This is a genomic window from Aporhodopirellula aestuarii, from assembly GCF_023701485.1.
Lineage (GTDB): Bacteria > Planctomycetota > Planctomycetia > Pirellulales > Pirellulaceae > Rhodopirellula > Rhodopirellula aestuarii.
The window spans coordinates 1-57,207 of the sequence record NZ_JAMQBK010000096.1; the positions used below are offsets into that span (position 1 = coordinate 1).

A 57,207-nucleotide genomic window follows, 5' to 3' on the forward strand; every position below is an offset into this window, starting at 1 on the left:
GTTCTGGTGAACGGTTACGTAGAACGGGGAAGGATCACCAGCGTGCCGACTTTGGCAGCAATTCCATGGCCGCTTGTAGTTCCTCGCAAGCGGTCGCAAACTCCTTGGCCACCGGCAAGCACTCACGAGCCGAACCGGGAGTCGACGGCACGGGGCAGCCAGCCAAGCATTCGCAGAGTTCCTTGTAAGCGGCATCCACCGCATCAATCGCGGCGGTGGCCCGATCACGAACATGCTGGGTCCGTCCCAGCCACAACTGATGCCACACCGGTGCCCAAAAATGACGCTGTTCATCAGGCATCCGCTTGAGCGGAATCTGATCACACAACCGCCGAGGCGAAAGCACATCCACCGCCTCGTCAATCAACGCACGAGCTTCCACCGACCGCCGATCCCACTGGGGCAGCGTGTCATGAACAAACGACTCTTCAAAATCCGGATCAGCCTCAGCGTCTCCCGATTCCAAATCCGCCACCCAGCATCGCAGCCGCAGCAAGTAATTATTGGACAACCACTGGTGATTGAAATCCCCCCGCCGCCCAAACCAAGTTTGAGAACTCATGATGACTTTAGCTCCGCTTGCAGCTGCTCAAAAACTTTGCTCACTTCGTCACAACCAATCGACATCTCGTCACGTCCGTTCCAATCGTCCAGCTTAGAAACGAACTTGCAAACATCGCCCATTCGCTCGAACGAATCTTTCTTCATTTCTCCCTCCAGCTTCGCCAGAAGTCCAGTTCCGAACAGATTCCGCCATTCGCTCGGCTGCTCGAACCACTCACTTTTCTCCTGGGTCTGAAACGTATCCAACGCTAATCCCTTGGCATCTTCGCCAAGTGCTAAACCCACTCCCGCAGCATCGAAAGGAGGATAAGCGTGAGACAGCAGAAAAGCCTCACAAAACAGCGACACTGCAAGAACGTGCTCACGCTGTGTCCTCTCTGGAGGATCTAAAAGCCTGGGAAGTTTCTCGGTTGAACGATCGGGATCGCCTGCCCATTTGAATACTTCAAGCCAACCCTCGTCATCTGGAACGTTGGGTTTGCCGAAACCGACATTTGCAGCGTACCAGCGATCAGAGTTAGCGTACTTTTGATCTTCGGCAAACTCTCGCAATTCGGCAGTTTGCAGCCCCGCTTGCCCACCTGTGTAGGCAACGACAACGGATGCACCATTCAAAGTTGACCGAACAGATTCGTTAGACGATATCCACTCTTCACCTAAATCTGTTCGATGAACAACTGCAACTTCCGTCGCGCTAGAAACACCAAATCCTTCAACTAGGGACTTGTCTCCGTGGTGGGGCACGACCTTCGATTCATCGAAGACCGAAGCAATCAATTTGATTGCTTCGGTCTTACGACTCTTTGAATCCAAAACCAAGAATTTTATTTCAGACACGCTTCACGACTCCAATTTTGAATTCGGTTGCGCCAGCGGACTTCCCCGGCAGCACCCAGTTAAACACCGAACGATCTTGGTCAAGTCCGAGAAAACAATCGTTTTGAAATGCGTTCAACGCATCCAATGTCTCTCCTTTGCGAGCGTTATGGAACTTGGTTGGAAGTTGTGTCATGCTCAGTAGCGGCTGCTTGTCATCATTGTCGGCAACTCCTCTCACGCACGATAAACCGACTTCAACCGAGAAATAGCCAAAGTCACCAACAGCATCTAGAGAAGCTGTCACGGAATTTTCCGCTCCGCCCTCGTCACGGACGACACTCTTGAACAAGAAGAAGCTCTTTTTTATTACTCGCTGATATGATTCTTTGTCAGCAAGTATCATCTCAGGGCACATATTGTCAGGCTTCATTCTCGCGATCTCTCGCGCAAACGCCACCGGACCCGTTGAGGCCAAGAGCGGAAAAATAAATGTTGCCGTGGTAGGAAGGTTTTCACCCGTTCCCAACAACGCACGTCCTCCGACGAACGCCTTCAAAGCTTCATAAACCCACTTTTCTTCCAACCATCGTAGAACGATTTGATCAATAGAATTCCGTACGTCAGCATCCAAGGATTCATAAAGTTGGGTAATCGCAACACTAGGTTCTTCTGGATGACCCAATCGGTATCCATACGCAGCGAGCCTCCGAAGATAGGTTGCGAGCTCGCTATCTAGCTTCAGATCGCCCTTGTACCATTCCGCAAATACCGGAAAGTCGTGCGGAATTGGAAATTTCTCGCGATCCTCACTACTCTTGGAAGTAAACCAGTTTTTCGAGTATTCCGGCCAGAACAGGTTCTTTAAAGTGATGGTCCTTTTTTTGCAAAACTCATCCAATGCATTATGAACCTCTTCGGCCGGTGTTTCACCATGATCATTCTTCGACAGCGTATGGCATATCGCTACATCCCTACCAACATTGCGCAGTCGGCCTACTTCATGCTTTGGGGTTTTTTGCGTTGCAAGGATGAAATCCGCGTCCACGTACTCATTGGCTAATGCGTGCACCACCAAGAGCATTCCGTGCAGAATGTTTTCATTTAGATATTTTAGTTGATCAGATAATTTTGATTTTCCCGTCGCTGCAGCAAGACATGAATCCACTCGTTGTCGAAACATAGTCTGTCGCAGAGCAAAACTGCCTTCATCTTCCCCGTCCATTCTTTTCAGCTGTACATCAAGATGCCGCGTTTCAAGCTCGATAAGCTTGAACTCCATGTCAAAAAAGAACAGGCAAAGCCCAGAAGCATTGCAGCAGGAATCAAGTGCTTCAACAAATATCTGATCAGCAGACTTTTTGACATCTGCGTTGTCTCTAATCCGCAAAGCAGTGGGAATACAGATCTGGCTTGAGGCGAGGGGAGCGGAAGGAAAGTTGTTCCACACGGGATGCCATGCGACAGGAGTGTCTACTCCGTACACTTCACGGGTGAGACTTCCGTCAACAGGGATTACCTCATCCATCCAATGTGCGGCGTAATCCATATCGTTGTCTTCAAACAAATAGACTTTTAGCATCGCTAGTTTTCAATCCAGGAAATGTTGCGGATATTCATAATGGACTTGAACTCTCTGCACTCTGAGTCTGACTCATTGTCTTTGATTTGCACTTCGCACCCGTTCAAAAATTTTTCTGCAATAAATCGAATGACGGATCGACTCCTTGCACCAACGTGGCTTGCTTTGGATATTCTCTCAAATACTCGGCCACGCGGGTTTGCAAATGAGAGTGTCAGGGTGATGCCACCAAGCTCTGTATCGGCGATTGCGTGAATTTTGATTTTGTCTTCTTGATTGGTGGACTGAAGGAAATTCTCAAAAAGAACTGTCATCAGTCTCATCACGCCAGATAGCTCTGAGAATCGCGCAATGCTTACGGGGTCGTCTTTGTCGAGGCGAAATTTGTCGTCGAAGTGGTCCTTGTCAATCAAACAACTGCGTTCGTCGCTGAGAAATTCAATCGCGATATTAGTCCCTCGATTCACCTGTCTCCAGGCCGCCCGAAGGCTCTCTGGGTTCGACAGTTTCAGGTTTTCGCATCGACCTACTAGTACTGATTGTCGTGCGTGAAACATCGCGTACCTCGCGATATCATGTACGTTTTCTGGTGGAAATCGAATCAACCGTTCATTGCAGACGCTTTCATTACTGGCCGACTGTTCGCGTACCTGCCGGGGAAAGAGGTGATCTGGTTCGATGCTCATTGACCAAAGCGTCAATACTGAACTTACAGCTTCGTACAATTGCGGCAGTGGGATGACTTTATCGCCACGAAAACCATCTGGTTTTTCTAACGCATTCCAATCTTCTGAGTTGACCAGCCAACCATTCGACACCTTGCCCGCTAACGTTCGGACTTGGTGCGCAAAAACGTCAACAGCCGCTTCGGCTCCAGTGCGTTCACCTTGTTCTAACGCCTGTACATGCCGGTATCCGGCTCCCACCGAGTCTGCGCAGTAGCTCGCAAGAAACCGAGCTTCTTCTGATGTCAGCTCTCTTGAAGAACCGAAAAACAGGCCTCCTCCGGGGGAAGCTTCCCAAGCCGATGTAGACGCTTGCCACTTCGGTTTTTCTTCAAGCGAGAGACTCCACCAAGCAATCGGGATAGCATAGAAAAACTTTACAGGCTCGCCTCTCATTGAGGTTAGGCTGCTCGCCTTCGAGCCCAGCTTGTCAACGAGGGTTGCGAATGAGTTTTCTATTCGTTTACCGCGACCACCATATTGATTCTGTGCGTTTGAACGTGGGACTTCCCATGTACGAGTACACCACTCACTGCGGGGCTCTTGATATGCTGCGCCGCTCGCATGCAATCGGTTCTCTTCTCCTACTGTGCCCGCTAAATACCGCTGTGAAATTTCAGCCGTTGTTTTCAGAGATTCCTGAAACTGCTCCAGCTCATCCTCCGTAGATGGGGCGTTGGAGTTGTCATGTGGGAGACCAACCTGAAATACTGGGTGACCTGCGATGTCGCTACCACTTTCGACGAGATCCAAAATGATTTTATTGTATGTGTTCGTCCCGACCGATGTCGGTGACGAAACGTACCCACGTGAGAAAAGCACACCCTCTCTCGGAAGTAAAAACACCAAATCTAGAACACATGTGTGTGAGCTTAGACCCGGGCAGTGCTCTTCGATTTCTCGCCGCAGTACTTTTGCGTGACTGCATGCTGCAGCCATTCGGGACTCTGCTGAACTGTTTGTCGCGTACAAGTCTGAGTACACAGCGAGATCGCGATTGGAATGCCGAAACTCGATTGACATTTAACCAGCCTTTCTGAGTACCTTGTCACCGTCGTTGGTCACGTCAATTATGTCGACACTACCTTCTGCATTCACTTTTAGCACTCCTAAAGGGGTACTGAGATCGCCATACTCATCAAGCGTTATTTCGCCAGCCACTCCATCAAATGGCGTTACGCTCTCGAGCGAGGCTGGAGTGACAGTATTGGAATCGGCATAAGCTTGCACGATCATTCGCCCAGTGTCGTATGCAAAAGCCGGAATGAAATTCGGTGTAACGCCAAAGCGATTTTTGAATTTGTCCGACCATTCACTTCGTTTGTCCACGTGTTGCGGGAAGCCGAACGGAGGAGCGATGTACGCGATTCCCTCGTATCTTTCAAAAGACTCTTTGGTTGTTAGTAGTTCGTTGAAGTCCATGATGCACAGCACATTACCGTCTTCAAGCATGGACTCGCTTCGCAGTGCGTCCAAAATTGGAGCAACGTGCAATGAAAAACCGGCGACCAAGATGACATCCGGCTTTGCGAACTTTGCTTTGAGTGCAAGCGTGCGGTAGTCGTCGTGCCCAAATTCGTATACTTCCCTCGTGAACTCGATACCGTTTTTCTCAAGCTCCGGTTGTACATATTCTGAAAACTCAGCCTGGATTTCAGGATTGTTTAGTGTGAATGCGAACACGCGTTTAGCGTCTCTGCTTATGGCGTAGTTTGCATAGACCGGACCTTCCGCCTTGAAGTGAGGCAGGATTCGCATTCGATTCTTGGGGGTTTCAGCGAGGTGTGCATCGTAGCTGACCGTAAGGTGTACGTCACACACATCATCAACAATGGGTGCAACCGCTTTTGTCATTTGCGAAACGCCTGAGATGTAGACATCAAATCCATTCGCCGCCTGCTTTTGAGCAATCGTTGCGGCGGTCTGCGGCTCGCCCCGGTTGTCCTGGATATCGAAGATGATCTGATCTCGATCAACGCCGAGTTCATCGCAAGCATCATCCACTCCCATTTGAAGACCATTTGCGTACTGCCCGCTAAAGCCTGCTACTGGGCCAGTCAGCGGAATGTTCACCGCTACATGAACACCTTCGGAGTTCGTCGTGTTGCCAGGCTGACGAGATGCGAAGAAGCCAATAGCGGCGATCGCTGCGACTAAGAGCAAGCCGCCGATTACTTTGTTATTCATGAGACTTTACTTTCTATATTGGTTTTTGAGGTACAAGGATCAAAACCGCATTGCCTTGGGATGTCATTTGTTTGCACGTTTCGATGAAGGACTTTCCGTCATCGAGTCCGTTGAGGGGTTCGTCGTAGATGTTGAGTGAGTTCGACTTTGATAAGGCGAGCGCCAATCGCTGGCGTTCACCGCCGCTGAGTGTTGAACATTTACGTTTCTCGCGGCCTCGAAACATCTCAGGTAGCGCCACGCCAGCGAGCGATGCTGTCTCTTTCAAGGTTAGGTCGGGAAATAACGCACTGCTTGCGGTGATACAGGAGACGCTGCTTGCGCGAGCGTCTTCGCTTTCGGTCGCGATCGTTTGCTGTCCGTCAATCGTGATTGAGCCTTGCTCGATGGGGATCGCACCGATGATTGCGTTGAGCAGAGTTGTCTTGCCCCAACCGTTGGGAGCTTGCAAGATGCCGATCTCTCCTGGCATGAGCGTGAGAGACAGCGGCGACGTGCTGCCGTCTTCGCCGACACCGATCACTTGTCTCGCACCGACGTTGACCACAAGGTCGGTGATTTGCAACGCGGGCCTGGGGGCATCGAAGGTGCTATCTGCCGTGCGGATGCGGGTTAGCGTGGCGGAGCGAACAAGCGTCTCTTCGACAACTTCATCGCCCTCACCGATCAACGCTTCGATCCAGGCTTCACGGGTCGATGAGATTGGCTGAGATGATCGCCGTGTTTGCTCGTCGCACTCGGCGATGTCACAAATACCATCGGCCAACGACCATCGGTGGGTGACGATGGGTAACAGGTGATGCTGGTTGAAGAGATGCTCGACGATGACCAACGTGACACGATGCTGCTGGATCAAACGTCGCAGATAAACCAGAACATCTTGGATACCTTGCTGATCCAGTCCAGCGAGTGGTTCGTCAAGGAACAGCACTTTCGCACCGGCCTGAATCGCTCGCGCGATGGCAACACGCTTAGACTGGCCAAGCGAAATTTTGTCGGCGGACGAGTCGTCGCGATCGACCAATCCAAGTTCGTCCAGGACGGTAGAAGTATGCTCGGACTTCGCGTGCGACCCGAACAGTGATCGCAGCGGGCTTTCGCTTCGTTGGTCTGGGGTGGCGATCGCGAGGTTGTCGCGCAACGATAGGCTTCCAAACAGACGCACGTCTTGCCAGCTCCGACCAACACCGGCTCGGGCGACGAACTCGGGACGGAAGTGATTCCAAGGATTGAGTTCTTGCCACCAACCCCGTGGGAATGTGAAGGTTGTTGGCTCATCACCGATCGAATAGGTGATTTCGCCTTGGTCAGGCTGTAGGTTGCCGGTGAGGATATTGATGAGGCTTGTTTTGCCCGAACCGTTTTCACCCGTCAACAACACGCATTGACCTCGACCAAGCGTGATATCAACGCCTCGCAGTACGGCGTTGCCATCGAAGGATTTAGTGATCCCGCAAGCCGACAACACCACGTCAACATCGCTACCGCGATGTGGCGTTTTCGTGGGTGCGGTGGTTGTTGCGGTGACCATGTGATGCTTGTTTTGTGTTTGCGTACCGGTAGCGAACGTGGCTAACGCACTCGCCGTGCCGTTGCCTATTAGTTTTCCAAAAACAGCGTTTTCAGGACCAAAACAAGGTCATGGTCAATTTCTGTCAGTTGCTCGGCAACCCAGGGTAGCAAAAACGCTACCTCGGGCGATAGTTCGGCTACTCAACCCGGTATTCACCTGCGACCCCTTGGGGTCGAAAGTGCATCATCAGGATCAGCATCAGGCCGTAAATCAACATTCTTAGATTCGCAGCCTGGGCGTCGGGCAGCGACAAAAATCGCAGGAGTTCGGGTAATCCCACCAGGATTGCGGCTCCCACGAAGGGGCCGCGAAAGTTACCGACGCCGCCAACGACGACCATGCTGAGCATCAAGATGGATTCGTCGAGTGTGGCTGAAGTTGGATCGAGGTATCGGACATGGCTGGCATAAAGTGCCCCGGCGATCGCGACCAAGCCTGATGAAATCGCGAAGACTTGGACTTTTAGTAGACGTGTGTTCTTGCCCAACCCTCGTGCAGCGAGCTCGTCTTCTCGCATCGCGACGAGCACCCGCCCCCAGGAGGAATCGGATAGCCTCCAAACAACGAGGGCGCACAAAGCCGCGACGACACTTGCAAAAGCGGCCATCGCAATCGGTGACACAATGCTGTACCCGAACAAGCTGGGTCGGTGGATGCCGACGATGCCAAACGGTCCATTGGTCAAATTACGCAGCGAGCCAAGCGGTGCATCGACGCTGTGCCAGTTGTACAGGGCGCTGAAGATCAAGGCTTGCACGGCCAGACTCGCCAAGACAAAGAAGTCGCCCTTGAGTCGCCAGGAGCAAAGCGAAACCGCCAAACTCAACGCAGCGGAAACCAAGATGCCGACCGCGACGGCTGGCACGAAACCCCAGTCCAAATTGACAGACAAAAGCGCGTATGCGTAAGCGCCCACGGCGTAGTAGCCTGCGTGAGCAAGCGTCAGCAATCCTGCGTAACCGACGACCAAATTGAGACTAAGGGCGACGATCAAGTAGATGTCGAAGTAGACGATCAGGTGCAGTAAGTAGTTCATTCGGCCTCCAGGCGTTGTCGACGGCCAAGCAGTCCATGTGGGAACAGAATCAACACGACCGCAAGCAGGCCGAACGAGACCGCTTCCTGCCAGCGGGCGGACATGTGCCAGACAACTTGCGAACGCAATAGGCCCAGGATCAAACCACCGACGACTGGACCAATGAAAGTGCTGCGTCCGCCGATGATGACGGCCACCACGGCGAGCAGGATCGCATGCAGCCCGGTGTGAGCATCGAATCCCAAATCATAGGCAGACACCAACGCGGCGATGGACGCAAGCGCACCGGCAACCGCAAAGGACAGCAAGCGATAGCGATGAACGTTGTGACCGTACAAAGCAAATTGCAATGGGTTGTCGGCCAACGCACGGAGGCGAAGACCAAGATCGGATCGACGCAGAAAGATCAGGAACGCGCCGATCGCAGCGGTCGCCCCGATCAACGACACCCACTGAGCACCAGTGACGATGACGCTGCCAAGATGAGACACCGAGTCCAGTCCGCGCCTGAGGCTTTTCGGATCGTTGCCCCAAATCATCGCGACCGCCTGGACAATGACGATGTAAGCGCCCAAGGAAGCGATGAGCTGGGCACCGCTGGCGGCACCTTTCTTTTCCAGCGGCAGGTGGATCGCTCGTTCGGCGACAAGGCTTAGGGACAGCCCGGCCATCACCGCGACGGGTGCCGTAAGCCACCAAGTCCCCGTTGCGTCTAACAGGCTTAAAGCGACAAAAGGGACGGCGGCATAGATTCCTGCGAGGGCGATAAAGAAGACGCGAGTCGGCAGATAGACAGCCTGAAACGCGAGCGCAAGCAGAGCGATGCTCGCACCGGAAATCAGGCCGTTTACCCAAATCTGCATTTGTTTCCTTTGTTTCGCTGTGTCGATCCCTGAGTCGGACGACGCGATGTTGTTTGCTAGTTGGTGTTGCTCTTTTGCTACTCGCGGTCGCGTGGGTCGCTGAGCAAGCTGGGCTAGAGACTGACACAGTCGCTGTAAATGAACACATAAAATACCTGCGCCCGCTCGGTTACGCTGCGCCACACGCCGATTGCCATACGGTTTCAGGCATGACAATGCACTTGCGATGCCATCGGGGGCGTTGATAGGGAGCGTGGCGAGGTTCACGGAGTACTCTCAGGTTTCGGTGTGGGCGGAAACAACCTTTCCATGTTTGCATCCAGCAGCAAGGAGCCGAGATCGTCGTCCATATCAGCGAGGCTAGGGTCAATAGACCCAGCTCCTGTAATGTGGAACTTGAAGTAATCTGTCGGTTCGTCGCCGTCATCGGAGTCGTGCTGATCCCGGGATTTGTTCATCTGGGCTGCTTTGGATTGGAATTTGGCTACGGTTGTTGGATGCTTGTCTGTATCTACTTGGTTGTTACGCGGACGCTTGTTACAGGATTTGGATGGTGGACTTTCCCGAAACAGCAGGAAAACCGCCTTTTCATCCGCCGACAATTCCATGCTGGCTGTAACAACCTGCCGTCCGTCGATCAGGTTCTCGTAACAGCAGTGTCCCTGGAAGTCGTCCGCGAGCAGCCGTGCTGTTCGCTTGCTCCTCAACCGAGGTCAAAAAGATTGGTGTGCATTTAGCGAAGATGAGTGTTCCAAAAGATTGAACTGAAACGTAACGAGGAGATTGGGAACACTCATCCGCGCTGATCGCACACTAATGAAGAAAAGAGATTGAAACGCTTGGGAAGGAGGAAAACGAATTAGGACCGTTTGACGGACGTCCGAGTCCGTCGAAAGTTGCGTCAGTCTGATGTGCGTGCTCTACGCTCGAACGACCAGGAAGCGGGTGGGCCAGGCGGCGAAGACGCCGCCGGTGGCTCCTGGACGAATCGTGCGGGTGCGATACTCGAAGTTGGCGCCGGGGTTACTTTGTGGGTTGGGCACGTAGGACGATTCGGAGATCTCGATCGAGCCATTGGCGTTGACGCGCTCGACGAAAGCAACGTGGCCGTACCCGCCGACATCCCACTGGGCAACCGCACCGACTTGCGGCGTGGAGGTCGCTTGGAAGATTGACGTTCTGGCTTCCCAGACGTTTGCGTTGCCGGTCAACCCGTTGAGGCGGCTGGCGTTGATGCCGGTGACGTTAGCGGTTTGGCGAATGCGGCCTTCGACGTACCAAGTGCAGTTGCCTGCGGAAGTTCCCAAGTAGGTTGCACCGAAACGAGCGGGGGCGTAGCCACGATTTCGGAAACCATTGTCCGTAGTGTAAGCACCACCCCACCAGTTCACTGGGATTGCCAGCGTGGATTGTGCGACGGCGGCTGGCGTGACGGTCGACGTCAATTCGGAGTTGGTGATCCCGGCGGCGTTGACGCTCTGGATGACGAAGTGGTGGCGGGCGTTGGCCGCGAGTCCGGTTGCGGTGTAGCTTGTTGTGTTCGCGCCGAGTGTGTCGAGTTTCTGCCAGCCATTGTTCCAGTACCAAACGCGGTATTCGGTCTCATTGGCTGCATCGTTCCAGTTCAGGCGGACTGCATTGCTGGCGGTTGCCGTTGCTTGGACAGCGACCTTCGATGGTGGCGTCGAGACGACGGCGTCAGCTTGCAGCCGCAGCGAGTAGTTCGTCGAGCCTTGGTAGGCGGTGACACGTACGAAGTAGGTACCCGCAGCAAGTTGACGACTCATCGACTCGTTGTTCGATCCCCAATTTCCGCTGCTGGCGATTGTGGTGCCAGAGCCGTTGAGTAATTGCATGTCCGCGTCATTCGTCATGCCGGTCATCGTGATCGCGACGTCACTGGTTTGGGCAAGCGTGAAGCGAACGTAATCGTCCCTGTCGCCACTGGTGCTGACAAAGTCGTTCAAAGTCACGGCACCGCGAAGTGTGCCGATGTTTCGGGCGGCGGCCAGCGAATTACCAGCGTGATCGGGGGCGACAGCAGCGATTGCTTCGATGGCGAGGTCGAGCGTGTAGTTGCTGCTGGCAGCGCCGTAGGGGTAGGCTCGCACGAAGTAGGTGCCAGCATCCAACGTGCGGCTGATTGATTCGTTCCTTGCGCCACCGTTGGTGGACCATGCCAGTCGGGAACGGTTGGCGTTGTAGAGTTCCAGGTCAATGTCAGCGCCGAGGCCGGACATGGCGGCATCAACCGTCGATCGCCGGGTGAGCGTGAACTTGTAGAAGTCGTTGGTATCCCGAGGTCCAACGTATTCCTGGATCGTCCGATCACGGTCGGTGCCGATATCGTTGGCTTGGTTGAAGGTGTTGCCGCCCAAGTCGCCAGCCATGAGTTGGCGTCGTTCGAGGGTCTCCAAGCTCAAGCTCGCTCGATTGTCCTCGCGTTGTTGCGATCGAGGCGATTCGTTTTGAAATAGCAAGCGATAAATCAAGGCGAAGATGGTTTGGAAGAATGGTACTACGTGTGAGAACATGGGCGTCAGCTCCGAAAAGGTGGTTTCGATGCCACGGCGAACATCACCGCAGCTAGTAGCACACCTGTTCCAAAGACCCCTGTTACAGCTTTTTCGCGTCGAACATCGGTGAAAATGCAGGTTTTCGACGTCGCATTTTTGATTGAAACGGTAACAAGTCTCCAATTCCCCGCTGGTTTTGCGACACAACACATTGCGAGCCGTTCGACTATCAACCATTCCAGTGCTCTGACCTTCATCACCTGCTCCTGAATCGAGTTCGATAAAATCAGTGTTCGATTAGCGACGATGAGTGTTCCAAAGTTTTCAGTTGAGAGGACTACGTGCGAGGTGAAGGAAATGGGGAACACTGATCTTCACTAATCGAACTCTAATAAAGACGATCGTCTGAAAAGCTTTGCGGGTCGCTTGCTGGCAGTGGGCGAGCGAGCGACAGCAGGGGCTGGTAAACTGAGGCTTCTACTTTGAGAGCAGCTTCACTTGGCCCGAAAGATGCAGTGCGTTCTCGGCGGGGTTCTCTTTGGGGATCACCCCGTTTTTTCCAGATATCACCGAAAGGTCTTGCCTGTGCAGGCGAATCAGAACATTGTCGCCTACCTTGGTCCAGCAGGAACGCACACGCATGTCGCGGCGATGGATATCTTTGGTCCGGTCGACTTTGGTGGGTTTCAGTATCGGAACGTGACGACTTTGAGCGATATTCTTGAGGCTGTCGCCAGCGGCGAAGCAGGTTGGGGCGTCGCGCCCTACTTCAATACGACCAGCGGTACTGTCGAGGCGACGTTCCCGGCGGTCGTCGATGATGTGGCACGCTCTCATTTCGCTGAGCTGGAGGTTTGTTTGAGCGTGCCGGTGCGCATCGCTCACGATCTGCTGGGGAACTGCGCTGGGGCACCCGAGCTGATCCTGTCAAAACCGGAAGCGTACGCGCAGTGCAAGAAGACGTTGCTCCGTGAATTCCCAAATCACCGGTTTGAAAAGGCTGACAGTACGGCTCAAGCGGCGGCGCGTGCTGAAAAGGAACGAGGCCCGACGGCAGCCTTGGCGTCGAAGCAACTGCTCCCGTTTCATCGTAAGCTGCAACTGACTCAAGAAGCTTGCCAGGATGTGAAGGTCAACGTCACTCGATTCATGGTCGTGCGTCGCAAGGACTCAGCCCAAACTCTTGTCGACGAAGCATCAGGTGGTCTGAAGCGGCGAACTTGGATTTTGATCAACAACAGTGACACGCGATCCAACCTTGCCAAGTTGCTTGCCGCTGCGGAACGTTGGGGACTGGGCACTTCGGCGATCAGTGGCAAAGTCACCGATCCCGAATCGGGTGAGATGCGTTTGTTGGTGGAACTGGACAGTGGGATCAACACATGGAAGACCAAACACTTTCTTTCGGAGGTTGCCTACCTCGGCCCGATCGTGATCGGATCGCCACACGTCTTGGAACGCCCTTGCCCGATGGGCGCTCGCAAGTGGGCGGAAGCTCATGCCATCGAACATGATTCGACGGGGCGATTGGATCTTTTCAATCGACTCGACCCAATCGTTCGACAGGGGCTAGTTGGGGTGCAGCGGCAGCGACTCTTCGAGCATCCTGAAGTGAAGACGATGGAAAGCGTTTGGCAATACCTGGGGGTCGAGCCTGATCGGATGCTGAATACACAGTGCTATGTCGACCGAGAGGGTGGTCAATTCTTGTTCTGTGTGGTCCGTGGGGATCAGCGAGTTGGTTTTGGAAAGGTTAAGGCATTGTTTGGAAAGCAATGGCAACGCGCGGAAGAGTTGGATCTACAGAACGCGGGTCAGCGGGTCGGTGCGATCTCGCCGCTGACGGTGCCAGCGGGTGCAAAGGTGGTGTTCGATCAACTCGTTCCGAAGGGCTGCTATTTGTTCCTGGGCAGTGGCGACGAAACGATCAGTGTGTCCATCCATGCGGACGAGCCAATCTTTGCAAACGCAGATCGCTGTGACATCCATGCCCAGTAGCAACCTTGAGGGATCAACGAGAACCGAATGCGAGTGTTGACGAGCCAAAGCGAAGTGATCCTGCGAGTCTTGCAGAGCTGCACGAGTACACTGCCTGATGTGAAGACTCGTCCGTGGGGTTCCACTGCACTGGTCGACGAGGTCGAGACGTTGATTGTGGTCGGCTACGGTGCCGATATGATTGCATCGCAGATGCTGGCCAGGCGAAAGCGAGCCTATCATGCCGCAATGAACTGTGGATTGCTCGATTTGTTGTTTGCTGACGTGACCAAGTCGCCAGTATTTAAGGATGCTTCGTTTCACGCGGCCTGCGGCTTATTGCATGATTTGAAGAATGGTTGTGACGTGACGAAGGAAAGTGTCAAGCAGGTATTGCGTGATGTTATCGAGCCTTCGATCACGCTAGGATTCTTGAAATCGGATAATTCAGATGTTATCGCGATTCGTCCGTACACCCGTCGGCCCGTGATGGATCAGCAGAGCACACAAAAGGTAATTGGTTTGTACGGAGCAATTTGGGGAGCGATGGCCTTCGGGAAATCAGAGGTGGGCGACCATGAATAAAAAAATTCGCATTGCATTCGTTGACGACAATGCCGAGCAACAACTTCGCCTGATTCTTGGGGAACGAGGGTATCCGAATCGGACCTTTCGAGATGAAAGCGGTCGCGAATTTGAGCTGGTTGCCTATTCTCATCCAGATGTTTTTCTTGAGGCGATGACGCTTGGAGAACTGAATTGCAAGGCGGCACTGTTGGATATCGACTTTTCGGCAGTCGTCGACAAACAGCTTCGCATGGTCGACGGTGGAACTCTCCGTAAAGAGAAGTGGGGAATCGAAGTTTTACACACGGTCAAGCGGATCGACCCTGATTTCCCAGTCGTGATGTTGACGTCGCTGGATGGTTTGGGGCTTGCCTTTGACTCCGGAAAACTTGGTGCCGACGGTTACATTAACAAGTCGGAGGTGACGTACGATTCTGAGCGATTCTTCAGAGAGCTTGCCGACGAGACAAAAGCGGTAAAATCAAGTTGGAAGGATCTCGACGAGTCCGAGACTGCTGAGCTTGAGGCATCGTATCGTTCCGAATGTTCAAAGCTCGCCAGGATCGTCATGCACGCGATTGGGGCGTGCAACTTGCGAAGTATCTACAGCCACGAGCATCTTGCAACGGCTGATGAGTTTGCCAGCGAATACGACGAAGCGGAAAGGAAGAAGGTCGCTACGGTTGCGTACTACCAATACGAGACCGATCGGATCGCCGAGCTGATCCAACGGATGCTCGATGGCGTGTCTTCGGATCAACGACTGCGCATCCTTGATGTTGGATGTGGCACCGGACGGATCGAGGAGGCTCTTTGTGAATCCGATCTTAGTGAACGGATCGACTTGGTTGCGGTCGACTTTTCGGGGGCGATGATTCGCTCTGCCCATGCCAAGCTGAAGCAGCGATCGCAGACTTGCGACGTGCATTTGGGGATGCTCGGGGCTTCCACAACCGGAAAGCTCAACGTCAGCCTGTTTCGTGCGACGGCGGAACGACTGGGGTTTCTCGGGGAAGGCGATGCAATGTCGTTCGACTTGGTTGTCTTGGGTTTTGGTTTCCTGAGTTACGTCAACTATCGCGAGGTGTTGAAATCCAACACGGGCGATGAAGGTCCGGGTGGTGTCTTCGATCTACTTCGTCCCGGTGGCAAACTTGTTTTCTCGGTCTACAACGAAGCCTCGGCAGTTTACGATCGAATCGCACGAACCCATACGGCTAATGACGAGATGCCGGTGGCTGCGGTGATGGACCCCGCGACGGGGTTCCTGCAAGTGGATTTGACTCGAAACTTTGCTTGTGATCCGTTCACGGTCGATCGAATCACACGATTTGTTCGACAAGGTGGACTAACGATCGACCCCGAAGATGTGGAGACGTTCCCCACGCTGCATCTGATGGTCAATCAATCTGAGTGTGCTGACCTGCCAACGCACCCAATTTTCGCTCCTGGTCGCTGGGACCAGTCGCTGTACGAATTGGATCGCCGGTTGTCCAAGGTGATGCCGAATCGAGGGCACTACATCGTGGGCGTTGCGAGCCGACCGAAAGGAGAGTCGAAGTGACGATTACCGGAAAGCATGTGTTGATCACGGGTGGCAGTAGCGGGATTGGGCTGGAACTAGCAGAACAATTACTAGTCTTGGAAAACAGTGTCGAGATTCTCGATATCCAAGCTCCAATGGAGAGTCTACCACAAGCAATTTTTCATCAAGCAGATTTGTCGTGCGGTGAGAGTATTGCTCAAGCGATCGGCGCAATCAGCGAACCACTGGATATCATCATCAACAACGCGGGCGTGCTGGTGCGGGGCGGCATTTTGGACAACTCGGAGGATGAGTTTGATCGCTCGTTCAATGTCAATTTGAAAGGAGCGTGGCTCATACTGAAACATGTGGTCGAAATGAAGAAACTTGTTTCAAACCCGACCATTTTGCAAATGTGTTCCACCGTCGGTCTTGAACCGGCACCGCACCTTCGGGTCTACAGCCTGACGAAACAGACGATCCACCGTTTCGTTCAAGCATTGCGAGCTGACTTCCCAGAGTGGACGGTGAAAGCGGCGTATCCAGGTGCCGTGAAGACGCCTATGACCACGGTGGGAATGTCTGACGAAGAATACGACAAGTTGATTCTGGAGCGTTGGGGCGTGAATTTCACGGCGGCTGAAACGGCCACTGCCATCCTTTCGCTGCTCGCCGCACCTGAAAACGACTTGGTTTACGATCCGCGAGCAAGAGGATACTCGCTAACAAATCTTGGATGAATCGATGTTGCAAAATTTAGATCGAGAGTCCGAGTCGTTTGGCAATCACCAGGTAGCGTTTCCGGGCCAGTGGGTTGTGTTCCACAAGCCAGTTGAGTGTTTCCTGGTCTTGCTTGGTGGTGGTTGCCCCCAGTTCAATAAGTAGTTCAAGGGCCTGTTGAGATACTTCGGCTGTTACGGCGGCAAATAGCAATAGCGAGCAATCTCCAACTCGCAGATTCGGGTCTGCGCCTAGAGTTAGCAAGGTCTCGCTGACACGCCTGTAATCGTCACCGAAAAGGATCAGTTCAGCGGCGATGGAGAGTGGTGGATCACGCCGGGACTGTGGTTCTGGGTTCGGCGATACTCCGAGTTGAACGAGTTCAGTGCATTCATCGCAAAGTTGCGTCAAAGGCACCTGATCTCCACACGCGCCTTCCAAAAGGTCGCTGAGAAGGTCCGTACCGTACGACAAAATCAGTTGGGGATGTTGACGAACCGCTTTTGTGGCCGACTCGAATTCGACTATGTATTGTGATGGCTGCATCTTCGTTTTGTCCTGAAGGCGGCGGTGAAATGGTGCACGGTGGTAGATGCCGGTGTCTACCTATTTGCCTATTTCACGGACGCTTGTTACAGGAGATTGGATCGTGGATTTGTGCAAGACAGCAGAAAAACCGCCCCTGCATCCACCGACTATTTCTCTCGGTCTGTAACAACTTGCCGCCCGTCGAATTAATCGGCGTAACAGCACTGCCACAGGAAGATTCGCGTGAGCATGCGTCTTGATCGCGGGTAGTTTCCGGGCAGCTCCCTTAGTTGCTACGACAACGGAGCCATGAATTAGGCGGTTGTTACAGGCTCTCCGCGAAACCCCGTTTTTCGCGAGCGGTTCTCAGCCATTCTTTTTCAGTGTTTCAATGCCCCAAAGCCTTCTCCAGTCTTGAAGTTCCTGTAACAGGCGGTTTTGTAGTGCCAGGGTGGGTAGTCGTCCACGTCGGGCGGCACTAACCAACCCTGGAGACTTCCATGACTACTTCCGCGAAACGCCGCCGTCTTTCAAACCACATCACTCGCAAGCCTCAAGCTCAGAACCTGGAGGATCGCCGATTGATGGACGCGGACGACTCCTTCGGCGGTGCCGTTTTCCTGGGCACGGATCGTGATATCGAGACGAGTGGCTGGGTTCGCCGCTGGTCCGATCCTCACGATTTTCGATCGTTCCGTATCACGGAACGCTCAAAGGTGATCATCGAGGCGAACAACTTAACCAACGACGTTGATATTCATTTGCTCGCCCAAGACCAGTCGCGATTGGATAGCTCGACCCGCAGTGGGACGCGAAACGAGCGAATCGATGCTGTGCTCAACGCTGGGACTTACGTGGTTGATGTTGATGCTGAAAGCTGGTCGTGGGCGAGATACGGGCTTTCGATCAACATTGACCCGGTTGCATCAAAACCCGACGCGACCGTGGTGCGTGCGACCCGAGTCTCCACTGACTGGGCTCGGCTGACGTGGAACAATGTGGCGGGTGAGGATTCTTACTCGGTTTGGCAGTACCACAACGGTCGTGAGACGCGACTCGGGACGTTAAACGCGAATCAAACCACGTTTACCGCTCGCAACCTCTCGCCTGGCAGCAGCTATTACTTCCGTGTGGATGCGACGAACGAGGCGGGCACCTCACGTTCTCGTTGGCAATACGTCCGCACGCAAAGGGAACGGGTTGACATCTCGCCCGGAATCTCATTGGAGAAGATTTCAGAAGGTTCGGTTCGAGTTGGCTGGAGCAATGCGTCTTTTGAGGATGGCTACCGCGTCCAGCGCTGGGGCACTCGTGGGTGGGAAAACGTCAAGTCGGTTGGTCGTGACCAAACCTCGACGATCGTGTCAGGGTTGCAGTCAGGTCAGACTCACTACTTCCGCGTTGAAGCATTTAACGGTCAAGGGACGGATCACACTTCATGGAAGTCGATCTCGCTCGTCACCGATTGGTCTCAGGATTCATCGGTCGTGAACGCTCGAAACCAGCTCAGCAGCTTCAGTTCGTGGGACGCGAATGTCTACCGTCAATTGCGTTACATTCCATTGAACAATAGCCAGGGAAGTCGCTCAGCGGACGCCTACGCCCGTGTGATCGAACAATTCAAGGTGGAAGACAGGTCTCATCGAACCAACATCAGCAATCGTTACACTAAAGGCGGGTACGACAACCTGGATACTCGCTGTAACATCTTCGCGGGCGACGTGATGCGAGGCATGGGAGCCAACCTTCCGCAGAAGCCCAACGGCGACCAGATGTTCCAGAACGCGAACTCGATGAACTTGTGGCTCAACAGCCAGTCCGGACGCAACGCTGGTTGGCGAGCGGTCGACGTCACCACGCAAGCTGGACTCGCCCAAGTCCTTGCCCATGTTCGAGCCGGTCGACCAGCGTTGGCATCGCTCGAAGCGTCACGGCCCACCGCTGGCGGCCACATCGCCGTCATCCGTCCTGATCAGCCATCGACTGTTCGTAGCGTTGGTGATTTGCGCGTGGCTCAAGCGGGAGACGATAATTTTGCCAATGGCACTCTGACACGTGGTTTCGGTGGCACTCGTGGTGTCCAGGTTTTCATCCACGACTGATGACGGAGGCTCCGGAAATCAACAAGCCGTCGCCGACCGATTGGTGGGCGGCGGCTTGTGTAATCGTGCAACCCGGAGGTGTGCTTGAACCCGGACAGCGCGTCATTCAACCACCAAACCGGCTTTAAGCCATCGCCATTCCAATTGACTGAGCATGGCATGTTTCGGGAGTCGGCAAGTGGACTAAGCGGTTGTTACAGGAAGATCGCATTTTAAAAAGCGATTCAACGAAGAAAATCGACGGGCGTAACTGAAAGTAACGGACCTAGTAGTTCTCGCATCCGAAACGGCCTTCGTAACAAACCACTGGGAAACAAGCCGTTTGGTAACTGACCGTGTGGTCGGGATCAACAAACTCGGAGTACAAGAATGAGCGTGCTTAATAGCTGCAGTGTCTGTCCAGGCCAATTGAATGCGACGCCGACCTTCAACGACTTCGACACTGATCGTCTGAATTTCGTCGATGCGTTTGACGCGTTACAGTCAATGGGCTGTCTGTTCCCCCTTGAAGGTCACACCGAGTTCGATTCTGACAAGTACTCAACCAGTCGATCGAGGGTGGCGTGCTTCGCTTTTTCCAGTGGTCACGTGAATCGCTGAAACTGCGAGTTGATTTGAGCAAGTTGTTGTCAAAACCGAATGCTGGTGACGATGATTTTTGGAAAGCATACGAAATCCTTACTGAGCTCTTTCATCGCATCGCGGTTGCGACCGAAATAGTGGCGGCTGACTTCGCGGACGAAGATATGGGTGATTTCTTTCATGCGTACCATCGCCGTATCGCAGACTTCCTTTGTTGGCTTGCCGAATGCGACGATGACCCGTTGCCGTCGTCCTCACCGAACTACCCCTGGGTTTTTCGGCGGGAAGTGTTGACCGCAAATTTTCTGGTTCATTGCTTGATGGGGCAAGATTCAGGAGCAGATTTCCTTGACACCTCTGACAGGATGCAAGATGCGATGCTTCGGTTGGCGATGGGCAACGCGGTCATCGCCCGTCGGCAGGTGATCGCCGACGTGGATCGGGAGCTAGCGATCGTTTGGGAAGTGCGGTTTCTTGACGAACGCGATTTTGGGGCACTCGCACAATTGCGAGAAGCGGCCCATCAGTGGGACGGCGATCAAATCAATGGTGGTGATTTGTGTATCGCTATAAAACGAGGTCTATCGGGCTTAAGCTTGCTTTCGTGTGAACGCTGGGACAATGCCTATCAGGCATGCACCGACCTTTGGACCATAGTCCATGGCAATCGCTGCAGTGAGAAGCGATCGAGCGGCACAAGTTCCGATGTTGGGCAGGCCGTTAGTCAACAGATCACGCACATCTTCAAGATCATCGCTTGAGCCAAGTGTTACTCGAACAAGGCGTCGATCTCGCAGCCTGTTACAGCCATCAACGAAAAATGAACCCTCGTGCGACGGTGAGAGGACCAAGGACAGGGGTGAACCACACGCCTCATCAAGTCTCAAACGGACAGAAGGCGATTGAACTCCTGTAACAGCCCAGCGGGTAACACGCATGGTGATAGATGATCCCTTTCCGTTTGACCTCAACCGAGCTGACCACATGAACGAGAACCCCAAGTACAAACCTGAACCCGTTCAAACTGAGCCCTTGCATTCCTTCCTGGAGCGGATCAAAGCGAACGGGAAAGGGATGCCGCAACACATGGTCGTCAACCACGACGGTATGCCGCTGTATGCACAGTCCATCCCCTTCATGCTGATCACTGGCGGGACAATTTTAAGCGACCCCTACCACGACCGCGAATTGCGAGTCGTTGCTTTTGAGGACGTTGCGATGGCGACGCATCCCGCCAAGGAAGCGGACCGTGAAGACCAAACGGGAAACCAAGCCAGCGACGGTGATTCAGACCAGGCAGCAATGCCCAGGCTTCCAACCATTGTCCGGGTTGTTGTCCAAGGATCTGACGAAGAGAAGCTGTTCCTCAGCGACTTCAATTGATCAAGAGATGTCCTTATCGAACCTATCCGAAGAAACTCTACAAAAAGGTGAAAGCTGGGGGATGCGTGCCACTGAACCAGATATCGACGCTGAGTGCTTGGAGTTGACTGATGCTCTGCTGAAGTTGCACGAGTGCGAGTGCTTGTTCCCACTTGATGGTTCTGAAAGCTATGACGAAGACGCCTTCTTGGATCTGATGATCGGTGGGGGTGTGCTCCATTTTTCGATGTGGTCAGACGTGGTGCTAGAAGCAGCTGAACGGGCTGGTCGCACGGCTAAGAACATCAATCGAGGAATACTGTCCTACTCCGATGCGAAAGCAATTCACGCCGAAGCATTGGGTCGCCTAGCCAAGGCTGCTGGGATGGTCTCACAAAGTCATGCCGATGGCCCCATCGCCGAGTACTTTTCCCAACTTGCGTCACGTGTCACTGATTACTTGTGTTGGTTTACCGGTGGGTGCTCGACAAGAAGCTACTCTGCCTCCCCCTATCTTGAGTCTCAGGAGATCTTAAACGCCCGACAATGGCTTGGTTCGTTCATGCAACTCGATTCGTGTGACAGTTCCCGCCGCGCGATCACAGTTATCCATGAATCCGTTGAGACATTGCGACTTGCTGGGGCAATCGTTGTCGATCGTGACGATGTGGTCGACGATGCTATGGGAACGCTCGCACATGTACTTAAAGTGCGGATCGTCGGACGACTCGACCGCGTTTGGAATCAGCGACTCGTTGAATCGGTCGCACGATGGGTCGCCAATGAAATCACCACGGGTGATCTATGTATTCAAGCGAAAATATCCCTGTCTTCATGCACTTATATTTCACCAGGACAATGGGAGAAGGCTTTCGCTGCGTTGTCAGACGCCTGGGTCGTTACCCAAGGGAGAGGTCTCGGTGATGCGTATTGCAGTGAGCTCGCCAACGACTTTCAACGCGACATTCAACAACAACTTACTCGGATTGCCATCACGTGCTTTAGCCAAGTTCAATGAAAGCTCGATCCCGTGCGACGGCAGGGAAACCAGCGGCGTGGAAGTTGGCGTTTTCGACGCTCGCTTTCGTTGCCGGAGTTACGACTTGCTGCAATTGCTTGCCAGACGCCGGCCGGAAACAGCCAACTCGCTTGATCATCCTTGTTCCCGGAACATTTTCAAAGAATTCTGAGTGGTCGCGAGTTGATGTACCAGTACCAACACTGGCGAAATCGCTCAGGCAACAGCTTCGTACCACTGATTCGCTGGTGGCGTTTCAGTGGTCGGGTCAATTGAGCCATCAGGCTCGATTGGACGCCGCGATCCAATTAGCCGATTACGTCGCGAATCAACGGCCACAGTTCGATGAAATCCATTTAGTGGGGCATTCCTATGGTGGCAGCGTCGCCCTAGCTGCCAGCGGACAACTCAATGAAAGGGTCGAGTCCGTTATCTGCCTTGGAACCCCGCACGTCTATGTCAAATGCTGTGCGTCGTCTGAACCCATGAACCTCCCAGTGTATTGCCCGCCGTCGACACTCGAAAACGTTTACCGAATCATCACTATTGATGATGTCGATGATCGAGTGGTTGACGAAATCTCCAATGCACTATTGTGCGGCGTCACGGAACGTCAAGCCCTTGATGCCACCAAGCCCTGGGAGCTGCCCTTCGGCGAGATTACACCAGCGGAAGCCAAGCCAACGTCGACTCAACGGCTATTTGAGTCGTCCAACGTGTTCGCCTCACGCGATTTCAAGTTTGCAGATGTACAGATCGTGATTGACCATAACCAAGCTCATTTGCTTGGGATCACGCCCCACACACGACTACATGACCCAGCGATCTCGCAGTTGCTCTTACGCGTCATCAGCCTTGGAGGCGAGTAAAACTCTGATCAACACGCCCCGCTCCATCGTTTGTTTACATCACGCAAAGGAAATGGCATTTGGCGACAACCTGCATAGTTGGGAATGAAACGTCTCCACAGCGAATTTGGAGCAGTAATTCAATGATGCTACATAACACTAACCCGCAGCATCAATGCAAAGTAAAACACTGCATTGTCCTCACGATCCGCAATCCCGTGCGACATAGCCCAGATTATTGGATGCTGAACGCTTGCGCGATCGTTACGAACGGAATCGTGACTGCGGAGGAGACGCACTGCTGCCGTATTAGAAGTTCCGGTTCGGCTGCGCAAACGGTGTATTACCTTCTCGCAAATGCTTGGCTCGCAGCGAGGCAAGACTTCAACCACTGTGCTTCGCTTGGGTTGAGCGTCAACATCCCAGTGATGCCATCGGTCACATCGACGGGCGTGTTCCAGCCGATGTCGCCGCCACGCAGAATCGCAACGCCCGTTGCCCGATCTCGTGTGAACACCCATTGCTCGCCGAAAAGATTTTCAAAGTAGCCGATGTACTGATCGGCCTGGGAGTCATCAACAATTGGTGGATCGCCTGATCCAGGAACGTGATGATTACTGATTTTCAACAGTGGTTCGGACATCGAAAAGTGTTCTCTCAGTTCACCTAGAATGCATGGGTCGTTCATTCATCGCAAGAACTAATCGCGTTGTCGTCACGATTGCCTCTCGCTGCTATCGAACGTAGCGATGCATTCGATGGCAAGCAAGCTGATCGAACTGGATGCGTTCCACTTTTTAGAAAGTCGTTCGCCTCAACTTCGTCCATCAAAACAAGCGGCACACAAAGCGAAGCAAACCGCATTCAAAGACACACTGAAAAGGTTAACGCCGGCGCGTGCCAGCACGCTTCAATCCTTTGGCGACAAAGTCGAACGCGTCGGCCGGCTTGTAGTCTTCGAGCACGTCGAAGAAGCACGCCAGCACTCGCTTGGTCTCGGCGACGTTGATCTTCACACCTTGGGTGTCGGCGCGGGCGGCGACTTGGTTGTAGATGTCACCGAGTGTGGATGAGTGCTGAGTAGCGGTCGACTTCTTAGTCGCTGACTTCTTTTTGGCCATGACGAATTATTCCTTGCCGGAGTTGAAGACTGTAAATTCCTAGCAAGAGTTTTAGCTGTTTGGAGGCGTGATGAGAACACTACTGCATCTCACTTGCCCCTGAGTCCTTCAAACCAATTGTCGATAGGTTCGTGAAACGATTGGTGGTGAACGATTCGGATTGCTTGCCAATGATTCAGTCCGAAGCCGCGATAGTTCCACTCACACGGCAGGCAGTAAGTTGGCGCTCTCGTTTCGAGCAGGGCCTTGGTGAGAGCGACTTCGTCTTCACCGCCTCTGTAGAGTTTTCGCCATCGACTCATCGCTCGTCGGATGATTGGCGAGCGACGTAGGAACAGAACTCCAGAGTTGAATGATGGCACGCACATCAAATCGGGAGCGACTTTGTGGATTCGTCGCGATAACCCGTGAATGGCAGCGGCATGGTAACCGTAGCGATCTGTGAGCAGATCAAGCGGTTTCGCGGCGTCGCTGTGCAGGATTACCGTGTCAGTGTCGAGGTAGAGCGTTCGTGCATACGGCAGTCGAGGGATGAAAGCCGGTTTGACCGCGTAACCTGGCTGACCGGGCCACTCAACAACAACGACTTGATCGACATCAGGTACGTCGGCCAAGTCGGTCACCAACGTGATTGGCAAGTCGAGGTGTTTACGAACCGATTCAATGGATCGGACGAGGGGTTGTCGCATCCGCTCGCCGATCGCAACGTAAAGGATTCCCTTGTTGCCTTCGCTCATCTCAAATCCAGATGTCACCCGAGGATTTTTCTGATCCGTTCGGTTCGATGTCTGCGGGATCGGGAGTACCGGGGTGACCGGGCGGCATGTTGTCGGGCCACCAGAAACCGGGCGGCAAGTGGTAGGGGTGATCGGGCGGAAGCCGCGGCCAGACGTGCCGCGGCGGCGGGACGAGTACTTCGGTCGAGCCTTCGGGTTCAGGCGGCCAGGGCCAATCCTCGGGCCACCAGTCGGGACGCTCATCGTTCTCTGAGGCGGAGGTATCGTCATCAGTGCTTGAGCCTTCAGGCGGATCGGTGGGTGGCGGCATTGGTGGTGATGGACTGCCAGGCGGATCGAATGGCGGAACGAATGGGTGCCATGGCGGCGGATCGTCGCCACTGAATGAACCAGGTGGATGTCTCATTGAATCTCACTCCTTTGAGTCGGGTCGGGATGTTTGAACGGCACACGCTTGCTGGGACAGAGTCCGCATTGAGGAATCGCTTTGGTTTGAACGAACGATCGCAAGTCTTCGTCGCTGGCGCTCGGTGGGCATGCCTTGTAGTCACGAAACAGTTGCCATGCAGGCTCAGTCTCGATCCGCAGACGTTGCTCCATCAATGCGTGGTAGGCAAGTGCGGGGCACTTGAATAGGAAAGTGCGAAATAGTTGAGTGCACGTTTTCTGCATACAGATCTTGAACGCTGCAGCGGGATTGGAATCGAATGGCATTGGTTTGCCGTCTTCGAGTCGGTACTGTCGCATCCAGCCGCGATGCGATTGTCGGATCTTGATTTGGATGCCGGGATAGCCGGCCCGCCATTGCCACACCGTCTTCCTCACTTCGTTGAATCGAGCCAGATAGGGTTCGTGCGTTCCATGCTGGCTGACTTCGAGTCGGCAGTCGGTTTCGTCGAGCGTTGCCGGCAGATCGAGATGGCGATTGAAGAAAAATCCGTTAGTGACGAGCATCAAGTCGGAGTCGGGCCACGATTCGCGGGCCAATCGCAGGTGCTCGATCAGGTGAGGATTCAACAGCGGTTCACCCCCGAGCAACGCAAAACGCTTCGGTCGAATTCGATGCAACCAGTGCGAGTACTCACGTCGCGCGTCATCCGGCGTCGGCATTTGCCCTGCCAGATGAAAGTTGCTGTAGTGGCTGCACTGTTGACACGAAAGGTTGCAACCGTGAGCAAGGTGGAACTCAAGAGCCGGGATTTCGATCATCGCCACATCACCTTTCGCAATCCGTGCTTCTTGAGACCGGCGTCGAGGAACTCAGGACGGCGGCGAACGTAGCCTGGCGGATCAACATGTTCATGTTTGAACGAATGATTCACATCGACGGCGACGTTCATGCCGGCGATCTTTGCTCGCCAGAAGAAATCCCAGTGCTCTTCGACCTTCAGCGTTTCGTCCCAGCGGATCGCTTGGAGAATGTCACGATAAGCAACAAAACAATTGCCGACGTAGTGACACCAGCGAATCGAACGATGTTGCTTGTAGTTGCCATGAGCGATCCGCAGCACACGGTCCTCGACACGGAGCATTTTCGGACGCTCTTCGTCGTTGCTCAGGGCGGCCAATAAATCGAGATCGTGATGCTTATTCAGCGTCCCGATCAACTCAGGCAATCGCGTTTGGTTCGTGACAAGATGGTCGTCGTCCGTGAAGATGACTACCGGCGTGTCGCCGGCGTCGAGCAACCGATTGCGACCGGCGGACAATCCGATGTCGTAGGGAGTGATGATGACCTTATCGACCATTGCCCTCCCCGTACAGGACGCTCTCGGCAAGTCGTCTCTGCTTGCGCATTGATTTGACCTGCTTTTCTGCATGACTTCGTGGTTTCGTATCCCGTCAGGTTGCCACTTCGGGCATCGGGACAATCAGGCATGATTTGCGAAAGGGGTTAACAGCAACCTGTTAACCAGCGGTCTGTTACTGCTACCGCAAAATTTATCGGCGTGTGCGGTTAACAGACACGCGAGTTTGAAGAGGCCGATACCGAGTCTCCTAGTCGCTGGCTTTGCCGGTTGAATCAATCGATCGGCGGCGAGAGATTCGATATCGCCGCTGAGTCTTACTACGCAGTCGGTTGGCGATTGCGAGGAACGGATCGGCCGATAGGCTCATCGTTTCAGCGGGGTACAAATACTCTGCCACTCCGATTGTTACCGGATTTGCAAGGTTTTTGGTCGCACAATGGCGAACATTGTCCACCCGCTTTTGACACTCTTGGCGTCGCTGACGCGGCAGGAGCTGGCCCAGCAGATTCGTTACCTGAAAGCGGAGAACGAGATCCTTCGGTCAAAGTTACCTGGTCGCGTCACGCTGGACAATCGTGAAAGGAACACGCTGGTCAAACACGGCAAAAAGCTGGGCGGGAAGATCAAGGACGTGATGACGATCGTCTCGTATTCGACGTTCCGGCGTTGGGTCCGGAAGATGGAAGATGACACGCGCGCCCCTGCGAAAAAGTCGGCCAAGCGAGGCACCGGCCGCCCAAAGATCGAGGAAGACGTTCGCGAAACCATCCTGCGGATCCGCAAGGAGACAGGGTTTGGCTACACGAAGATTCTGCAGGAGTTGCGGCGGATGGGCGTTCACGTTTCTCGCCAAACGGTCAAGAACGCGATCGTCGACGCCGGTTTCGCACCAACGCCCGGCGATCACCCCGACACTTGGCACAAGTTTCTGAAACGCCACGCCGATACGCTGTGGCAGTGCGACTTCGCGTGCAAGAAAAAGTGGACGTTGAAAGGCCTGGTCGACGTTTACTTCATGGTCTTCATTCATCTTGGCACGCGGCAAATTTGGATTTCGCCGTGTACCGAGAACCCGACGGGCGAATGGACGACGCAGCAGGGCCGCAACTTTCAAATGCACATCGACGACAATGAGCTAAAATGCGAGATCCTAATGCGGGACCGCGATCGAAAGTACGTTGACTCGTTTGACGACGTATTCAAGACTTCAGATTGCAAAGTAAAGCTCACACCGATCCGGTCGCCCAACTTGCAGGCTCACGTTGAGCGGGTGGTCCAAACGATCAAACACGAAGTGCTCAACGCGTTCTGCATCGTGACCAACGAGCACCTCGACGGCATTCTTCACACGACGCAGAGTTGGTACAACCAGCGTCGAGGCCATTCATCCCGAGATCACCTGCCGCCGATTCGCGACGACGTGGTCACGGTACCAATCAAGTTCAGCAAAGACAGCGTCGTCTGTGATTCGGAACTGGGCGGTCACCTGCTGTCGTACCGGCACGTGGCTTGATTCTGGTCAATGAGGCGTGCTTCATGTTCGGTTCATCGTAGTGCAATGCTTGTGCGTTCAGCTCTGAGAAAATACTTGGCTCGAAGGATTGCTTGATTCGAGACTGTGCATGATACAGCTTGCAATTTTGCGTCCGCCGTCGTGTGATGGTTCGATCGGTGAAACCTCGGCATAGTCGCTGGCTTCGTCGCAGAGCAGGCGTAGGTCAATCACATCTAATCCGAACCCGAAAGCGGTTCGCGTGATGATGTCGTTGATGACCGCCAAACCGCACCGGCCGGCGTCGTCCAAGTTCGGAATGCTGTCGTAGATCGTGCAAACCCGCAGCGGCAAATTGCGTTGCAACAGCGACTCGATCAGTTCGCGATATTCATTCTGGAACCCCGCCAGCGAAGCCTTCATCTTGGCCAAGGCATCTCGGACGTTGCCGCTATCTTGGCCGAACAGATTACATTCAAGGTAGATCGCGTCGTTACCGCCAACGCTCAAGACCAAGTCGGTTGCGTCGGTAGGAATTCGCTCGATCTGTCGATGCACCGAGCTGATAACGGCTCCGTCGACGGCAAGCAAAGTCGCTCGATCGGCATCGGGCAACATTTCGCAAAGGTGCTCGTGGACCGATTTTCCGTCGCCGACATAGGTCTTGTTGTCGAAGATGGAATCGCCGAGAAGGATCGTGTGCTTGGTCATGGGTTGAATCTCGCTAGTCGTCAAAAAAATCGTCGACCGCGTCACCGATCATGTAGTGGATGTCGGTTTGTGCGGTCCATTTATCGAGCTGGAACGTCTCGGCGATTTGCTGGAGCCGAGGCTGGGGCGTCGCATTGCCGTGGTAGATAACCGAGATCTGTCTCGCTGGCGACCACAGCACTCGGCCCCGCGGAACATCGAAGTACTCCGCCGACGCATCCAGCCCCAATTGCATTCCGGCTTCTGGCCAGAAGTCATTGTGCGCATAATCGCTGTCGCAGAACCCAGCCTGCACATCATCTTCATCGGGTAGATGATGAAACGCGACGATCTTTGATCCGTTGTCCCACCAGATTCCGATCAAAGGTTGCGGATGATTCACTTTCGGCATTTCCCGAGCACTCCCGCAATGTCGGGTGAATCGAAGCCACCCGACTTTGTTCCCTTTCCGGTTTTGTCGTTCGCGGCCGTCTTGGTCATGTTGGAACGATACACTTCGTCGAGCAAAGGTTCGGCCGGCATTCCCGTTGCGACCGCGTCACCGAGCAACACGGTCATCCGATCCGCCCAAGCATCCGCGGCAGCAACCAGATCGCCTTCGTTGTGAGCTTCGACCCATTCGGCCAATTCTTCGATCGCCATCAACGCACGTCGTGTTAGATGAGCCTTCGGTTCATCTTCCCGGCCATAGGACGCAAGAACCTGACGCAAACTGCGTGCGAGATCACGATCCAGATCCGCGTCATGTTGCAGCAAGCACGGCGAGTCAGCGACGACTTCACCGATCTGGCAATGGAACTGAGTGACTTTGTTAAGTTGTCGTTTCATTTGCTTGGCCGCTTCTTGGGTCACACTTGCTTTCCGGTTCGGTCGCTGAACATCCATCGACGATCCGCGAAATCAAAATTGCCTTCGTTTCGGAACAGCATGACGCTGACGTGGTCGGGAACATTGAACAGCATCTCGGGTTGATCATCGACGTACATCGTCACGCCATACTCGGCGATGACGGCAGCCTTGCCGTCCATCCGATCGACCAGAACCAGTTCGTCATAGCGAATCTGATGATGGTCAAGATCAGCAATCGTTTTCTCGCGATCATTCCGGTACGTGATGATGATCACCCGCCCCGGCCAAGACTGAGTCCACGCCGCAAAGAACTTGGGAGCTTCAGTGATCGTGCCGTCGAGGTCCAGTCCGAGGGTGGGCTTCACTATTTCCGGTGGATGTCGTTTCATCGCTCTACAGCCTTCGCTTCACTGTGTTGATCCAGTAATCCGACCGCCAGTTTTCGCCAGGGTTCCTTTTTTGCAATTGATCACAGCGTTCTGTGAGTCCAGCCTTCAACTTGTCGTTTGCTTTTGTGACAATGTATCCCGTGGCAAAATCACCAACCACCAAGAACTCGCTGGAAAGATGCCATTCGATTGCCTGAACAAGGCAAATCGCCGCATCCAACTTATCTTGTAGCACCTTATTTGGTTTTTCAGCACGCTCGGCTTCTCTTAGCCATTCTGATAGTTCCGCAATCTGAAAACGCTCAGATTGTTCTGTCAAATGGCGACATAGAAAACACCAGTCTTCAGCCACGAACGTTTTACGCCGCGCGGGATTGTATTTTGGTAGACGGCCCGTACTCCTTTTGTCGCTCAACACCCAGTCGTTCGCGATCAAATAGAGAACAGGATATGTTTCCAACAGTATCACAGACGAATCGAGTGCGTTGAACGGATCTGAAGGTCCACCGAAATGACGGCAAAATTCCCAAATCGGTGCTTCCGGTCCAAACATTGGAAGCCGCACAGCAGGCTCATGGGTAGCAGACCGTTGCATGCCACCGTATCTTCGACCCACGAGTGACGAAACAATATCTTCGACAGGACGAGACCCGCTTTCATTTACTACAATATGAGGCTGATCAACGAAGATAATCGCTTGCCGTGCATCGGCACGAAGCGAATCAATTAACTGTTTTGCATGAGGGAAATCGGCTGTCGTTGGACTGAGAATAAGCTCGCACTTTTGATCGCCATCGACCGAAGCACCAGCAATCGCACCTTTGTTTGTTGACGACCACGCCGAGTCAAAACCAAAAAGAACCGTTTTCATACAAATATCCTTTATTAATCCCCTGCTAATTCTCAACAATCTGCTTGATTGTCGTGCGTGCCACACGCCATGTTCGCTGGCGTGCGCGGCTTGGCATTCCGAGCCAAATCATAAGCGATCCGAGGCCGGCTTGCGGGATCAGGCCTGCGGACAACAAGAACAGGCGGAAGTCGATGCCCGACTCTTTCCCAAGAGCTCCGAAGGCGTCGGGGTCTAGGTAGCAATACAACGCCATTCCTAAACTGGCCAACAAGATTTGCGTGCCGTAAAACAGCGAGATGAGCTTGGCGATCTTTCGCAACCTTGGTTTCCGATGAGAACGGGAGAATGTCGGGATGGTACGGAGTGAACTCGGGACGCTTGCTCAAAGTCCCATTTGCGACTTCGCTTTGACTTTGTCGTGTGAGAACGTGATCGAGATGATCTTGTCATCGTTCTGCCAAACCATGTTTCTCATGTCGATTGAGATGCCGCCGAAGCTGGCATCGCTGCTGGCTTGTTCGGTGCCGGTGCCGAGGATCGCTTCAACCTCGTCGAGCGTCATGCCGGTTTCAATTTGCGAGTAGTTGTCTTTGGTGATCGGGTTGCCGCCGCAACCGCTGAAGATGAAACACAGCGAAAGTGCGAGCAAGAGTTTGAGGGAGTTCATGAAGTAACCTTTGGGTAAGACTGGGGTGTGAAGTGGACGGTGATGCAACGATAGCGGCATACCGGGCGTTGTCACGACTTGGAAGATTCTTTGACAAGTTCGCGGGCCGCCGCCGAAACGACGGCCCGAAATATGGCAACGCCCGAAAACCAGAGGACATCGGGCGCGCATCAACTTTGCGAACGCAGCTCTTGCCGCAACTCCATCCACAAACGGCCGAGCCAATTTCGGCCTTCCCACGCATAGCCCATCGGCAAATCGGAATCTGGCACGCGGACGGCACCCCAGAACAAATTATTGACGCGGCGGCCTCGCGAACTGCAATCTTCCACAATCGGCCTCTCGCCGCTGGCGATCAACTTGCGACCCAAATCAGAATGCCGCGAAACCTTCAACCGCAGGCACAGACGCATATTGGCGACATCAGCATCACTAAGCGGCGCGACCACATGCCGATCGCGGAACCTTTTGGCGACCATCTTCGCTCGCATCGGCGACTTCCAACGGCGAATCTCATCGCGAGCCTCGGCATCATTGGCCGCATATCGCAACGCCTGAAACATCGCCTCGCAATGCCACCATTTCTGGCCTTCATACTCGACCGGATGCGGACTCATATTGCTGAGCCATCCACCTGGCTCGGCAACTTTTCGGATGAGGATTTGATCTTCGGCGGCGGGAAAGATCGGGGTGGGGACTTTGGCAGGACTTGAAACATGGGCAGCGGCAATCGGCATAGGCATTCCTCACGGGAAGTTGCAGGATGAAAACGTCTGCCTACGTGAGTCCGAAATCGGTGCCCGCGTTAACTCCGCGTGTTTTGGTTTCGTCGGAACGGTAATTCGCTGCGATTTTGCTTTGCGCTTGTAAATTCGCTCTCCTCGATTGGCCGCTGTTTCCGGGAGCGAATTTACAAGCCGAACGTCCGGCCCCCGAACTTGTCAGAAATCCTGTCACGCGAGTCCATCGCTTCAGATTCTTGGTTCAAGAAATGGAGGCCATTGGTTCGCGTCTCTTTTCCACCCTTTCTGGAGTCAGCCATTTGAAAGTCATCATTGCCGGATCTCGCAGCATCGCGCGTCTTAGCTCACGACGCTGGGACTACGAAAAACTGACAAGCATCGTCGACAACGCCATTGCCGATTCGGGTTTTGAAATCACCGAAGTGATCAGTGGCGGTGCGGGTGGACCGGATCGCGCCGGCGAGCAATGGGCCGCCCGCAACAGCGTTCCGGTCACGATCATCAAACCCAATTGGAAACTCGGCCGCGGCGCGGGTTTGATTGCCAATCGCCAACTCGCCGAAGCTGGCGACGCATTGATCGCTCTTCACGACGGCGAAAGCACCGGCACCCAGGACATGATCGGCCACATGAAAGCGGCCGGACTGCCGGTGCATGTGGTCGTGATCGTTTCCTAGCCCCCTCCATTGCGGATTTTTTCCACTCGGAAGCCCTCGCAGGGTTAACGCGAAGCCGTTTCCTGCAACAGGTAGATATTCAAACGCGCGCACGCGCGAAGCTCTTTTTTGCCCCTCGACAGTCCCATCCCAGGAGTCCGATTTGACAGCAGTTCAAACTCCCCCAACCCATCGCCCGTCACCGAACGAACGAACGCAAGTAGACCATCGCTCGCCAATCCCCAGCCTCAAGCCGAAGCCAAAACTTAAGACGAAGCGATCCCAAGCCGACAAACGGATCGATTACCTACTCAAAACCAAGTTCGACGACGATCCCGAATTTCGGCCTTTGCTTGTCGAGCTTGCCGAACTCGACCCGACGCCCAAGAAAAAGTATCTCGCCTGGCTGGCCAAACACTGGTTGGACGATTGGAAAGCCACCCCGGACGATCAACAACGCGTCGCCGAGTGCCTCGCAACCCATCACAAAGGAGCCAAATACTTTTCGCCGTTGTCCTGGACCGGACTGCGATTAGAAGACGCCGGATACCACGCCGACATCTTTCGCTACACACCACAAACGATCAGCAGAATCTCGGGAAGGATCGCCGAGATCATCCGCATTGACGAGGGAGACAAGCAGATTCGCAAAGGGAACCCAGTCGCGTTGGCTGGAGCCGAGATCGTTCACCGCGATGATCAATTCACCATCATTCGCATTCGCACAGGAGAGGCACTCAAACGATTTGGCCAGAACACATCCTGGTGTGTTCGGCATGGCAACCCGCTGGGCTATCCGTTTCCGTTCGACTTCATTTTGGATCACGAAGGTGAGCGGTATCTGGCCAACCGAAAGGAGGTTCGCGACCGATGGGATAGGATTCCGCCCCGGAGCGTCGTCGAGCCGATCAACGAGATTCGCGGTCGAGTTTTCGATAGCCACGAAAAGGAGCTCGCACAAGTTCGGCGAGCCATCGCGTGTCAACGGAGGCTCGCTCGAGAAGACGAAGTTCAGATTTTGAAGATTCCCGATCTAGCGATCGAATACGCCGCCTACATGTTCGCCGGACCCTGGAAAGAGTTCGAGGAATCGGTCCGAGTCGCAGATTTGACGGCCACGCAGGCGGTTCGGTACGCGGTTGAAGTTCGCAAATCGCGATGGCGGCGTTTTGAGAACAAGATCAAGCGATCACGAGGCCCGCTGAACGCTTATCGACGAGAATTCCCAGGTTCGATTCCCAAGAGTGACGAGGAGATTTTCAGGGAGCAGATTCAAGATTGGCGATGCCGCATGCCGCGCGCCAATGCTTACTGTCTAAAAAGAAGTTCGCAAGGCCGAGCCGAGTTGCTACAGCGGGATCGTCGCTACGACGCTAGCATCGCCAGCCGACCCTACTCACTCGACCGCTACACTCGCTTTTTGGCATCATTGGCAACATCCCCGATGGCGAGTCGGTATCGGGACAAGGTGAGATCCTATTTTGCTGATTTTGAAAGTGATGACGGAAGGTCCATTAGCCTTCCGATCGCCAGAAAGTTGTGCTTGCGGTTTTCACAGCGGATGAAGTCTCTGGAATCAGAAATTGCGAAGGACTCTGTTTGTTCGTTTAACTACGCCATTGCGATGAAGGAAAGATTCTTGGAAGGCGAGGTGGCAATCTTTGCTGATCCAATAGTTGCACCGAAATATCGCCGGCGTTTCATTCAGCGGACTCCCAAAGAATCGAACGCAAGCTCATCACGAAGTGAATTTGGTCGCTTGATTTTGCCGGCAAACTTCAAAGTTGCTTGGCAGTAGACTGACGACGTTTCATTTCTCCGCCGCTCGCGAATGATTCGCAGGCGGCGTTTTCTCTTACCGCTAACCTTCATGACCAGACATCATTACCAAGTCGGTAAACCCTACGCGGCCAAATTGATTCGCGTCGCAATCCGCCCGATCGAGAACGACCTAAGTCTGTCGGTTCATCTATTGCGGTTGGAATTCGCGGTGTACCGGATGGCCCATCATCACGAAGCCAGCCAAACGGGCGATCGTGTGGTTTTGTTGCTGCTTGGTTGACTTTGTGTTGCAGTTCCTTGTCCGACCAAGGAGGGTTGCAGATTGGGTTGTAGTGCTCAGTCAGTATGGCGAGAGAAGTGGCTGGATCGAGACCAAAGCCGTGAACCAGTGCAGTTGCCGCAGCATAAGTCTGCGAGTGACCGCCACTGCCGGCGATCGCGGGCGGCATCGCGTTGATATAGGCGATTGCCCGCGATTCCACGTCGTTGCCTACACGCAGCGACTGTGGCGGCAACACAGCGGTTTGTTGCGGCGGTTTCGCCGTTCCACGTTGACAGATGACTGCATCCGCCAACGCTTTGACGCATGCGGCCAGCATGAGCGAGGGAACGGCGGACGGTTCGCCGTCGAGCGTTTCGTACGTTTCGCCGTCGGGATGAACACTTGGACCAACGACGGTTTGCGTTCCGGTTGAACGCAATTCGACGATCATCGAGCCATCGCTCGGATCGGTATGCTTTTCAGTGGTCGCACCGATCGCGATGTACCAGCGATGGGATCGTGGGGCTGACCTTCGTCCGGTGATCGCTGGCGTTGGTGGCAGATAACTGTCAGCCAATTCGATAGCTTCGGGACAATCGAGATCAACGTCGACGAGCCAACCAGACGGCTCGCCAAGGATGATTCCGATATTGCCTTGATCGGGAAAGACCTCCGGGTTCAATCGAAGATTCGTCCAGTCACGTCGTGCCGGTGACTTCGATCGCGGGCGCAGCGGCACGCAGTACCAGCCACGCTGGCGATAGTTTGTGACTTGCTCCCGCACATCGGCCATCAAAAGGGTGCCTCTTCCAATGCTGCGTTTGGAATCTCGCCGATCGACTGTTTGATGATGCGGTCGTATTTCTGGCCGGCGATCGAGCGGACCGTCAGTGTTTCGGTCGCCGCGAGTAAACCTGATTCGGCGATATCAATCGCTTCTTCGGCGTTCGTTGGACAAGGATCTTGCTGCACACGAACAGGATGTTGAGTCGGCTCATGGCTAGCTGTTCTGTTTTTCGGACCACGACAGAACAAAGTTCTCCTGCGTTTCATTTTCCGGAGCTTTCCAACTCGCTCGTTCCACGTCTGCTTGTCGCAATTGGGTCAGCAAGCCCAGTACGATCTCGGGCGACGCGAGACCATGTCTTTGGAGCCAGCAACAAATTGTCGAACCCGTTCGCCCCATGCCGCCGAAGCAGTGAACATAGACGGGACGATTGGCGGCCATCGAAAGGTCGATCGCATCCAGAATGCTTCGCATCCGATCGACCGAGGTTGTGCCGCCGTCGGGAATCGGAAAACGAAGATGGGCGATTCGATCGTTTTGCTGGTCCGCGAGTCGGCGGAGTTCGTCGTCATAGCGAACGAAGGGGATGCCGCAATTATTCGTCTCGTTTTCTTCTTGCAAATTGATGAACGTCCGCATGCCAGCGTCATACAGCGACTTGATCCGCTGGCGATGATCGGTTGGATCCGCGCGACCTGGGTAAGCGCCTGCAAGCAACAGTTCGTCAACAACCCAATACGTCCGGTTACACGGCGTCGGCTTGGATGGGTGGGTGAACATGAGGGGGATACTCAATCGAAGTCTCCAATGGAGCGAGGTAGACTGACAAGCCTTCACGCGGCCAGATAGAAAAGGAAAACGTCATGACTTGGTTCACAAAGCTTACCGGAATCGAGGAAGAATCGCCTGAGCAGGTTCGCCGAGAATTATCCATCGAAGGCGACCAGATCGTTTGCCCCAACGGAAAACGGTTTGCGTTTGGACGTTTGGAAACACCGAAGCTGTCGGAACTTCGCCAAACCGTTTCGCAACTTGACGTTCCGGCGAATCCATCGACGATTCGCGAACACGTTGGCGACGTTCGCCAGTTGCACGCGGACTCGGCCAATGTGGGCGATCTGTTTCAAGTCGCGTCACAATTCAACCTGTTGGAAATGACCGGTCCATCGGTCACGCCCGAACGAGGCGTCGGCATCTATGAAAACGACCCAACGCAAGGCCCGGCATGCGCAATCGCGTGCGGAGCCGGCACGATCTATCGCAACTACTTTGCACCGGTCGGCGATCGCATCGGCCAATCCGCTGACCACCAAATCGACTGCTCCGCCGACCTCGGACAAAAACTCGGCAACCAAGACGGCCAGCTTTGGCAGATGCAAAACGGCTATCTCTTCCCGTCCGATGATGGCCTTCGCCGCATCACGGACCATCTGCAATCGGCAAGCGAACCAGAACGCGACGAACTTCGCGGCGAGTTGCGGATCGGCCTGCAATGGCAAGCCGACGTGACGCTACCACATTCCGAACATCGCGTCAGCCAAGCATACTGTTCAGCGTTGCCGGTCGCCTACGGTCGCCAGCGAGTCGAACTGTGGACGGACTTTGCGAAGCTAATCCTCGACGCCGCTTACGAAGCGACGCTATTGGCTGCCGTCATCAACGCGTCACGCGCCGGCGTCAACACCGTTCACCTCACACTGCTCGGCGGCGGCGTGTTTGGCAACGATGACGCTTGGATTTTGGGCGCAATCGAAAGAGCGTTCTTGAAGACGAAGTCGCATGGACTGGATGTAAGAATCGTCTCATACCGACAACCAAAGGCTGTCGTTGCTGGTCTCATCCAACGGATAAACGAAACTTGATTAAAGCCGCCGGGATGCGTCATTCGCTGCGACGGGCTCGATCCCAAACGCTACCCACGTCGGGGGCTTCTTCGGTTGGGGCGTTCTTGCCCTTCCGCTCATCGAAGCTGATCGAGTCCAGGTACAACCGCTCAACCTTCGCCCGCGCCAAGTCTGTCGTACGAAGGAATTTCAGGCTGCTGTTGATGGTCGGTTCGTAGTTGAAGCAATGGATGTTGATCCGTTCCCCCAACCGCTCCCAGCCGTACTCCGTGATTAGGTATTCCAGAATCGCCTTGAGCGTGACGCCATGCAGCGGATTGTTGGGCTGGGGTTGATTCATGGCTATCTCGGGGACTCTCGAACTCTCTATCTGACGGCCGATTTTCGTTAACTGGGCTGCCCATGTTAACCCAGAGACTTCGAGAGTTTCGGTCGTCCTGTCCGGGCCAGACGGCGGGAAAAGAATGGTTAGGCACGGTGGCCTGACCGTCCAAGACGCAGGCGAAAAACGACCCCGCTGGCCAAAGTCTCGCAAAATACGGGGGCAAACGCAAAAAGGCCGATGCGTGTGCATCGGCCTTTGGCGTTAAATGGTGGGCAGCAGCATTTCGCTACTGTCCACGAAGGCTCCCCGAGACGTACGTCGTTCGAACAGCGGGCATTGTCGAGCTAGGTGCTTGGCAGCGTAAGAACTTACGTCAATCTGCGGACATCCAATTTTTCCCGTGGTCAGACGTTTCAGACCTCCCAATCATCCCACCATCACGACGTCGCAGACGGAAGTCAGAAATCTCGCAGCAGGAACAGGGGATCGCAACAGCACGTCGATATCAGGCCCTTCTTGATGAAGGTACCGTCCAGACGCGTGCGGAGCTTGCCCGCTATCTGGGTGTCAGTCGGGCACGTGTTACTCAGGTTCTGCGACGACTGAAAAGCGATGACGATCCGGATGAAGCGCAGCGCTCGTCGGCATAGGGTGAACGACAATGTCGGGACCGCATTTGGAGATGTGGCCAACTGGAGAAACCACAAATTATGGCGTAGTCTGATCACATGGCGAAAAAGCGTTCTTCACCACCGAAATCCCCCGCGGCACTGCCTGCCGGTTTCCCGCAGCTACTCAGTGATGTCAAGCTGCGTATCCGGACGTCCCAGACGCGAGCGATGCTCTCAGTCAATGCGGAAGTTCTCAAGCTGTATTGGGACATCGGCCAGATGATTGACCGGCGACAGCAAAAGGAGGGCTGGGGCACTTCAGTGATTCCACGGCTTTCGGCGGAACTTCGCAACGAATTGCCCGAGCTGAAGGGCTTTTCCGAACGAAATATTAAGCGAATGCTGGCCTTTCATCGTGCCTACACTGTTCCGGATGCATTTGTGCCACAGGCTGTGGCACAAATGCCCGATGCCGAAAAAAGGCCACAAACCGTGGCACAATCTGGAGCGGATTCGCTGCTGTGGCAAATCCCGTGGGGACACCACGTCTGGCTGCTTGAGAAAGTCAAAGACATTGAAGCCCGCCGTTGGTACATGGAGCAAACGCTCGTCAACGGCTGGAGCCGCAATGTACTGACGACGATGATCGAGTCACAGGCTCACACAAGGGCCGGCAAAGCGGTCACAAACTTCCAAGATCAGCTGCCGTCTCCGCAATCAGACCTGGCGCGCGAGATTCTCAAAGATCCGTACGTGTTCGACTTCCTGACGCTCGAAGAACCGTTCCACGAGCGGGAGTTGGAAACGGAACTCGTCCGTCATTTGGAAAAGTTCCTGCTCGAATTGGGACAAGGCTTTGCCTTCGTCGGACGGCAATACCGTATCGACGTCGCCGACGAAGACTACTACATCGATCTGCTGTTCTATCATCTGCGATTGCGAGCGTTTGTTGTCATTGACCTGAAGATCGGACCCTTCAAGCCCGAATATGCCGGGAAGATCAACTTCTATTGCAATGTCGTCAATGACACACTGCGCCATGCTGACGACCAACCAACAATCGGCCTGATCCTGTGTCAGACGAAAGACAACGTACTCGCCGAATATGCACTGACGGGAATCGACAAGCCGATTGGCGTATCGGGCTACGAATTGACTCGTTCGCTTCCCGATAGCCTGCAATCCGCGTTACCAACAGTTGAGCAGATTGAAGCAGAGCTTGCTTCAAGCCAGATTGCCAAGACGGCAAAGCCGCGCATGGCCGGAAAAAAGTCTTCGAAACGAAAAGACTCCTGATCGACATTCTCATCCGGTGATGATGATCGAGCATCGGGGAAGCGCAGCGCTTTTCACTATAGAGTGAGGGCCGTGTTCATTTTGAAGTTGCTCAGTTTCGTGAGAATATCTCGTTATGCCTGACGAATTTCCCCGTAAACGATCACTTGATCAGTCTGATATTGACTCGCTTCGCCAGCACATGCACGCCATCGAACGGCTCCATGCCGAGGCAGATTTTATTCGGCTGAAATTGGCTGAGTATCGCCAGTCGGATTACGCAAGCACAGCAATTCACAACGGCGTGGCCTCGTTGCAAGACACTGCTGAATTCATACGAGAGGTAATCCAAGAATTGACTGAACGCGAGCGTCCGACCACCTAATGTGCAAGCACACGACTCAACACAAGGAATAACCCATGACAGTTTCACAATCTCTTGATTCGCTTACCTTGGACACCGAAACCCCCGACGAGTTTTACCTTGGCCTTGTCCGCTTTGACGTACGTGAAGCAAAGCGAATACTGGCTGCAAAGAAACGAAAACCAACTCTCTACAAGTGCGAGTTGGAACCACTGAAAAAAGAAGTTCAGCGGCCCGATCCGCCAAAGCTCGAAAATGGCAAGATCGTAGTCACCGCGGGTAGAATGGCACTCGACTGGGATTTGATACATGCACCAGATATTGACCTAAGAGTTCCGATTTTACTCGCGAGACTTCCCGATCCACTCCGTGGAATCTGGCCGATCGACGGTTGGTATCGCATCGCAAATGCCATCGATGCGGGACTTGACTGCCTTCCGTGTTACATCCTGTCCAAGCAGGATACCGCCCGCATCATTGAGTGGCCGGAGTAGCGGTATATCTTGACGGTGATGGCCTCACGGAAGATGCCTCCCGTGTAGTGGTGAGTGGTGAGTGGTGAGTGCTCGTAGCGTTGGCAAGTCTAGCGTGACGGTCCCTATTGCGGTGCAAGGGCTGCGGGCTTCCGGCGTCGCCATCGGTTTTCATCGGCTTCGCTCTCGAAAACCGGGGACCCCGGGCCAGACTCCCACCCACTTTCGGCACGCCCGTCACCCTTGACCGCGGGCTGCGTCACGCTGTGATTCCCACGCTCACTCGCCACGCCGAGAAAGCATTTTATCCACTTCCCCATCCACCCATGCCACGGGCACCACCATAGAGAAAAAGAACCGGCTTTTTACTTCCGATTCCCTTTTTCAACATGTCACCAATCATTACATATCCGATCAATTGCCTCAAGAAAATTGACGATTCGCTGCTTTCGCATAGCGATTGTTGCGGAGCAAGGCTCATCCGTGGCAAAGACGACTGCTTCGTCTGTACAGCCTGTCAACAACTGTGCTGTGAAGACCATTGGGACCGGTAGCGGTTTCATTCTTTTTGTCTACTTTCCTTTCTTTTTCCATGACAGCATTCCTCCCTTCAATCATCGTCAACGGCTCCGCCTATCTCATCGATGAGGAAAACTCTCGCCTGATCGAAGCCCGCAAGCAAGAACGCATCGTGAAGCTTCCACGTCTGAAGATGCAGGAGATTCCCTACGATGCTTCGGACTCCAGCTACAGTTTCCAACCGTCGGACGACAAGCCCTTTGTCATTACCAACGGTGCGGGTGTTACCTACGGACCTCATGTCGTGCGGGCATGCCTTGCCATACTGCAACAGCTTGCCGACGAACACGACGGACTCGACTACCTGCAGGTCTTCGAAGATCCAACAAACAGAAAACGAGATCCACTCTGGTTCATTGAGGATGGTGATGGCGGGGCAATTTCAGCCTTGCTTCCATCCGACTACTGAGTGCTTTGCCACTCTTCCGTCCGTGGTCGATTCCTTGGCCACGGACGCTTTTTAATTTCCTTTCCCCTATTTGCAATGGGTCAATACTTCAAAGCCGTTAACACAGACAAACAAGAATACATCTGCCCGTGGTGCATCAGTGGCGGTGCAAAGCTCTGGGAATGGGCAGCGAACCCACAAGGCTCCATCTTCACGCTTCTCCTTCGTAAGAGCGATGAAGGCGGTGGTGGAGATTTCTACGGCTACCACAAAGGCTGCGATGAAGGCGGGCCAATTACGGCCCCTGTTTCGCATATCGCCGGACGTTGGGCCGGCGATCGAGTATGCCTCCTCGGTGACTACGATTCGTCAGGGCTGTATCAGGAGCTTACCTCATTTCGCAACATCAGTCGCGAGCTTGTCGATGAGTGGAACACATTCATTGAGCTGCCCAATCGGAAGTTGAGATTCAACGCGAAGTGCAGTTGTTGGCAGCGTGAGTAACGCAGAGTCTTCGGCCCGTTCGGAATTTTTCCTGGGCGGGCTTTTCCCATTTCTTCCTCCCCCACCTCATGTCCATCGATCTCACGAAATACCTCGAAATCACACGATTCGAATATGATCCTGAACGTCTTCAAATTCTCGACGACGAACTGATGTTTGTTGCGGAGCTAGGACGTCCGAGTCTGATCCTTCCGAACGATTCACTAATCCATGCTCAAGGCCGCCTGATGGCGGCGGCTCCCGAACTACGTCGCCGACTCGCAAGTCTGCAGATTCTGTACGAAAAGGAGTGCCCGGCGAACCGACGCAAAAAATTCGTCCTCGACCATACTTGGGAGTTCATCGACGGCATTCTCGACGAGTCATTGAAGAACGCCGCCGATCCTGACACGGCTCGTACGGCGTAGAGATTCTCGTTGGCGGCTCACGAAGTTCCTTTCCGTGGGCCGCCTCTTCTATTTGCGTAACTTCAATTACAGAAGTGTAGGAACATCAGTCGCCCGCTTGCCGACGAATGGAACGCCTTAATCGAGCTTCCTGAGAAGCAGCTCATATTCGATTCAGTATGCACTTGTTGGCAACGAGAGTAACAGCGGCGTTGCTCATCGCCCGCTCAGGTCATCCTGGGCGGGCGTATCTTTTATAGGTTTTCGAACACCGCGGAGTGCATCGCCTTCGCTTCTGGCCCATCTCCAACTCGGGCCATTTTGCTTCAGCGATCCGCTCCGACGGGCGCGGCCCTAATTCTTCTCGCTCGAATCTATCTTTTTCAATTTATCGGCTGGCAAACTGTATTTCTTCGCAAGGGACGCCATCGCACCTTTCACATCGTTCTCGGTCGGAAGATCGCCGGTTCCAGAATGGACTATTGCCGTAACATTTTCACCGTTTAATTCCGAAAGCCCGGTCACAATAAAGTGCAACTCAGTACCAACTCGATTTCCGTCTTTATCAATCGGGAAGAAGCAACGAATTTGCACTCCTGCATTGGTTTCAAAGCCGTCTATTCCGCTGATAAAGTGCATTGATTTACCCGTAAATGCGAGTCTTTCTGGCTCAAAATCACGAGGGAATCTTTTGGTTCCAGCTGTTAATTTTTTCCATGCTTCTTCATCTCCTTCTTGATACGCACGTGCCAGTGCAGCCATTTGTCTTTCATATGCAGGCATATCTGCTGGTTTTACAATTCCAACCCACTCATTCTTCATATCATCCACCAAAGCCTGGTTCACCTCGGGCAACGCCTTCTGCGCCTCGGCACGTGCTTTAAGCCTGTCTCTGATACTGAGACGAGTCGTAGTAATACGAGGATCAAGCCCATTTGAATTTGTCGTAGCCGGCCGCTCCGAAGCATTGCTTTGCTTCTGGTTTTCTGTCGACGAGTCGGACGCCTCGCCAAACGCCAGCGATGTCTGAAACAAGATTCCGAGAGCCGCTTCCTTTTCGATTTGCTCCCACAGCAGGTGACTCTTATCCCACCGTTCAACTTGATTGCGTATCTGCGGGGCGCTATTGCGAAAGAAAGCTTCAACTTTCTTCTCATCACGAGATTCCAGAACCGCCGTAAACGCATCTCCGTCAACTTCAAAGGCAGTTATCATCGCAGTGCTGTGCAATATCTCTCGATAATCTTCACTCGAGGCAAATTGTTTTAAACGCCTATACGCTCCGTTCGCAACCTCCGCCGTTTCATTGGTAAGCGCCCTAAATCGCTTCTTTAGATCTTCCTGCCTTGACCGACGTTCTTCTGGGTTACGAAGCAGCTCAATGTCGGTAACTTCGTTTGCAAAAAATTCAAGCCACGTACGACCTTCGGAGTCATTAGGTTTCTTGACCTTCATTAACTTCGTCACTCTTTCGGAATCTTTCGGCCATTCAAGCGCAGTCTCGATTCTGTCAAGGCTGGCCTTGAGATTCAGAATCACCTTGGCAATGTCAGATCTGGAAGTGGCTGGAGTCCAATGGCATGCGACTAGCCCGAGTGGGTTTGAGTTTGAGACAAATTCCGGCGCAGTGACGATATAGTTGAGACTTCCCACAGGAAGCTCGCGATCGTTTGGATCTACAGCTATATGTGTGAATGCCGTTGCAGCTGCCTTTGGCAAAGATTTCCAACCGTCTTCACCGTATAGGAACCGGTTGCTTTTCCCGTAGATCGCTGCGTGAAGAGAGCTGAATTTAATCTCTGCTGAATTCAAGCCCGTTAGCTTTTCGCATTGGGCGTAATCCTTTTTTTGTAGAGCATCAAGCAGCGAGCGTAGTGACACTTCTAATTCGTCTTTCCTGCTCGTGCTCAGCTCCAAGACCGCCCAGGAACTTTTCAGGTGATCAAGTAGAGCCTGGTTTACCTCAGGCAAAGCCTTTTGAGCCTTGGCTTCGGAATTTCTCTTTCGGAGCAATTCCGCAAGATTGACTTTTACTTTACCGATGTCGGATTGGACTCCGTCGGAGTCATATGTACGAGCAGCCACAGCCGGACGGAGGCCGTAAAGAACCGTGTCCGTTTTGTCGGCAACGGCAGCTCCGACCTTTGATGCGGGAATGATCTGCACGTCATCGCCCGTAAAGCGTTTCGTTCCGCTGGGTTTGCTGACGACAAACTCTTTGATCTTCGAGTTGTCCTTGCCGTCCATGATCGGAACGACGTCCATCGCCTTCAGCACCTGGCCATCTTTCAGATACAACGTCACAGGTGAAGCCGTGTACTGTCGATTCAGCTTCTCCTGCGAAGTTTCAGAAGCTTGCCCGAACACCGGCGACGTGCTGCAGCCTAGCAACAGAACGCACAACGAATACGTGATACGAGCAAGGAACATTCATCTCTCCGACAGAAACACTTCGACGTGACCGAGCGTCTTCCATCATAGCAAACGAAATCCCCGAGTTCATCCGCGGTTCGACGCCGATGGCAAAGTCCAGCTTGCGAACGAACGTGCCTTGAGATAGTCAGAGAAGTTGTTGACATCGGCTGGTATGGTGGCATTCTGCGTGACATGCCTAAACGGCCAGTGCCCTACACAGAGCAAAGCGTTGAAGACCTTCTCGCGGTGTTGTTGCGTTCTGAGAGAATGGTTTCACAAGTCGCGAATCAGCGGATCGATTCCTTGATCCACGCGACACGGCACGAATTGGGAATTACGAAAGTCGCATACGCTCGCCTGATGGCGGGGATTGAACTCGGGAGACGAGTCGAAGAAGCAAGGTCTCAGTACGATAAGCCTAGTTGTTTGAATTCGAGTGCGGCGGCGATCGACTTCTGTCGAGTTCATTTTGCCCGCACTATTTGTGACGCGTTACAGGAAGAATTTCACATCGTCACACTGAACACCAAGCTGCATTTCATCGACTCTCACCTGATCACGATTGGCACGTTGGACGCATCACTGGTTCACCCGCGTGAAGTGTTTCGTCCTGCCATCAAAGACGCTGCAAGCTCTGTTGTCCTCGCACATAATCATCCGTCCGGTGACGCTACACCCAGTCGGGAAGACTACGCCGTCACTGATCGGCTTCAGCAAGTTGGTGAAACACTCGGGATAACGGTCGTTGATCATATTGTCATGGCCAGAGGCGGCTGTATCAGCATTAACGAGCAACGCAATCGCTAGCCGCGATAGCTTCCCTCGACTGCCTCGCTATTTCGCGCTACGCTGACCGTGTGGAGCCTGCCAGCCAGCATCGAGCCGAGATCATCACGGTACTTAACCTCAAAGGTGGAGTCGGCAAAACGCATACATCCTGGCTGCTTGCTGGGGTTTGCGAAGAGCGCGGACTCAAGTGCTTGTGCATCGATCTGGACGCCCAACGCAATCTGACGCGAAATCTGATTGAAGGCGCGTCGCCCGTGCCTGGTATTGAGATGCTTTTTCATCCAGGAAGCGACAGTGACGCCGAACAACTCATCCGACGTTCGCGATTCGAGCACATCGACTTAATTCCTGCCAGCTACGCGGTCGCACCGTTCGACTTGTCGAATCAAGATCAATGGGAGTCCGTAGATTCTCAGCGATCACTGCACGACGCATTGGACCCACTCCGGGACCGCTACGATTTCATCCTATGTGATTGCCCACCGCGTTTGTCGTTGGTCAGCTTTGCGTCCCTCGTCGCGTCCGATCACTGTTTGATTCCATTGGAGGCCGCCGACTGGGGAGCACAAGGCGTGACGCAAGTCACCGAAGCGGTGCATTACGTGCAGAAACGAGAGAACGCTCGCCTTCATCTGCTTGGTTATCTGATCTCACGATTCAAGACTGCTCGTTCCTACCAGCACAGCTATCTCACTGAGCTTCGCAAGCACTTTGGCGAATTCGCCTTTGACATAGTCGTGTCAGATCTGGCAGGCTTTGAGAAGAGTGTCACCCACGCCCACCCCGTCAACCTCCGGAAGCCCCACAGCCGCGAAGCCAAAATCGCCCGGCGGCTCTTCGACGAAGTCTGTGAGCGGATCGGAAAAAACGCTGACAGCCGCTCAGGCAATCGCCAGTCAAACGTTTCAGAAATCGTCAGCACTGCCGTTTGACCAGCCCGCATCTTCACATCAGGGACCCATGGAAGGCCGACGCAGGCTACATGGAGCGTTTGCGATTGACATAACTCTCATTGAACCCGATCCCAACCAGCCGCGAAAACGCATTGACCCAAACCACCTCACCGAACTGACCCAGTCGCTCAAACGCCACGGCGTACTTCAACCGATCAGCGTACGGTTGATTAAAGAAACCGGACGCTACCGCATCGTCGCGGGCGAGTGTCGCTACACAGCGGCAAGAGAAGCGGGACTTTCAGACCTACCGTGCTGGCTCAAGAGCCCGAAAGAAAACGAGGTACTTGTCGAGCAAATTGTCGAGAACTGGGTACGCAGCGATCTGAATCCATTTGAGCTAGCAGATTCATTGGCGATTCTCCGTGACGCCAATGGCTATACGCAGAAGATGCTCGCCGAAGAGACCGGCAAATCACCAGGAGAAATCTCCAAACTGTTGTCGATTCTTGGCCTCAATCCCGATGTGCAAAGCCTTGCCCGCCGTGACGAAACAGGGCGGATTTCCAAACGGCATCTGTATTCGATTTCACGGCTCCCAGCCCCAATGCAGTCCGTCGTGTTGGAAAAAGTTCAGACTCAGAATCTCACCGCTGTCGATGTTGAGCGAATTGCCGAACGGTTGAGCCGTCAACAAGAAACCGGCGACCGACGCGGGCAGCCGAAGTTTCGTCGAGCATTCAAAGTATCCCAAGGAACCGTTACGTTCTCGTTCCATTCAGATTCGGTTTCTGACAAAGACCTGCTGCATGCGTTACATCAAGTCCGACAGCAGCTGGGCGAAGACTGAAACAGTCTGTTTTACGCTTAAGCAAACGACTCTTTCTCAAAGTTTCCCGGGGAAACTGAGTGTTGAATCTCGATGATCGTCGTCGAGGCTGATCGGCGTGAATACATCACGCGACCTATTACCCCCTTCCGTCAATTCCGATTGTCGATCTGTTACAGACAAAACGTCGATGTGCTGCGGACATTTTCACCGATGAGTTACGGACATCAGCGTCCGAACCATTTCCATAGACACGCCTTGCACAAGCCGAAATCACCTGTTCGTCCGCAACTGCTGACAACATACGGACGTTTTTGGTGGTGCTGTTCACTCAATTCCATGAGGCTCGTTGCCGCATTCGGCTTTGGTTGGCCGTAAACACGCTCGTTTGCTTCCGCTTCGACAAGGAGCGGACACTCGTCGATGATTTACGGACCGTCCCAGATATCTTACGGACGCAACTTCGACGTGTTACGGACCGTTGTTCGCTGCGTTGTGGACAGATTCATTGCCAGCACATCCACAGGATTCGCTTCATTAAGAGCACCATCCGCATCCGTCCGTAAGTCATCGCCCTGTAGTGTTGTGTGTTAATAATAAACAAAAATAAACTCCCACCCAACGCGAGGGCGCGAGGAGTGACAATTGCAGCTTGGCCCGGCCCGTCACTTGTGGCAGGATTCCGGGTGTTGTCCGACATTCGCATCGCCCATCGGCAAATACCAGTGAAGTCTCGCGGACGTGATCAGCTAAATCTGATCGACTTTCCGATCGCAGGCCTTCAGTACCAGCAGCCCAAAGACAGCGAAGGAAAACGACCTGATGAACTGGTCTGCGTGATCGACTCATACGACCGAGAGCTCGACAAGGTCGTACCGCGAAAGCTGACTCGCCGGACCGCATCCAGACATGGCTTTCCGACGCCACTCGAAGACGAAGTGCTTGTCGGCTTGCTCACACTTACGCGATTGAAAAACAATTTCACATTGCCACGCATCGAATTTCGTAATGCTGAATTGTTCGACCTCATGGGTTGGCCACACAATGGATCCAGTACAACACGTCTTGGCATCGCACTTGATCGCCTGACCGGTTTGACCCTGAAGTATGAAAACTCGTGGACCACTGAAGACGGAAGCTTTGAGAAGGAATTCACGACGGGTATTCTCGAGTCATACAACTTCGCCAAACAAGTGCAGGGACGACGTTCGGGTTCGAGCGTATTCAGTTGGGTTCAGTGGGCTTCCGAAGTCTTTGCCGACATCCAGCGTGGAAACGTGAAAGAACTGAATACCGACGAGTATTTCAGCCTGCAGCTGCCTATCTCCCGCCGCATCTATCGCTTTCTCGACAAACAACTCGTACAGAATGCTCACTTCGAGATGGAGCTTACGACATTCGCCGGTCACATCGGACTGTCTGAAACCAAGCACATCGGAAAGATTAAGGAACGCTTGGCATCGGCTTTCGCTGAGCTTGAACAAATACCCTCGTTCTGCCTTCCCGCGACAGTTGAGCAGCGATTTATAAAGCGTGGCCCCGGAGATTGGTTGCTCATTGCCCATCGCTCTGCCGCTACAGAATCGCAAGCTGTTGGAACGTCCCCGACCGTTCGTACCGCTGTCGGTACCGAGGGTGCCGCGAGCCTCGTGTGTGATTTCTACACGGCGTGGAATGGCGCCACGTACCATAGGCCGACTTCACGAGAACTGGATCAGGCTCAGTCAATCATTGATACTTTCGGAATCGATGCCGCAAGTGCGGTGTTGCCGCTGGTAGTCAAGGAAATGAAACACCTTTTTCCCGAAGCGAAGGCCTTTGGTGCCACGATGCGCTATTGGGGTGACGCTCACAAGACCTATCGAAAACGACAAGAACAAGCGAAACAGCGTGCTTGTGAACACGAGGAAAATCTACAAGCATCGAAAAAGAACGAATATGAAGTACGACGCCGCGAAACGTTACGCCAGCGTTGGGAGTCGTTGTCGGAATCACGACGCGAGCAGATTCGAGTTCGTGTGCGAAGCAATTGCAGCGGAACCGTCCGTCAGTTTCTGGACCAGAAAAAATACAAAGACCCACTCGTGATGCTCGCCTGCCTTGAGTGTCTTAATGCCGACGACGCTGATCTGGCGAGTCTGTAGGCACGTCGCACGCCTCGCCGCAAAGCTGATCGCGACTGCGATCAGGCAGACGATCACCTCGGCGATCAGCAGAGCTGACTCGCTTTTGGCTTGGCGGAGCCAAGACCGCCCTCTCGACGAGGGCAAGCACTCGCGGGACTATCGCCCGCGACGCCCCCGCTTTCGACAACGCCGCGACTCGTTCCTCGTCGACAGGCTGCTACAGCGGGGGCGTCGCGGCCTCCTTCGTCGGCCCGCTCCTGCTTGCCGCACACCACTCTCCCGCCCAAGGCGGCGCCGCTGTCAGCCGACTGGCTGACGTTCAACTCGCTCCACTCACCTCGCACCTCTGTCCGCTCAATGAGTTCGAGGACGTCGAAAGCGAAATACGTCAGCGTTGCGATTCCTTCGATTGCCTCAGACTTGTCCACCGAAAATGACTGCCGCCGAGAGGCGGCAGCAGCGGACCGCACATCTCCTCACCAGCACTTTTGCTTGCGCCCTCGACCGATCAGTGGCATTGTTGCGTTTCCAGCAACTGTGCTGGAAACGTAAGTCCCGCTCCTTAACGTGAAAGGGTTTAGTGATGGCGAAGAAACCGCCCGAGAAGGTCTTCCGAATCGGCCATGTGTCGGCCAGCGTCTTTCTGAATGACGCCGCAACGGACAGCGGTTCACGCAGCTTTCGCAGTGTGAACATTCAGCGCTCGTACCGGGATGGCGATGAAACAAAGTTCGTTTCATCATTCACAATGGCCGACCTTCCGCAGGCCATCCGAGTTCTGCAACTTGCTCAGCAGTACGTTGAGCAGGCCGAAGCCGAGTTCGGTGGATGACACAACCACACGCAATGGACTTGCAACGCGACGGGCCGAATTATCGGTCCGTCGCATTCCTTACGCTTCGTCTGAGGCAGCTTCACTTTGCGTGCCACCTAGACATCGTAGTGTCTTGGGTTCTTCTTCCGTCGGAGGCTCGTTTGCACAGACTCGCAGAATACTTGCATAGTCGAACGGGTACGGCCATGGCAGCGAATCCAAGGCTTCCGGCTCACCAAACTCGATTTCTTCTGCGAACCTCACACAGTGTTCATAGATTTCTCGTGTGATGACGAATTCTTCGCCGGGTTCAAGACCTTGCTTACTCACGCGTCGTTTCTCCGATGGCTTGGCATCACTTCTTGCCGCCTTTTTTCTGCGACTAACCTTTGCTCATAATTTTATCATCTAGTCGCCTTCGTAGCACCTTCCACTCCTCAAAAGAAAGGGATTCTGGTTGACGCGAGGCAAAACGCCCGCAGTCAGTTTGAGAGGACCACCCAAGTTTGATTGACAGGCCTTCCAGCTGATGCAGCTTCCAAAGCAGGCTCCTAACGCCGTCTTCACCTTCGGGATCTGTGTCAGGCATCAGGACCACGTTTCCGCCGGCAACCTGCCGAGCGAATCGAGCAATTTTATTGACTTGTACGTCAGTCGCTTTATTGGAACACAGGCCGACGGCCGCCACATCGAAACAGTCCAGACGAATGACGTCGTTCGGCCCCTCTACGACCACCAGGCCAATGGTACTCAGTGCCTCGTCCAGCCGCCCGTCTACTAATCGCTCGCGACCCTGCTGCCCGTAAAGCTCCAAACCTCGATGAAAGCCCTTTACGAAGCGATGTTTCATCGGCTTTCCCTTTTCGGGTCGCCCCTTGCGTTCCCACTCAAAACAATGCTGTTCAAACGCAGGATCTCGACCGAAATACGAAAGAATTTCAGCCTTCTCGTTTTCATAGGCATACACAATGCGTCCCCGGAGCAATCCCTTCGCGGAATTCGGCAGATAGCCAAGCTTCCAGCGGCGCGCCACCTCGGGCGTCAGCCACGGTCGCTTGCGGAAATATGTTGCCGCCGCGGGGTTCATCTGATCGACATCAACAAGCAATTGTTGGTGAAGTGTTACCAATTCGCGGGCCCGAATATTTGCTGAGTCTTTCAGTGGAACATTGTGCTCCGGCTTTGACGGATTCACCACAGCCGACGACGTCAGCGGTCTTGCTTTGGTCTCTTCGGATAAAGCTTTGGGCGGTTCGCCGGTCAGCACGCGAAGCAATTGAACGGCTTCTCTGAATTCGGACCCTCGGAGCTTACCACCTTGAGGCGGCTTTCGTTTTTCCAGCCCCCAAAGCAACGTCAATAGGTTCCCTCGTACGCCGCACGAATGACAGTAGATCCGCTTCGCGACGTCTGAAACGTTGACCGTGAGCGTCCCGTACGAACTGTCAGCGCAGGATTCATTGAACACACAGGGCATGCGATGTTCGCCCAGGTTGTTCTGAGGAAGTGATTGACCGTATTGCAAAAGCACACGTTCAACCGGGGTCTCCGCAATGAGTTCGTCGACGTCTTTCATGTAGGGTGCATTTTGAAAAGCCATCAAGTCGAAACGGAAGGAAATAGTTCAAATTGATGCTACGCTGGTCCGCATCTGATGACAACGACTTCCCCCCAGCTTCACATCACCGATCGAGACCTCGAACTGCTCGGTGCTATCGAACTTCACCCGTTAACGGCGGAACAGCTTCTTCGTCTCAGCAACACTTTCCGTCAGCCATTTACCCAACTTCGCCTGCTTCAAAGACGCCTTAAGCGCCTTGCGGATTCGGGCATCATTCGTAGTTGGCCCTATTCGACGACAACCGGAGCTTCTCCACATTACTTCAAGCTAAACCGAACCGGCTTTCGGCTGCTGCATGGCGAATACGAGCCCTTGCCGAAGCGGCGGTACTTTGAGGCGATCGCTGCCGGGCATCATCATCATACTCGGTGTTTGGGTGACGTCCTTGTTCACGTTCTCAACAACATCATCAGCAGCGGTGCAGTGCTCCAGAATTTCACGCGTGAGAACAGTTGTCGTATAGACGCTGATGGGTTCATTTTATTTCCGGACTGCACTTTTCAACTGTCACTGCAGTCTGGCCACAAGTTTCGTTACTTTGTTGAGCTGGATAACGGGACCGAACGAATTCGATCCGCGATTCACACCGAGTCGATCGAACGAAAGATTCGCGGCTACGACGCATACCAATCTCAATTTGATGCTCTCGACCCGCTGCGTCCGGTCGTGCTGTTCATCACGACTCGCAGTAGCGAACGAACACGTCACATTCTGGCCGCAGCTCGCAAGACGATGCGAAATCCGAAGCGGACCGTATTTCTGGTGACTGACTTACGAACGTTTCTCTCTGCCGCCGATCCGATCAGTGACGTCTGTCTGACGGATAATCGTGGCCGACAACGAGGATTGGTACCTGCGCAAAGCAAGATTTCGTCACCGTCAAAGTCAATCGCGCTGGCACCGGCGTTGTGCTAATCTCTGGTACCCTGTCGGGAGGCTATTCCCGAGCCGGCATTGTTCGCCGACGAGCGGACACTGTTTTCTTCCCACGCCAGACGCGTTTCGACTGGTGTCGTCGGTGTGGCGCACCGTCGACCCATCGATCCTTGCGGGCCATATGTGCCCCGTGTTCCGGGAAGCGGTCGCCGAGTGATGGAAGCACGGCCACGGCAGGCCCCGCCCCAACGGCACAAGGCAGATGTCCGAGGGGCGGGTTCCCAAATTCAACTCTGTGCGTATCCGCATTCAACCGCCGGCACTGTGTGATCGCGGCCCTCGCAGTGTCGAAGCCATGCTCGACGCATTGCATCAAGCCAATCCTCATCGTCGCCCGTTAACTCTGGAGATTGGATCTGCAGCTGGCGAGATCGCATTTTTTGCAGATGTGCCAGCCGAGTTAAAAGCCACCTTCCTCGAAGAACTACAGGATGCCTTTCCGGGCGTCAGTGTCGAGATTATTCCTTCGACGGAAAAGAAAGATGGTCGCAAGTCTTCGTCTGTCTGCCTGGTACTTGCACCTGATGTCTTTCCAATTCGCATGTTTCACGAATTTGATGATTTGCGGGAACGTGCTCGGCACGATCCTCTGGCAGGCATTCTCGCGCAGCTTCGACCAACTGCCACGTCAAGCGCAAGGCTTCGTATTACGGTTCGTCCCGCAACAGTTAGGCAACGCATGCGAGCGGCCTGTCGCGTTGAACAATTGGGACGGTTTTTCGCGTGGGATCGCATAAGACGATTGCATTACGCCCTTTGCACAAGCCCGCTACTTAGCGAACGAGCAGTGGCTCGGCTGTGCCGTACTCTTTCCCGCCGGCGTCGCGTGGCATTTCCCGGAGTCACTGACAAACTCAGCCGTCACTTATTTGACACGACGATTGTTGTGTCGGTTTCTGCATCCAACCTGGTGACAGATCGAGTCGCTGAGCGAACTGCTGAAGTGATCGGAGCATTTGGGCGATTCACCTCGGCGAACGCATGGTTTCGAACGCTACAAGCAAAAACCAATCGACCATTGAGAAGATTGCCGTCTTGTCTGATGAATGCATCCGAGTTGGCGACGCTCTGGCATATTCCGACCGCAAGTAGCGAAGTCGCCAAACTGAGTCGTGCCGGAGTACGAGAGCTGGAACCGCCGCGACTGCTTCCGTCGAAACAAACAAATAACAGCGACATGACCGAACTTGGCCGCGTGCGATTTCGGGGCGAGAGACGGCGATTTGGAATTCTCACAGACGATCTCCGCAGGCATCTTTTCGTCTGTGGACGCACTGGAACCGGCAAGAGCACGCTCATCCGATCGATGGTCGGTGACGCGATGCGATCAGGTAAAAGCGTTTGCGTAATCGATCCACACGGCGATCTGGTTGATGCCATCCTCGATGATGTGCCGCGGCATCGCACCAACGATGTTATCCTTTTCTCTGCCGCCGACCGCGACTGTCCCGTCGCGTTCAATCCGCTTTATTGTGAGTCAGTCGAGCAGCGCCCGCTCATTGCCGACAGCATCGTGGTTTCGTTGAAGAAACTATATGGCGATTCCTGGGGGCCGCGACTTGAACAGATCTTGCGTAACAGTGTCCTGGCACTGCTGGAACAGGACGATGCGACGCTGCTTTCGGTGCAGCGACTACTGACGAGCAAAGCCTGGCGAAAGTCATGCGTTTCCCGGATCAGCGATCCGGTCATTCGGGGATTCTGGGTCGACATCTTTGGGACGTGGAATGATCGGTTTCGCGAAGAAGCCGTATCACCCGTGCTCAACAAGCTCGACGCATTCCTGGCCAGCCCGATCGCCCGAGCCATCACCTGTCAGCCGAAGTCAACGATTCGGATTCGATCAATCCTCGACAACCCAAAGTCGATCTTTCTCTGTAATCTTTCCAAGGGGCTCATTGGTGAGCAAACCAGCAATGTCCTCGGCGGCTTTCTTGTGGCCGCGATTCAGACAGCGGCGTTAAGTCGCGCCGATGTGCCTGAGGATCAACGCACCGACGTTCAAGTCTACATCGACGAGTTTCATTCGTTTGTTTCCGCCGGAAATAGCAGTTTCGCAACAATTCTTTCTGAGAGCCGAAAATACCGAGTCAGCTTTGCCGCACTGGCGACACAGTTTCTGGAACAGATCGATGAGGAGACACTATCGGCCGTTTTGGGCAACTGTGGCTCAACCGTAGCCTTTCGCAGCGGGATTCGAGACGCGGAGACGCTCGCAATGCATTTGGGAGGATGCGTTACACCTGATGACATCGTGAATCTGCCAAACTTCACCGCTTACGCCAAACTGCTGATGCGCGGTGAACCGAGCCGGTCGCCATTTCTTATGAACACAATCCGCACCAAATCAACGCCCGCAGGTAGACGGCAGATCGTCGAACGTGTTTCGCGGCAGAAGTACGGTGTCGCACGGCCCCATTCCTTAGGCGAATCGCACCCTCTTCGGCTTTCTTCGGCTTGAAAACGATTGCGGACAGAAGGTGCGCGGGGTAGGGTGGCCATTACAAAACATTTACCTGGTTGGTCCGATGACTAGACTCGCAGGAGTGACAATGCTTGTTACCACATCGCATCTTAATTTTCGGTTTATTTCCGTGGCACGTATGTCATTATTCTGCGTGAGCTTGACCGCGACCCTTTTTGCTTCGAATGCTGCCAATGCACAGGACCAACCGTTGCTGAGGACGGTTGTTCAGAGCGACGCCGATGTCTCACCGGTGGGCAACTTCCCAGGACCAGAGGATATCGACATCGATGACGATGCCAATATCGACAGGGGCACGTGGACTCACCCGGATGCAATTGACAATAGTGTACAGTCACTGATTCTTTTCCACCCGGACGTCAACTCCCACGACATTCTTCTCCAGAACTTTGGGGGCGGCGAATTGACCTTTGACGCCAAGTGGACTGGCGCGCAATGGTTAACGCTGAAGCTACAAGGCAATGAAGAAGGAAGCCCGTCCGCTTCGGGTTCCCTTCAGAACACTCCGACGACTCTAACTTTGGTCGCTAATCGAAAAGGGCTCCCCGGTGGAACTCGCCAAACTGGCGATCTTAAGATCACCGCAAAGGCAGGCGATCAAAATGTGGGCGAGAGAACGTTCAGAATTGCCGTTGACGTCCCGGACTTTGAAGGCGATTTCCGAGGATTTGGGCGAGTTACCCATGTCAACGGGCAGTTGGCGGATTTACCAGCCGTCGACATTCACATGAGCGTCTTCAGAGCTGCGGACGGCACGATTCGCGGAAAAATCAATTCAGACGAGTCACTTACTTTTCCAGCGGACGTTCCGGTTTCCGGGGCTATCATTTTTTCAGGAACGAATCGCTTTAAACTTGCCGGCTCTTATCGACTCGACGGAGCGTCTCCAACGTTGGAGTACGACAAGACCGAGCTGAATCCGTTCCTCTCCGAACTTAGACGCGAAATTACGCTTGTCGGGGAAACCGATGCCAATAATCCACAACGAGTGATTGGACAATACACTGAGATCATTTCTGGAATTTCGTCTGAGCCACTGCGTCTGACGGGCACATTCGCCCTCGACAGAATCAGATCAGCTCCTGGCAAGAGAGAGCGTGCAATCGGTACGTGGACACCTTCAAATTTGGTCGAGGGGCTGATCCGAGACGGCGAAACAACATCGGCGGCAATTGACATTGACGAGCGGGTGCTCATTGACGACGTCCGTGTTCATGTCGACATCGCTCATCCGCGAACAAAGGATTTGGTCATCAATCTCGTTGGTCCGGATCCAGACGGTGAAGGTCCAATTGAGCCGAAACGTGTAACGCTATGCAAAGATGTTAGCGGCGAAGATCTCAACGGCACGTACCCAACCGACTTCTACCCAAAGGACGGGAAAGAAGCACTGAGTGTTTTTCGGGGCAGGTTTTCGGATGATCACGGATTCTGGCAGCTGTCAGCGGGTAGATGGACGCTAGAGATCCAGGACGTCGCCGACGGCCCTGGCGCCACACAGCGACTTAAAGAATGGCGATTGGAAGTTGACGGCCCGCAAGTTTATTCCGTGTCGGGAAAAGTAACCGATGCTTCCGCCGGAAATGCACCTCTTGCAGATGCGCAAGTCACAATTTCCGGAGGTGCCTTTAACCCTTCTCCGGTGACAGGTGACGATGG

Annotated in this window: 60 protein-coding genes (1 of these 60 only partly in view); 27 read left to right on the forward strand and 33 right to left on the reverse strand. The window is 53.9% G+C overall.

Going from position 1 to position 57,207, the window contains the following annotated elements; genetic code table 11:
- Positions 1-34: 34 nt before the first annotated feature.
- From NB063_RS28845 to NB063_RS28890, 10 genes are all read right to left on the reverse strand, one after another.
- Positions 35-562, reverse strand: a complete 528-nt coding sequence (locus NB063_RS28845) for a hypothetical protein (RefSeq protein ID WP_250932634.1) — start codon at positions 560-562, stop codon at positions 35-37.
- Positions 559-1,401 carry a hypothetical protein gene (locus tag NB063_RS28850; protein ID WP_250932636.1) on the reverse strand — a complete coding sequence of 281 codons (843 nt, stop codon included), beginning with the start codon at positions 1,399-1,401 and terminating at the stop codon, positions 559-561. Before NB063_RS28850 ends, NB063_RS28845 begins: the two co-directional genes overlap by 4 nt.
- The gene (locus tag NB063_RS28855) at positions 1,394-2,962 is read right to left on the reverse strand and encodes a hypothetical protein (protein ID WP_250932638.1); all 1,569 of its coding nucleotides are present in this window, start codon (positions 2,960-2,962) and stop codon (positions 1,394-1,396) included. The genes NB063_RS28850 and NB063_RS28855 overlap by 8 nt, the downstream gene beginning before the upstream one ends.
- Before the next feature lie 2 nt (positions 2,963-2,964).
- Positions 2,965-4,440, reverse strand: a complete 1,476-nt coding sequence (locus NB063_RS28860) for a hypothetical protein (protein WP_250932640.1) — start codon at positions 4,438-4,440, stop codon at positions 2,965-2,967.
- A 270-nt stretch (positions 4,441-4,710) separates the two neighbouring features.
- Positions 4,711-5,874 (reverse strand): ABC transporter substrate-binding protein, encoded by a 1,164-nt coding sequence (locus NB063_RS28865; protein ID WP_250932642.1) that lies wholly within the window; start codon positions 5,872-5,874, stop codon positions 4,711-4,713.
- A 13-nt stretch (positions 5,875-5,887) separates the two neighbouring features.
- On the reverse strand, positions 5,888-7,405 hold the full coding sequence (locus tag NB063_RS28870; RefSeq protein ID WP_250932644.1) for an ATP-binding cassette domain-containing protein: 1,518 nt from the start codon (positions 7,403-7,405) through the stop codon (positions 5,888-5,890).
- A 178-nt stretch (positions 7,406-7,583) separates the two neighbouring features.
- Positions 7,584-8,483: a branched-chain amino acid ABC transporter permease gene (locus NB063_RS28875; RefSeq protein ID WP_250932646.1), complete on the reverse strand. Its 900-nt coding sequence runs from the start codon at positions 8,481-8,483 to the stop codon at positions 7,584-7,586.
- Complete coding sequence (locus NB063_RS28880) at positions 8,480-9,346, reverse strand: branched-chain amino acid ABC transporter permease (RefSeq protein ID WP_250932648.1); 867 nt, start codon at positions 9,344-9,346, stop codon at positions 8,480-8,482. The genes NB063_RS28875 and NB063_RS28880 overlap by 4 nt, the downstream gene beginning before the upstream one ends.
- A gap of 263 nt (positions 9,347-9,609) precedes the next feature.
- The gene (locus tag NB063_RS28885; protein WP_250932650.1) at positions 9,610-9,954 is read right to left on the reverse strand and encodes a hypothetical protein; all 345 of its coding nucleotides are present in this window, start codon (positions 9,952-9,954) and stop codon (positions 9,610-9,612) included.
- Between the two features lie 312 nt (positions 9,955-10,266).
- A complete protein-coding gene (locus NB063_RS28890) occupies positions 10,267-11,880 on the reverse strand; it encodes a pre-peptidase C-terminal domain-containing protein (protein WP_250932652.1) in 1,614 nt (537 codons plus the stop codon).
- A gap of 567 nt (positions 11,881-12,447) precedes the next feature.
- Here NB063_RS28890 and NB063_RS28895 point away from each other — a divergent pair.
- Genes NB063_RS28895 through NB063_RS28910 form a run of 4 tightly spaced genes read left to right on the forward strand, consistent with a single transcriptional unit; the run spans position 12,448 to position 16,671 of the window.
- Positions 12,448-13,860: a prephenate dehydratase domain-containing protein gene (locus NB063_RS28895; RefSeq protein ID WP_250932654.1), complete on the forward strand. Its 1,413-nt coding sequence runs from the start codon at positions 12,448-12,450 to the stop codon at positions 13,858-13,860.
- 27 nt (positions 13,861-13,887) lie between these two features.
- Complete coding sequence (locus NB063_RS28900; RefSeq protein WP_250932656.1) at positions 13,888-14,424, forward strand: hypothetical protein; 537 nt, start codon at positions 13,888-13,890, stop codon at positions 14,422-14,424.
- A complete protein-coding gene (locus NB063_RS28905) occupies positions 14,417-15,970 on the forward strand; it encodes a methyltransferase (RefSeq protein ID WP_250932658.1) in 1,554 nt (517 codons plus the stop codon). Before NB063_RS28900 ends, NB063_RS28905 begins: the two co-directional genes overlap by 8 nt.
- Entirely contained in the window at positions 15,967-16,671 is a 705-nt protein-coding gene (locus NB063_RS28910; protein ID WP_250932660.1) for an SDR family NAD(P)-dependent oxidoreductase, read from the forward strand. The genes NB063_RS28905 and NB063_RS28910 overlap by 4 nt, the downstream gene beginning before the upstream one ends.
- 16 nt (positions 16,672-16,687) lie before the next feature.
- On the opposite strand, the gene NB063_RS28915 is transcribed toward NB063_RS28910, so the two are convergent.
- A complete protein-coding gene (locus NB063_RS28915) occupies positions 16,688-17,197 on the reverse strand; it encodes a hypothetical protein (RefSeq protein ID WP_250932662.1) in 510 nt (169 codons plus the stop codon).
- Positions 17,198-17,679: 482 nt separating this feature from the next.
- Here NB063_RS28915 and NB063_RS28920 point away from each other — a divergent pair, with 482 nt between their 5' ends.
- The 5 genes from NB063_RS28920 (at position 17,680) to NB063_RS28940 (ending at position 23,112) form a co-directional block, all read left to right on the forward strand.
- Positions 17,680-19,281, forward strand: coding sequence for a fibronectin type III domain-containing protein (locus NB063_RS28920; protein ID WP_250932664.1), 1,602 nt, complete (start codon positions 17,680-17,682; stop codon positions 19,279-19,281).
- A gap of 563 nt (positions 19,282-19,844) precedes the next feature.
- A complete protein-coding gene (locus tag NB063_RS28925) occupies positions 19,845-20,624 on the forward strand; it encodes a hypothetical protein (RefSeq protein WP_250932666.1) in 780 nt (259 codons plus the stop codon).
- Between the two features lie 223 nt (positions 20,625-20,847).
- On the forward strand, positions 20,848-21,246 hold the full coding sequence (locus tag NB063_RS28930) for a hypothetical protein (RefSeq protein WP_250932668.1): 399 nt from the start codon (positions 20,848-20,850) through the stop codon (positions 21,244-21,246).
- Positions 21,247-21,253: 7 nt separating this feature from the next.
- The gene (locus NB063_RS28935; protein WP_250932670.1) at positions 21,254-22,243 is read left to right on the forward strand and encodes a hypothetical protein; all 990 of its coding nucleotides are present in this window, start codon (positions 21,254-21,256) and stop codon (positions 22,241-22,243) included.
- Positions 22,240-23,112: an esterase/lipase family protein gene (locus NB063_RS28940; RefSeq protein ID WP_250932671.1), complete on the forward strand. Its 873-nt coding sequence runs from the start codon at positions 22,240-22,242 to the stop codon at positions 23,110-23,112. Before NB063_RS28935 ends, NB063_RS28940 begins: the two co-directional genes overlap by 4 nt.
- Before the next feature lie 322 nt (positions 23,113-23,434).
- Here NB063_RS28940 and NB063_RS28945 read toward each other — a convergent pair whose 3' ends face one another.
- From NB063_RS28945 to NB063_RS28970, 6 genes are all read right to left on the reverse strand, one after another.
- Positions 23,435-23,734, reverse strand: coding sequence for a hypothetical protein (locus tag NB063_RS28945; RefSeq protein ID WP_250932673.1), 300 nt, complete (start codon positions 23,732-23,734; stop codon positions 23,435-23,437).
- A 241-nt stretch (positions 23,735-23,975) separates the two neighbouring features.
- Positions 23,976-24,212, reverse strand: coding sequence for a hypothetical protein (locus tag NB063_RS28950; RefSeq protein ID WP_250932675.1), 237 nt, complete (start codon positions 24,210-24,212; stop codon positions 23,976-23,978).
- A gap of 89 nt (positions 24,213-24,301) precedes the next feature.
- The gene (locus tag NB063_RS28955; RefSeq protein ID WP_250932677.1) at positions 24,302-24,949 is read right to left on the reverse strand and encodes a glycosyltransferase family protein; all 648 of its coding nucleotides are present in this window, start codon (positions 24,947-24,949) and stop codon (positions 24,302-24,304) included.
- 1 nt (position 24,950) lies between these two features.
- Positions 24,951-25,355, reverse strand: a complete 405-nt coding sequence (locus NB063_RS28960) for a hypothetical protein (RefSeq protein WP_250932679.1) — start codon at positions 25,353-25,355, stop codon at positions 24,951-24,953.
- Positions 25,352-26,158 (reverse strand): radical SAM protein, encoded by an 807-nt coding sequence (locus NB063_RS28965; RefSeq protein ID WP_250932681.1) that lies wholly within the window; start codon positions 26,156-26,158, stop codon positions 25,352-25,354. Before NB063_RS28965 ends, NB063_RS28960 begins: the two co-directional genes overlap by 4 nt.
- Positions 26,155-26,697: a glycosyltransferase gene (locus tag NB063_RS28970; protein WP_250932682.1), complete on the reverse strand. Its 543-nt coding sequence runs from the start codon at positions 26,695-26,697 to the stop codon at positions 26,155-26,157. The genes NB063_RS28965 and NB063_RS28970 overlap by 4 nt, the downstream gene beginning before the upstream one ends.
- 439 nt (positions 26,698-27,136) lie before the next feature.
- On the opposite strand from NB063_RS28970, the gene NB063_RS28975 reads away from it, so the two are divergent.
- Positions 27,137-28,213 carry an integrase core domain-containing protein gene (locus NB063_RS28975; RefSeq protein WP_250932684.1) on the forward strand — a complete coding sequence of 359 codons (1,077 nt, stop codon included), beginning with the start codon at positions 27,137-27,139 and terminating at the stop codon, positions 28,211-28,213.
- Positions 28,214-28,270: 57 nt separating this feature from the next.
- Here the strand turns inward: NB063_RS28975 and NB063_RS28980 are convergent, their stop codons facing one another.
- The 8 genes from NB063_RS28980 to NB063_RS29015 all read right to left on the reverse strand — a co-directional run bounded on the left by NB063_RS28980 (position 28,271) and on the right by NB063_RS29015 (position 32,398).
- Positions 28,271-28,903, reverse strand: a complete 633-nt coding sequence (locus NB063_RS28980) for an SGNH/GDSL hydrolase family protein (RefSeq protein WP_250932686.1) — start codon at positions 28,901-28,903, stop codon at positions 28,271-28,273.
- Positions 28,904-28,916: 13 nt separating this feature from the next.
- Positions 28,917-29,285 (reverse strand): hypothetical protein, encoded by a 369-nt coding sequence (locus NB063_RS28985; RefSeq protein ID WP_250932688.1) that lies wholly within the window; start codon positions 29,283-29,285, stop codon positions 28,917-28,919.
- On the reverse strand, positions 29,282-29,731 hold the full coding sequence (locus NB063_RS28990) for a nucleoside triphosphate pyrophosphohydrolase family protein (RefSeq protein ID WP_250932690.1): 450 nt from the start codon (positions 29,729-29,731) through the stop codon (positions 29,282-29,284). Before NB063_RS28990 ends, NB063_RS28985 begins: the two co-directional genes overlap by 4 nt.
- A gap of 20 nt (positions 29,732-29,751) precedes the next feature.
- The gene (locus NB063_RS28995) at positions 29,752-30,141 is read right to left on the reverse strand and encodes a hypothetical protein (RefSeq protein WP_250932692.1); all 390 of its coding nucleotides are present in this window, start codon (positions 30,139-30,141) and stop codon (positions 29,752-29,754) included.
- Positions 30,142-30,145: 4 nt separating this feature from the next.
- A complete protein-coding gene (locus NB063_RS29000) occupies positions 30,146-31,012 on the reverse strand; it encodes a DUF429 domain-containing protein (RefSeq protein ID WP_250932694.1) in 867 nt (288 codons plus the stop codon).
- Between the two features lie 25 nt (positions 31,013-31,037).
- A complete protein-coding gene (locus NB063_RS29005; RefSeq protein ID WP_250932696.1) occupies positions 31,038-31,313 on the reverse strand; it encodes a hypothetical protein in 276 nt (91 codons plus the stop codon).
- A gap of 63 nt (positions 31,314-31,376) precedes the next feature.
- Entirely contained in the window at positions 31,377-31,661 is a 285-nt protein-coding gene (bamE, locus tag NB063_RS29010; protein ID WP_250932698.1) for an outer membrane protein assembly factor BamE domain-containing protein, read from the reverse strand.
- Between the two features lie 170 nt (positions 31,662-31,831).
- Positions 31,832-32,398, reverse strand: a complete 567-nt coding sequence (locus NB063_RS29015; RefSeq protein ID WP_250932700.1) for an NADAR family protein — start codon at positions 32,396-32,398, stop codon at positions 31,832-31,834.
- A 305-nt stretch (positions 32,399-32,703) separates the two neighbouring features.
- Here NB063_RS29015 and NB063_RS29020 point away from each other — a divergent pair, with 305 nt between their 5' ends.
- Together NB063_RS29020 and NB063_RS29025 are read left to right on the forward strand one after the other, a co-directional pair.
- Complete coding sequence (locus tag NB063_RS29020; RefSeq protein WP_250932702.1) at positions 32,704-33,081, forward strand: SLOG family protein; 378 nt, start codon at positions 32,704-32,706, stop codon at positions 33,079-33,081.
- Between the two features lie 142 nt (positions 33,082-33,223).
- The gene (locus tag NB063_RS29025; protein WP_250932704.1) at positions 33,224-34,858 is read left to right on the forward strand and encodes a hypothetical protein; all 1,635 of its coding nucleotides are present in this window, start codon (positions 33,224-33,226) and stop codon (positions 34,856-34,858) included.
- Between the two features lie 70 nt (positions 34,859-34,928).
- Here NB063_RS29025 and NB063_RS29030 read toward each other — a convergent pair whose 3' ends face one another.
- Genes NB063_RS29030 through NB063_RS29040 form a run of 3 tightly spaced genes read right to left on the reverse strand, consistent with a single transcriptional unit; the run spans position 34,929 to position 36,686 of the window.
- A complete protein-coding gene (locus NB063_RS29030; RefSeq protein ID WP_250932706.1) occupies positions 34,929-35,897 on the reverse strand; it encodes a bifunctional DNA primase/polymerase in 969 nt (322 codons plus the stop codon).
- Positions 35,897-36,076, reverse strand: coding sequence for a hypothetical protein (locus NB063_RS29035; protein ID WP_250932708.1), 180 nt, complete (start codon positions 36,074-36,076; stop codon positions 35,897-35,899). Before NB063_RS29035 ends, NB063_RS29030 begins: the two co-directional genes overlap by 1 nt.
- Positions 36,077-36,104: 28 nt before the next feature.
- The gene (locus NB063_RS29040) at positions 36,105-36,686 is read right to left on the reverse strand and encodes a protein-tyrosine phosphatase family protein (protein WP_250932710.1); all 582 of its coding nucleotides are present in this window, start codon (positions 36,684-36,686) and stop codon (positions 36,105-36,107) included.
- 68 nt (positions 36,687-36,754) lie between these two features.
- Here NB063_RS29040 and NB063_RS29045 point away from each other — a divergent pair, with 68 nt between their 5' ends.
- Complete coding sequence (locus tag NB063_RS29045) at positions 36,755-37,753, forward strand: hypothetical protein (RefSeq protein WP_250932712.1); 999 nt, start codon at positions 36,755-36,757, stop codon at positions 37,751-37,753.
- 19 nt (positions 37,754-37,772) lie between these two features.
- On the opposite strand, the gene NB063_RS29050 is transcribed toward NB063_RS29045, so the two are convergent.
- The gene (locus NB063_RS29050; RefSeq protein ID WP_250932714.1) at positions 37,773-38,075 is read right to left on the reverse strand and encodes a VF530 family protein; all 303 of its coding nucleotides are present in this window, start codon (positions 38,073-38,075) and stop codon (positions 37,773-37,775) included.
- Positions 38,076-38,788: 713 nt separating this feature from the next.
- Between NB063_RS29050 and NB063_RS29055 the strand changes: the two genes are divergently transcribed.
- The 6 genes from NB063_RS29055 to NB063_RS29080 all read left to right on the forward strand — a co-directional run bounded on the left by NB063_RS29055 (position 38,789) and on the right by NB063_RS29080 (position 42,661).
- Positions 38,789-39,967: a PDDEXK nuclease domain-containing protein gene (locus NB063_RS29055; protein WP_250932716.1), complete on the forward strand. Its 1,179-nt coding sequence runs from the start codon at positions 38,789-38,791 to the stop codon at positions 39,965-39,967.
- Between the two features lie 115 nt (positions 39,968-40,082).
- Positions 40,083-40,331, forward strand: coding sequence for a hypothetical protein (locus NB063_RS29060; RefSeq protein ID WP_250932718.1), 249 nt, complete (start codon positions 40,083-40,085; stop codon positions 40,329-40,331).
- Positions 40,332-40,366: 35 nt separating this feature from the next.
- Positions 40,367-40,804 (forward strand): hypothetical protein, encoded by a 438-nt coding sequence (locus NB063_RS29065; RefSeq protein ID WP_250932720.1) that lies wholly within the window; start codon positions 40,367-40,369, stop codon positions 40,802-40,804.
- A 571-nt stretch (positions 40,805-41,375) separates the two neighbouring features.
- A complete protein-coding gene (locus NB063_RS29070; protein WP_250932722.1) occupies positions 41,376-41,771 on the forward strand; it encodes a hypothetical protein in 396 nt (131 codons plus the stop codon).
- Between the two features lie 75 nt (positions 41,772-41,846).
- On the forward strand, positions 41,847-42,254 hold the full coding sequence (locus tag NB063_RS29075) for a hypothetical protein (RefSeq protein ID WP_250932724.1): 408 nt from the start codon (positions 41,847-41,849) through the stop codon (positions 42,252-42,254).
- A gap of 68 nt (positions 42,255-42,322) precedes the next feature.
- The gene (locus NB063_RS29080; protein ID WP_250932726.1) at positions 42,323-42,661 is read left to right on the forward strand and encodes a hypothetical protein; all 339 of its coding nucleotides are present in this window, start codon (positions 42,323-42,325) and stop codon (positions 42,659-42,661) included.
- Positions 42,662-42,994: 333 nt separating this feature from the next.
- Here the strand turns inward: NB063_RS29080 and NB063_RS29085 are convergent, their stop codons facing one another.
- Positions 42,995-45,070: a hypothetical protein gene (locus NB063_RS29085; RefSeq protein ID WP_250932728.1), complete on the reverse strand. Its 2,076-nt coding sequence runs from the start codon at positions 45,068-45,070 to the stop codon at positions 42,995-42,997.
- A 177-nt stretch (positions 45,071-45,247) separates the two neighbouring features.
- Here NB063_RS29085 and NB063_RS29090 point away from each other — a divergent pair, with 177 nt between their 5' ends.
- The 4 genes from NB063_RS29090 to NB063_RS29105 all read left to right on the forward strand — a co-directional run bounded on the left by NB063_RS29090 (position 45,248) and on the right by NB063_RS29105 (position 49,710).
- Complete coding sequence (locus NB063_RS29090) at positions 45,248-45,862, forward strand: JAB domain-containing protein (protein WP_250932730.1); 615 nt, start codon at positions 45,248-45,250, stop codon at positions 45,860-45,862.
- Positions 45,863-45,912: 50 nt separating this feature from the next.
- Positions 45,913-46,776, forward strand: coding sequence for a ParA family protein (locus NB063_RS29095; protein ID WP_250932732.1), 864 nt, complete (start codon positions 45,913-45,915; stop codon positions 46,774-46,776).
- A gap of 28 nt (positions 46,777-46,804) precedes the next feature.
- A complete protein-coding gene (locus NB063_RS29100) occupies positions 46,805-47,587 on the forward strand; it encodes a ParB/RepB/Spo0J family partition protein (RefSeq protein WP_250932734.1) in 783 nt (260 codons plus the stop codon).
- A gap of 704 nt (positions 47,588-48,291) precedes the next feature.
- Positions 48,292-49,710 carry a replication initiator protein A gene (locus tag NB063_RS29105; RefSeq protein ID WP_250932736.1) on the forward strand — a complete coding sequence of 473 codons (1,419 nt, stop codon included), beginning with the start codon at positions 48,292-48,294 and terminating at the stop codon, positions 49,708-49,710.
- 65 nt (positions 49,711-49,775) lie between these two features.
- Here NB063_RS29105 and NB063_RS29110 read toward each other — a convergent pair whose 3' ends face one another.
- Positions 49,776-50,120 carry a hypothetical protein gene (locus NB063_RS29110; RefSeq protein WP_250932739.1) on the reverse strand — a complete coding sequence of 115 codons (345 nt, stop codon included), beginning with the start codon at positions 50,118-50,120 and terminating at the stop codon, positions 49,776-49,778.
- Positions 50,121-50,275: 155 nt separating this feature from the next.
- Between NB063_RS29110 and NB063_RS29115 the strand changes: the two genes are divergently transcribed.
- Entirely contained in the window at positions 50,276-50,524 is a 249-nt protein-coding gene (locus NB063_RS29115) for a hypothetical protein (protein ID WP_250932741.1), read from the forward strand.
- 60 nt (positions 50,525-50,584) lie between these two features.
- On the opposite strand, the gene NB063_RS29120 is transcribed toward NB063_RS29115, so the two are convergent.
- Together NB063_RS29120 and NB063_RS29125 are read right to left on the reverse strand one after the other, a co-directional pair.
- Positions 50,585-50,836, reverse strand: a complete 252-nt coding sequence (locus tag NB063_RS29120) for a hypothetical protein (RefSeq protein ID WP_250932742.1) — start codon at positions 50,834-50,836, stop codon at positions 50,585-50,587.
- A gap of 52 nt (positions 50,837-50,888) precedes the next feature.
- Positions 50,889-52,106, reverse strand: coding sequence for a DNA primase (locus NB063_RS29125; protein ID WP_250932744.1), 1,218 nt, complete (start codon positions 52,104-52,106; stop codon positions 50,889-50,891).
- A 54-nt stretch (positions 52,107-52,160) separates the two neighbouring features.
- Here NB063_RS29125 and NB063_RS29130 point away from each other — a divergent pair, with 54 nt between their 5' ends.
- The 3 genes from NB063_RS29130 to NB063_RS29140 all read left to right on the forward strand — a co-directional run.
- Positions 52,161-53,042, forward strand: a complete 882-nt coding sequence (locus NB063_RS29130; RefSeq protein ID WP_250932746.1) for a replication-relaxation family protein — start codon at positions 52,161-52,163, stop codon at positions 53,040-53,042.
- Positions 53,043-54,105: 1,063 nt separating this feature from the next.
- Positions 54,106-55,524, forward strand: coding sequence for a type IV secretory system conjugative DNA transfer family protein (locus NB063_RS29135; RefSeq protein WP_250932748.1), 1,419 nt, complete (start codon positions 54,106-54,108; stop codon positions 55,522-55,524).
- A gap of 19 nt (positions 55,525-55,543) precedes the next feature.
- Positions 55,544-57,207: the 5' end (the start) of a carboxypeptidase regulatory-like domain-containing protein gene (locus NB063_RS29140; protein WP_250932750.1), read on the forward strand. It continues 3,838 nt past the right edge of the window; 1,664 of the gene's 5,502 nt are visible here — the first part of the coding sequence; its start codon is at positions 55,544-55,546; its stop codon lies beyond the right edge, outside the window.

Coding starts and splice junctions, on each gene's coding strand:
- NB063_RS28845 (WP_250932634.1), bottom strand. CDS start 562: ATGAGTTCTCAAACTTGGTTTGGGCGGCGGGGGGATTTCAATCACCAG.
- NB063_RS28855 (WP_250932638.1), bottom strand. CDS start 2,962: ATGCTAAAAGTCTATTTGTTTGAAGACAACGATATGGATTACGCCGCA.
- NB063_RS28865 (WP_250932642.1), bottom strand. CDS start 5,874: ATGAATAACAAAGTAATCGGCGGCTTGCTCTTAGTCGCAGCGATCGCC.
- NB063_RS28870 (WP_250932644.1), bottom strand. CDS start 7,405: ATGGTCACCGCAACAACCACCGCACCCACGAAAACGCCACATCGCGGT.
- NB063_RS28875 (WP_250932646.1), bottom strand. CDS start 8,483: ATGAACTACTTACTGCACCTGATCGTCTACTTCGACATCTACTTGATC.
- NB063_RS28880 (WP_250932648.1), bottom strand. CDS start 9,346: ATGCAGATTTGGGTAAACGGCCTGATTTCCGGTGCGAGCATCGCTCTG.
- NB063_RS28885 (WP_250932650.1), bottom strand. CDS start 9,954: ATGGAATTGTCGGCGGATGAAAAGGCGGTTTTCCTGCTGTTTCGGGAA.
- NB063_RS28890 (WP_250932652.1), bottom strand. CDS start 11,880: ATGTTCTCACACGTAGTACCATTCTTCCAAACCATCTTCGCCTTGATT.
- NB063_RS28900 (WP_250932656.1), top strand. CDS start 13,888: ATGCGAGTGTTGACGAGCCAAAGCGAAGTGATCCTGCGAGTCTTGCAG.
- NB063_RS28905 (WP_250932658.1), top strand. CDS start 14,417: ATGAATAAAAAAATTCGCATTGCATTCGTTGACGACAATGCCGAGCAA.
- NB063_RS28915 (WP_250932662.1), bottom strand. CDS start 17,197: ATGCAGCCATCACAATACATAGTCGAATTCGAGTCGGCCACAAAAGCG.
- NB063_RS28920 (WP_250932664.1), top strand. CDS start 17,680: ATGACTACTTCCGCGAAACGCCGCCGTCTTTCAAACCACATCACTCGC.
- NB063_RS28930 (WP_250932668.1), top strand. CDS start 20,848: ATGAACGAGAACCCCAAGTACAAACCTGAACCCGTTCAAACTGAGCCC.
- NB063_RS28935 (WP_250932670.1), top strand. CDS start 21,254: ATGTCCTTATCGAACCTATCCGAAGAAACTCTACAAAAAGGTGAAAGC.
- NB063_RS28940 (WP_250932671.1), top strand. CDS start 22,240: ATGAAAGCTCGATCCCGTGCGACGGCAGGGAAACCAGCGGCGTGGAAG.
- NB063_RS28945 (WP_250932673.1), bottom strand. CDS start 23,734: ATGTCCGAACCACTGTTGAAAATCAGTAATCATCACGTTCCTGGATCA.
- NB063_RS28950 (WP_250932675.1), bottom strand. CDS start 24,212: ATGGCCAAAAAGAAGTCAGCGACTAAGAAGTCGACCGCTACTCAGCAC.
- NB063_RS28955 (WP_250932677.1), bottom strand. CDS start 24,949: ATGAGCGAAGGCAACAAGGGAATCCTTTACGTTGCGATCGGCGAGCGG.
- NB063_RS28960 (WP_250932679.1), bottom strand. CDS start 25,355: ATGAGACATCCACCTGGTTCATTCAGTGGCGACGATCCGCCGCCATGG.
- NB063_RS28965 (WP_250932681.1), bottom strand. CDS start 26,158: ATGATCGAAATCCCGGCTCTTGAGTTCCACCTTGCTCACGGTTGCAAC.
- NB063_RS28970 (WP_250932682.1), bottom strand. CDS start 26,697: ATGGTCGATAAGGTCATCATCACTCCCTACGACATCGGATTGTCCGCC.
- NB063_RS28975 (WP_250932684.1), top strand. CDS start 27,137: ATGGCGAACATTGTCCACCCGCTTTTGACACTCTTGGCGTCGCTGACG.
- NB063_RS28980 (WP_250932686.1), bottom strand. CDS start 28,903: ATGACCAAGCACACGATCCTTCTCGGCGATTCCATCTTCGACAACAAG.
- NB063_RS28990 (WP_250932690.1), bottom strand. CDS start 29,731: ATGAAACGACAACTTAACAAAGTCACTCAGTTCCATTGCCAGATCGGT.
- NB063_RS28995 (WP_250932692.1), bottom strand. CDS start 30,141: ATGAAACGACATCCACCGGAAATAGTGAAGCCCACCCTCGGACTGGAC.
- NB063_RS29000 (WP_250932694.1), bottom strand. CDS start 31,012: ATGAAAACGGTTCTTTTTGGTTTTGACTCGGCGTGGTCGTCAACAAAC.
- bamE (WP_250932698.1), bottom strand. CDS start 31,661: ATGAACTCCCTCAAACTCTTGCTCGCACTTTCGCTGTGTTTCATCTTC.
- NB063_RS29015 (WP_250932700.1), bottom strand. CDS start 32,398: ATGCCGATTGCCGCTGCCCATGTTTCAAGTCCTGCCAAAGTCCCCACC.
- NB063_RS29030 (WP_250932706.1), bottom strand. CDS start 35,897: ATGGCCGATGTGCGGGAGCAAGTCACAAACTATCGCCAGCGTGGCTGG.
- NB063_RS29045 (WP_250932712.1), top strand. CDS start 36,755: ATGACTTGGTTCACAAAGCTTACCGGAATCGAGGAAGAATCGCCTGAG.
- NB063_RS29050 (WP_250932714.1), bottom strand. CDS start 38,075: ATGAATCAACCCCAGCCCAACAATCCGCTGCATGGCGTCACGCTCAAG.
- NB063_RS29055 (WP_250932716.1), top strand. CDS start 38,789: ATGGCGAAAAAGCGTTCTTCACCACCGAAATCCCCCGCGGCACTGCCT.
- NB063_RS29060 (WP_250932718.1), top strand. CDS start 40,083: ATGCCTGACGAATTTCCCCGTAAACGATCACTTGATCAGTCTGATATT.
- NB063_RS29065 (WP_250932720.1), top strand. CDS start 40,367: ATGACAGTTTCACAATCTCTTGATTCGCTTACCTTGGACACCGAAACC.
- NB063_RS29070 (WP_250932722.1), top strand. CDS start 41,376: ATGACAGCATTCCTCCCTTCAATCATCGTCAACGGCTCCGCCTATCTC.
- NB063_RS29075 (WP_250932724.1), top strand. CDS start 41,847: ATGGGTCAATACTTCAAAGCCGTTAACACAGACAAACAAGAATACATC.
- NB063_RS29080 (WP_250932726.1), top strand. CDS start 42,323: ATGTCCATCGATCTCACGAAATACCTCGAAATCACACGATTCGAATAT.
- NB063_RS29085 (WP_250932728.1), bottom strand. CDS start 45,070: ATGTTCCTTGCTCGTATCACGTATTCGTTGTGCGTTCTGTTGCTAGGC.
- NB063_RS29090 (WP_250932730.1), top strand. CDS start 45,248: ATGCCTAAACGGCCAGTGCCCTACACAGAGCAAAGCGTTGAAGACCTT.
- NB063_RS29100 (WP_250932734.1), top strand. CDS start 46,805: ATGGAAGGCCGACGCAGGCTACATGGAGCGTTTGCGATTGACATAACT.
- NB063_RS29115 (WP_250932741.1), top strand. CDS start 50,276: ATGGCGAAGAAACCGCCCGAGAAGGTCTTCCGAATCGGCCATGTGTCG.
- NB063_RS29125 (WP_250932744.1), bottom strand. CDS start 52,106: ATGGCTTTTCAAAATGCACCCTACATGAAAGACGTCGACGAACTCATT.
- NB063_RS29130 (WP_250932746.1), top strand. CDS start 52,161: ATGACAACGACTTCCCCCCAGCTTCACATCACCGATCGAGACCTCGAA.
- NB063_RS29135 (WP_250932748.1), top strand. CDS start 54,106: ATGAATGCATCCGAGTTGGCGACGCTCTGGCATATTCCGACCGCAAGT.